The sequence below is a fragment of the Bradyrhizobium jicamae genome (assembly GCF_001440395.1).
Lineage (GTDB): Bacteria > Pseudomonadota > Alphaproteobacteria > Rhizobiales > Xanthobacteraceae > Bradyrhizobium > Bradyrhizobium jicamae.
This window is the reverse complement of the sequence record NZ_LLXZ01000215.1, coordinates 1-57,671: the sequence shown is the minus strand read 5'-3', so window position 1 is coordinate 57,671 and position 57,671 is coordinate 1. Positions and strand designations below refer to the sequence as shown.

The following is a 57,671-nucleotide window of genomic DNA, read 5'->3' as shown; positions in this document are numbered from 1 at the left end:
GCCTCTCGGCGGTCTTTTCAAATTCATGTCGCACTGGATTATGCGATCCGGAGTGAGCGACCGGAATTTTGCGAAGACTTCCGATAGCCGAGGAAACCAAGCCCGAAGAAACCTAAGATCATCATCGCCCAAGTGGAAGCTTCGGGTACTGCCGAAATGTTCGTAAGCTCGAACGAGTTTTGGGAAGAAGAAATGCTAAAGCCAGTAAAGCTTGCTCCGTTGCCGGTGAACGTAAAGAGGCGATTGCAGTTCGTCAACACCTGACAGCCAGTTGCCTGCACACCATCCCCTACCAGGGCGGCAACCTGAGCACCGTTGTAGGTCTCGTCACCAAGAGTCGTATGGAAAGTGATCGTGTTGTAGTCGTCGATCGATCCCCAGAAAAACGAAAACGAAGAGAGCTGATTGGCGAACGTAATATTCTCCGTTCCGCTGCCCAAAACACTCAGATAGTTGCCGACCGTCTGGAAGGGCTGCGCGCCGTTGCCGGTGCTGCCAATGTTAACCTGGACTGGCTGGGCGCCAGTATCAAAAGTCCAATCGCCGATCACGAAGTGAGTGGGAGCATTCACAACAGTAGATGCTGGAATCGAGTTAAAATTCTGTCCTGTCGCAGTGCCAACGCCAGCCCCCGCTACAGAAATATCAACCAAGGCCGCGTTAGCGGCAGTACCAAAGGAAAGGCTCGTGACAACAGTCGCGATCGCCATAATACTTTTGCGCATATCTCTCACTCCCAAGTTTAATCTACAAACACCCAAGAATCGCATTAATAATTATTTAATCTCGCCGAATGAAGGAGTCAACAAGAAATCCGCAATTTTACTTGATACAGCCTCGGCGCTCACCTCCCCAATTAAGTCATTGAAAAATATAAACATTAAAGACCGCCGCCATTAAATATCTGCTCGATTGCGGCCCTTCCGACAGGATACCAGCGCCCGTTTACGTCACTTGGCTTGGCACGCACCTGCCCTGTTCGCAGCCTTTGAGCTTTGATTAAATCGAAGGTTTAAGTTGTCGGAAACAGCCAATAGACCGGAAGCCGAAAGTTGATTGGACCAAAACGCCTTCGTAATCTTAAGCGCCCAACGCCCACTCCACACCTTCATAGAGCACCCACCCCAGCATGGAGGCAGCCAAGGCCACTAAATAGGCCGACCGGGCAAGTTTGTGCCGGAAGTCATTCATCGCACGGAAAGCCTCGATTCTGCCTCTGAAAGGCGCTCACGTAGCCTACGCAATTCCATGTAGCGTTCCCCAATGGTCTCGGCTGAGTGTTTTTTCAAAGCCTTCCGCGGCTTCTTTGATTTTGGCATAACGATCGTGCGGCCACGCGCTTTCATGAGGTCCCTTCCGTGCCTGTTAAACTAAAGCAAACGGCATGCCGGTAGTGATGCGACACCGGCGCGCCGCGCTGCCTTTTGTCGACGGGTTTTTTATTGAAGTTCGATAACGGTTGCGTGACCCGTTAGGATGCGGGTGGAAAAACTGGGCAACTAATGAGGGGTCGATCGGTCCGTCCGTATCCATTGGGAGGCTGACCCGCCAACCAACATCCGGCCGTAGAATCGAATTTTTTTCAATGCAAAGGTGCCGAACGATAGTGCCTCGTGCGCGGGAAAAACCTGACGCCCAAATTTGAGCCAAGCCAGAAGAACGCATAACAAGAATCCAGCGAAATTGCCGAGTGCGATCAAGACCGGTAGCCACGCCCCTCCGAGTAGCGCGGCCGACGACGTCAGGACAGTCGTCCCGATGATCAAAAGTGCAAGCAGAGAGAGCGGCGGCACCAGAAGATCGAGCGCCAGCGCGAGGATGTGTTTGTCACCGCGCATCAAACCGACGCAGAGAAGTCGTGGAACGAATTTGCCGATGGTGGCGAGGTGACCCTGCACCCACCGCTGACGCTGGCTTTCAGTCCCCTTGGCGCTTGTCGGAAATACGCTGGTAACTTTCACGAACGGAAAGAAATGCGGCGCCCGTCCTGCTTCCGCGAGATCCAGCCCGAGCTTCAAATCCTCCACCAGGTGACCGCTGGCAAGCGGAACGGAGTTGATCGCATTCCACGGAAACATCATTCCGGTCCCCATCAACTGAACGGGACCACGAAGGTTTCTCAGCCCAAGTGGACGGATCCAGTTTCTCAAGATCCAGGCGAACTCCGCGAAGCTGTGATTGATGGGCGAGTTCTCGGCGCTTCGCATGATGAACAGCGCCTGTACTGGGCGCTGAACCCCGTGACAGGTTCGCTTCAGCCCGTCGATCAGGCCGTCCTGCAGCCGGCAATCCGCATCGACGAAAAGAACGAAGTCGGGCGGATCCGCGCTCAGATGGGTTACGCCCCATCCCATCGCGTACCCCTTGCCGATTCTTTCGGGATCGTTGCGGACGATGACCTCGGCACCTGATGCGGCCGCAACTGCCGCGGTGTCATCGGTGCAATTATCGGCGACTACGATAACGCGATCTCCCGCGCCTAGCTGCGCCCTGATATCCTGCAGCGTCGGGATAAGTCCCGAACTCTCATTATGAGCAGGAACGATGACCGCAACGCGCTTCTCGATATTTAATTCCTTGACCTCGAAAGGCTCCAGCTTCGGTGCCTTGAGAGCTGCGATTACTTCAACCAGCAGCACAGCGACGGGAACGCTGAGCAATCCAGCCAGAGCGGCCAAGGTCAACATTTCACAAATACCGATCTCGAAACGTTTGATTTAACGCTGTCAGGAAAAAAGTGCGTATAGAGCCGGGTATAAATATCCTCTTCGCCTCTCAATTACTACTATGTTTCTCAAATAGATAATAGGACGGGTGGCCCGGATCATTATTTTCCCGATCCGCTTTGGGATAAGTCAGACAGAGTACCCTTCATGAAGATCGCCTATCTGGTTAACCATTATCCGGCGATCAGCCACAGTTTCATCCGGCGAGAAATCCTGGCGCTCGAGCGCTTGGGCCACGAGGTTCTGCGAATATCGATCCGGGGCTGGGACGATTCGCAGCGCGGTTCCGAGGACCAGCGCGAGCAGGCGCGCACGCGTTACGTCCTGCGCAGCGGGGCGGCGTCGCTCGTTGGTTCATTCCTGCGCATGCTGATAACCAGTCCCGCCCGCCTGTTTCGGGCGCTCGTCCTGACGTTTAAGGTCGGGCTGCGGGCGGAGCGTCCCCTGCCCGTTCATCTGATTTATTTACTCGAAGCGTGTCAGGTAACTCTCTGGTTGCGCAGCGAAAAGGCGCAGCACCTGCACGCCCATTTCGGAACCAATTCTGCTGAAGTCGCGATGCTTGTCAGCGAACTGGGAGGGCCCCCCTGGAGCTTTACCGCCCACGGCCCCGAAGAATTCGACAAGCCGAAGTTCATCTCGTTGCCCGAGAAAATCCGGCGGGCTCGTTTTGTCGTGGCTGTCAGTTCATTTGGACGCAGCCAGCTCTTTCGCAATGTCCCCCATTCCGATTGGCCGAAAATCAAGGTGGTCCATTGCGGACTCGAACCGGCCTTCCATGACACCGGCGACATCACGCCGGCGGGCGACAAGCGACGATTGGTTTGCGTCGGCCGCCTGTGTGAACAGAAGGGGCAGTTGCTCCTGATCGAGGCGGCACGATTGCTGACGGAGCGCGGAGTAACGTTCGAACTGGTGCTGGCCGGCGATGGCGAGATGCGCGGCGACGTCGAGGCGCTTGTCGCAAAGTACAAACTGACCGGCACTGTGCGAATAACAGGCTGGATCAGCAGCGAGGAGGTTCGGGCCGAAATCCTCGCAGCCCGCGCGCTGGTACTGCCGAGCTTCGCCGAGGGTCTGCCGGTCGTCATCATGGAAGCCATGGCGTTACAACGGCCGGTTATCAGTACGTTCGTTGCCGGCATTCCTGAATTGATCCACCATGGCGAGCACGGCTGGCTGGTTCCTGCCGGCGACCTCGAGAGCCTAGCCGCGGCAATGGAGGAATGTTTAAGGACCGCCCCGGAAACGATCACGCAAATGGGAGAAAGGTCCCGTCAAAGGGTCTTGCAACGCCATGATGTCGACAAGGAAGCGGCTAAGCTCATGGGGCTGATTGAAGCCTAGACGGCCGTCGGGTCACCGCCGGCGACAGCGTTTTTTATGTCCCGTTACTCACGCTTGCGGGATGTGCGATGAGGATTTTTCTTTCGCTGTTGGCGATTGTAACGATGATCGGCGCGATGCAGCCGGCCATCGGTCAGGTCAACATGCAGTACAGCGGCCGATATGGCGGTCAGTACGCCGGCCAATATGGCGGGCAGTTTAGCGGACAATACAGCGGTCGATATTACGGACGAGGCAGCAGCGACCAGACCGCCTCGCCAAACGCGCTAGACAGAAAGCTCGATATCTTGGGCGCTCCGGTCAATTCCGGCTCGTGCGGCCAGCTCTATTATCCGTCGCCTGGAACGGATTATGTGCTCCATGATCGTCAAGGGCGCCGCTGCTATTAGAGCGACGTGAAGCTCCTTTCACGATGGCAGCGTTCATCTTCATGAACTCGAATGGCTCGCGAAATTTTGCTGAAGCAGGCGCGGCACCAGTTCGCCATCAATTCTGGGCGTCAACTGGTGATCGCCGAAAAAGGAACTGGACCTTCGAGAGCGGCCGAGTCCCAGCCCTCACATTTCGCGGCCGAGGACTTCCAGATATTCCGAGGCACCGCCGGGTCGGTCATCCTCGAATACCCCGATGACCAGCCGCCCCGTTTTCCAGGCGAGCCCGTCCAGATTAGTCTTGTGCTTGCCTGCGATTGGCGCGCGCGCATTGGCATGGTGACCATGCACGACGTAGCGGCGCCCATGGCCGACATCGGCGCCGTCGGGATAGCGCCGCCATAGCAACGTTTCCTCGTTCTGCTGTTCGAGCGGAGCTTTCGGATCAACGGCTGCGTGAACGAATATTCTGTGCCGGTCGACATGCATCAGCGGCAGATTGGCAATCCAGTGCAGATGGTCGGCCGGAATCGCTCGCAAATCGGGAAGCGCTGGGCTTTGGTTGTAGGAAGCCAGCGTCTCACCGCCCCCGTTCCTGATCCACCAGTCGAGTTCGGCGCGGTTATCGCAGACCGCACACATCATCGCTTCGTGGTTGCCCTTCAGATTGACGAGCTTGAATTCATTGGGTCTCCAGCTCATCAGACGCTCGATCACCTGCCTGCTCTCCGGCCCGCGGTCGACATAGTCGCCCAGAGTTACGATCGTGGAAGCCATCCCCCGAGCATGCCGGGTCACCGCTTCAATCGCGCGATTCAATAGATCCAGCCGGCCATGGAGGTCGGGTATGGCATACGTTCGGCTCACGGCAACCTTCGTCAAGAACCGGCCTTGAAGTGAAGTGAGCTTAGCAAGTCCGGCGCGAACGAGCCATCTTGCAGAATAAGCATGCAAGAACGAAACGCGTCAGCAAGGCGACTTTCACGAAGGCGCCGCGCAGATGTTCGGAGCTACACAGGCACCGCCGGCGCGGCGCGGTTGCGGAAACGGCGCACCAGCGCAAAACACAGGCCCAGAAAAGTGTCGAACAGGAACAACAGAACAACCGCGACGACGAACAGGCCGATGCCGGTGAGATCGTGCAGAATTCCATCGAGCATGTCGGGTCCGAGGTAATACGCGATCAGGACCAGCGCGAAAACGCGACAGAAATTTGCGATGATAGTGATGGGAATGATCGCCGCAAGCAGGAAAAAACTCCGGATTTTCTCATGCCAGCGAAACGCATAGGCGTAGAACACGCCAATCGCGGACAAGGCGAAAATCGAATTCATTCCGGAACAGGCATCCTTTACCAGGAGCTGATAGGTTCCGATCATGATCATGACGCCGTTCTGGGCAACCGGAAAACCCGCCGCATAGAGCACGTTGGTCACGACGTTCGAAATAAACACCTTCAGCGGGACCGTGGCGGCGTCGACCAGCCAGTCAGGCATCGGCACCGCAAAGATCAAGAAGCCGATCGGAAACGCGAGCACCCGCAGCGCCGGCCATCCGGCCGAAATTAGAACGCACCCGACGATGACGGGGATCAAGGAAAAGGTTTCAAAGGTGACCAGCCCTTGCTGGATCCGGGCCAGATAGAGGATGACCAGGCCGCCGAGCAGAGCAAGCCACCCCATTATGGGAGCCGGAGAAATTTCAACGGCCCTCAACTTCTCTCGCGATTGCCAGACCAGCCAGAGCGAGGCCGCGATGATGAGCGGTCCGTGCCCCTCCTGCTCCGTCTGCCACGGCCCATCAATCAAACTGAGAAAGGTCTGGGCATAGGCAGCAATCACTGAGGCGCCAAGCAGCGCCGGCCATAGAAAAGGGCTGAGAAAACCTGCCTTTGTCGATGGAATTACTTGCGAGTATGTCATTTCAATACCACAGGTTCCAAAACTTAATCTACTGATAGCATTAAAAGGAACAAGCGCTTATCTCCGCACTATCAAAACCGCGTAACCGGCGCCAGCGAGAATCAGAATCATCGCAAGATAGAACGAGCCCGCATTTCCGACCTGGTTGGCGACAGCGAACACGATACCGGCCAGCATGAAGTGCAGCAACGTCCGATTGTCTCGCTCAGTGAACTGGAAGAATGCGATCACCAGCGCCACGAAACAGGTAACAGTCAATATGTCGAAAAACGTGGTCATGTCACATCGATATTGCCTTGAGGAACATTCTGCAGCGAGCAATCACACCGCCCTGCTCAGTTTTTCTTGGCATCTCCTGGCTGCATGATCTTGGCGTAGTCACCTTCATATTTCGCTTCGAGATTCGCGGAATAGGCCGCAATCCCCAGTTCGGCCTTGACCGCATCCGCGCGCATCAACTGGCGTGCCAGATTGGCTGCGGCCTCTCCTTCGAGCGGACGCGCCTCCTCGCCCTTGACCTTGAAGAACAGGCCGTTCTGGCCGGCGCGAACAAAAAATACGTCGTCCGCCTTTTTGGCCTCAATCAATCCGTAAAACTCCGGCGGCAAATCACCGCTGTTCAGCGTGCCCATTTGTCGGCCATGGGGGATGCCGGCTGCGGTAAGTTTTTCGTCGATTTCGTCGAGCGACTTGGCATTCTTGTTCACTTCAATGAACGTCTGGGTGGCCGGCCCTAGCGGAAATGCGATCTGTTCGACGCTGAGCAGTTTTCTGCCGGCGAATTTCGCCGGGTTGTTGGCCATGTACCTGTCGACATCTGCCTTGCCTGGTGCCTTAGCGGCCGCTTGCCGTTGCACGTACGCATTCTCGAGAATCTGCTCGCGTGATCTCAACAGGTCCAGCAGTACGCCCGGTTCGCGATCGAGCTTCGCCGCCATGGCCTGGCGGAGCAGATATTTGCGTACGACCAGCTCACCCAGCACGCGCTTGACGATCTCGGGCTCCTTCTGCTTGTCCGGCGTCACATTCGCCCAGCGGAACTCATTCTCAAGATCCTGGATAGTCACGACTTCGTCGCCCACACGCGCAACGACCTGTCCTTTCGAAGCAGCAGGCTGATCCGATTTCTTACCGCACCCGGCCAAGGCGATCGCGCTACAAGCAAGCAAGACAGCAAGCCGAGCGATCTTGATAGACATGTCCTTCATCCAGGAACTCCGTACATCCAAAATGGGCCGAGAAGCATATACAGTAGGACGGCCGTGTCTGATGCAATATGACTAACCAGCTCGCTGCTCCGGGTCGAGCCTATAGCGCTTTTTCGCTGCAATTTCCGCTGTTTATGTTAATTTCGTTAAGATGACCAATTATCCCTTTCTTTTGAATGCAAATATGCCGGTTGGCGTATATTCTCCTCCGAAACGGCTGATCCAATTAACCCTAGAAGATTGTGCGTGGCCTCAATGAAATTCCCTCGAATTCAAATTATTTTGGCATGTATCGTGATCGTAGGGTGCGCCGTGCTTGCGACCGTGCTGGCACCCCGCCAACTGATGGCCCGCACGTCGGCCTCCCCTAGCCTTGAAACTGTCATCCCCCGTCAGTTCGGAACCTGGACGCTGGTTCCGGAAATCAGCCCGGTCCGCCCGGTGGATCCGGACGCGTACGTTCAGCCGGACCCGCTCGCGGGAAAGATCTACAGCCAGGAAGTTGGTCGAAGCTACAAGGACGGGCACGGCAACATCGTCATGCTGATGGTCGCGTACGGGCCGGTGCAGAACTACCGACTGAAGTCCCACCGCCCGGAGATTTGCTACACCGCCAATGGCTTCCGCATTTCGGAAAAAGCCGATGCCGCGGTCAGCTATCGGAGCGGCGCGCAACCCATCAAGATGACGCGATTGATTGCGGCAAGAGAGTCACGGTTCGAACCGGTGACTTACTGGCTGCGGATCGGCAACGACATAGCCAATGGCGTCGTCGATCATCAACTTAGCCGATTAAAGTACGGTTTGCGCGGGATCATTCCCGATGGCGCGCTGATCAGGGTCTCTACGATCGGCCTGCCGAAGGATGTATCATTCAAGCTGCAAGACCAGTTTATCCGAGATCTGCTTGCCGCCATTCCGCCGCAGGAACTCAGGTTCTTTACCGGTGCGAGCTGAGATCGCGGCATGCAAACCTGGCAGGTGATTTTTTGGCGCCCACCCGACTCACCGCGAAATGGCCGCTCGCTTTATTGCTTCATGGCGCTCTTTTCCTAGTCGCCCTTGCGCAGCCGGCATGCGCGCAGGGCGCTGACGATACGCTGCTGCCATATGCAGTCAGCATTCATCAGACGCCGATGCAGAACTGGGGCCCCGGATCCGGCATTTATCTCGGCAAGGGCCTGTTCATCACGGCTGCACACGTCGCGGGCCGGAGCTGGCTGACGCGGCCCAAGGTCGCGATTGCCGGATCGGAATATCCGACACGCGTCGTCAAGGAAGGCAGTTTCGAGGGAACGGATCTCACGCTGCTATCGGTCGAAGAAGAGCTTCTTCCGGTGCGCTTGCGACTTCGACGAAACTCGATCTGCACCGACCCGCCAAGGTCCGGACAAGAGGTCGTGACCATTGTGCCGGGCTCCGCCGTGCGCTCCCACATTCTCGCGCCCGATCGGCTGCCGGTCGAAACCCGCAAGCGGTTCAGCACGGTGATTGCTGATGTGGCTCGCACGGGTAATTCCGGATCAGGGGTATTCGACGTCAAGCGCAAGTGCCTGCTCGGCATCATGAGCCGGAAAATTTCGCAATCGCAGACCCGTGTCGGAGCCGGAAAACCGGAGACCCGGGATATCGCAAAATACTTCGTCCCTGCAGCGGAAATTGCGGCCTTCCTGCCGACCGATCTGCGTTTGTAGAAAGGCGCTAGTAGTAGCCGTAGTACGGTCCGCCGGTCTCGGTCACCTTGTTGACGACGACGCGGACGACCGGCGTGCGTTGAAGGTGCTTCTGGCATTCCTTGATATCGGAAACGGACGTGCTTCCGACGCCGGCCACGAGCAAAGTCGCGTCTATTCGGGGCAAGATCGAAATCACATCGTCGCCCAGCAGCAGCGGCGGAAGATCGAAGATAACGATGCGCGATCGGAAGTCTCGCTTGATGGTTTGGAGCAGCGCTCCCATCGTCTGCGAGGCCATCCATTCCGAAGAATTCGACGAGACCGATCCGGGCAGTACCAGCATTCTGTTGGGGCCAACACTTGCCTGCACGACCGCTGATGAAAGTGGCGTACGTCCCTCGAGGACATTGAGAACAGCACCATTGCCGCTGATGCCCAGATATTTTCCAACCGCGGGCCGGCGCAGATCGAGATCGACTAACAGCACTGACCGTTCCGGAAGCCGGGAAATGCTGAGTGCAAGATTGCAGGCCGTCACGGTTTTTCCGCATCCGGCCGTCGGCGAAGTCACGGCCAGGAACTGCCAGCTCTTCTTGTCCATCTCCTGCAGCACCTGAGTGCGCAGCATATCGTAGTAGCGACCGTTTTTGCCGGAGGTGCCATAGGCCACTATGCGATTGGCTTCGAGGTGATCGGCCCTTAGGCGCACTTCGTTGTGCTGCGACTCGGCAGAAGAGTGCAGCGAACCGTCAGCCGCGAGAGGAGGCCCGCTCAGGGTTCCCGGATGATGCACATCTGCGGCTCGCGCGAGTTCGACAGCCTGCTTTATTGAATCCACTGCGTGACTCCGCGATTATCGAAACAGCCCGACCCTGGCCTTGGCAATGATCAGATCGAGTGGTGGAAGGAACAGATAGGCGACGGTCAACAGTCCGATCACGATCAACGCGAACGCCCCCAGCAGAACAAACATTCGTCTTCGCTGCCTGCGCAATTCGGCTGCCGTGGCGATGTAGGGAATCGAAACGATCAATTTGCCGTCGACCACCGACAGAAGATCATTGCTTCTGCGGATTGCCTTATCCATGATCTCGACCAGCAATGCCAGCCCCGCTCCGCCAGCAAGAGCGGCCGCGAACGCCAGCGCAAGGACTTTCAACCGATTGGGCCTGACGGGATGTTGCGGCACGGTAGGCTGCTCGATGATCTCGAGCTTCTCGGACTGCTGGTCCTTTTCGAGATTTTCGCCAAGCCGCGCAGCAGCCAATTTTGCCGAGGCGGCGTCGAGGTTTTTCTGCAAACTCTCCTGCTGGGCGACCATAGCCTCGAGGCTGGCCGCTGTCGCTGCGTCATTCGTAGGCGCCGGCGCGGAGGCCACCTTTTCCAAGGCTTCGATCTGCTTCTTCAGGGACTGGATGGTGGGATGTCGTTCTGAATACAGTGCGCCCTTCTGGATCAATTCTGCCTTCAGCTGTGTGAGTGTGGTGGGCTGGTCGGCACCACTAGATGCAGGTTTGCCTTGCGTGAGCCGCAACTGAGCGATCTTGGCATCGAGCGCATTGTTGTCAGCCTGAAGTCGCTGTACCTCTCGCGCAAGGAACTTCGTCGTGTCCGTGGCGCGGCTGGTCCGATCTCGAAGGTCTTCGTTCAGGATTCGCGTCATCAATTCGTTGGCAACCTGCGTCGCAACTGCAGCATCACCGTATTCGAATCCCACCGAAAAGACGATGGTGGGATTTTCGAGCGCGGAGCGCGTCCGCTGCTTGAAATCGAGCTGAAGGTCGACCGGAGCGATCTTCGTGTTCTTCTTGACCGCCTCGACAAGTTCGGTCGGCGACATCAGTGTGCGCTTCTCGGGGAACAGCTTGAACTTGTCGGCGATCGCGATGAGATTATCTCGCGTCATCGTTCGCTGCTGGATGACTTGAATACGCTCCTGGGCAGCGCTGGTCACTGTAGGCCGAACCAGTTCGGATGGAATCTGCTGCGATTGAACGAGGATCTTTCCTTCGGAAAGATAGATTGGCGGCCACAGCAACGCGGCTGCAGCGCCCGCGGCCAGGACCGTGACGAACGGCAGTACGAAATAGGCCCAGCGCCGCTTGAACAGTTCCCAGTAGAAGGTGGGCTGCAGCAGGTAGCTGCGGTCCTCTTGCAGTGCCTGGAAATCGTCCTCAAATTCAACTTTCTGCAGCATGTCTCGTCCGAGCGTCTGTTTGGGCGCCTGCAAGGTTAACAGTGCCGCGGAATGATCGGCGGATCGCTCCGACGCGTGATCTTAGCATCGATCTTGCAGGGATTTAATGAATAGTTGTTCAGCAAAGGGACTTTTAAAATTCAATCTTAATGGTTCCACGCCTGCGGCTTCGGCGAGTTTACGTAGATCGGAGAAATAGGTCGAGAGTAGCAAGGGGAATCCTGCAAATTGCGCTATAAGAGGTCTGTGGCCGGGCTAAGGAAGTTCAATGTACGAGGCATTTTATCAGCTGCGGGAGAAACCTTTTTCAATTCTTCCCGACCCCGACCTGATTTACTGGGGCAAGATGCATTCCATGGCGTTCACGATGCTGGAGTTCGGCGTCATGAACAACGCCGGCTTCACTGTCATTACCGGTGAAATCGGTTCCGGCAAGACCACCCTGGTCAGGCATCTGCTCAAGAAAGTCAGCCCGGCGATCACCATCGGCCTGATCTCCAATTCCCCTCAGGGCCGGCAGGAATTGCTGCAATGGATCCTGATGTCGCTCGGGCAATCGTTCGAGGGCGACTACCCAAATCTTTTCAAGAAGTTACAAGATTTTCTGTATGGCCAATTCGCCAACGGCAGACGGACCATATTGATTATCGACGAAGCGCAGAACCTCGAGCCGGAAGCGCTCGAACATTTGCGCATGATTTCCAATATCAACGCGGACAAATTCCAGATTTTGCAGCTGATTCTGGTCGGCCAGCCTCAGCTGCGCGACCTGCTGCTCGCGCCGGAGCTGCATCAGTTCGCACAGCGGATTTCTTCCGATTTCCATCTGCGCCCGCTCGATGACCGGGAGGTCGCCAATTATATCGCATTCCGGCTCCAGGCGGTGGGCGCCCGCCGCCCGCTGTTCACCCAGGAGGCTTGTTCACTGATCGCCTCCGCGAGCGGCGGCATCCCCCGGATGATCAACGTTTTGTGCGACACGGCGCTGGTTTATGGCTTTGCCAATGACCAGCGAGTTATTTCGGACCACATTGTGCGGGACGTTATTGCAGACAAGCAACAGTATAGCATTTTTCCGGTAAAAAAGTTCTCGCGGGTTCCCTAAGTCCTTGTATCGCATTAATTTCCGCCGTGGCTAAATAATGGCCGCGTGCTCGGGAACAATCCCTTCACGACGGCCTAAATGTCTTTGTCTACGGGCTTTTTTGCCGATGGTTAGGGGGAATAACATGCGAATCCTGCTGGCACTGCTTTTTGTTGCCTTTCTGACCCCGGTGGCAAATGCGCAGACCCTGAAATCTGGCGACAGCCTGAGCATTACGGTCTTGCAGGACCCGAAGCTCGACCGGACGGTCGTTGTCGACCCCTCCGGTGAAATCGCATTTCCCCTCGCCGGCCATATCCGGGCACGCGGGCTGACGCCATTGGCGCTCGAAAACGTTCTCAAGAACAAGCTGAAGAACAACTACAAGGACGACAATCTCGACGTCACGGTCGCCGTCATAGCCGCGCCCAAGGAGATCCCCGAGGACGACCTCAAGCCGAAAGTTTTCATCACTGGCGAGATCATCAAGCCGGGCTCTTATGTCGTCAGGCAGAAGACCACCCTGATGCAGGCCATTGCACTAGCCGGTGGCATCGGGCCGTTTGCCGCAAAGAATCGCATCCAGGTGAGACGCAAGGGCCCCGGCGGCGACGAAACAATTTTCATGTTTAACTATAGAGCTTACGAAGCTGGTGACGATCTGGAAGGCAATATCACCTTGCGGGCCGGCGACGTCATCATGGTTCCGGAACGACGCTTGTTTGAGTGATCTGACGTTCGGCGGGGGCGAGAAGCAACGTGAAGAGAGCTGCCATAGCAGTCTCGGTATGCTTTGGCATGGCGCCGTCCGTGGCATTTGCGTTCGACTGGTCGATCAGGGCCAGCGAGACCGAAACGGTCGAACTGAATAGCAATCAATTCCTGCGCAACTCGCCCGCGGGATCGGTCGGCTCGTACACAACGCTTACCGCCGATGCGGAGGCGCGCACTCCGACGACTAAGTTCAATCTCTTCGGCGACGGCACCTACAAGAAGTATTGGGGTCCTGGCGTTGTCGGATCGGCGACGGAGTTCCTCGACTATGGATTCAGGGCGCGCTACGAGGTTCGGGAAAAAACGAACTTCGACAAGGAATATGTTGAAGCAAGCTGGAGACAACAGAGTACTGCTCTTGCAATCCTGAATGATCTCGGCGTTTCCACGCCGGCTTCAGGCTTCCTCGATCAGCTTACGGCGAGCGGCGGAATCGATCGTTCGATCACCGCTATCGACACGGTATCCCTGTTCGCCACATCCACTCGCACGAGCTATGAGCCATCGAGCGGCGGCACGCCGTTTACGGACACACTTGCGCGCGGCAATTGGCGCCGATCGCTGAGCTCGGTCACAGCGATCAACCTGTCCTCCGAATACGAACTGCTCGAATACGGCAACGCGTTCAACACCCAGGTCCAGATTTTTCGTGAGCAGATCGGGTTCGACGCCACTTTGTCGGCGGTGCTTTCCTTTCGCGCCAATGTCGGCGCGGCCTATCTGGTGACCGATCGAGGGGTTTCGAGCACGGCATTCGGCGGCACGACGTCCGCCACACCCGTATCGAGTTCGGTATCCGACTGGATCGGCGACGCTGTCCTCACCTATCGAATGCTGAAGAGCACGACTTTGGCGGTCATCGCCAGCCAGTCGGTTGGACCAAGCGTTGTCGGCTCGCTTTTCAAGCGGGACTCGATCACGGCATCGCTGACGCACAGCATCAATGCGCGATCCACCCTGTCGTTCTCAGCGAGCGGAAACCGGCAGATCTCGAGCACGACGACAGATTTTGCTTCGGCGTCGGCGACCTACAGCTACAATCCGACCCGCGAATGGGCAACGTCACTCACTTATCGGTATCTGCATCGGTTCGCCAGCACGGGTACCGCCATTTTCGATCCGATCACTGGCACACCGACGGTTTCAGGCACCGGCCCCGCGGATTCGCACAGCCTGATGTTCGTTGTGTCGCACAACTGGACTGTGCTGCCGTCCGGCAACTAGTCAGCTTTCACTTCATCGCAGAACGGATGCTGTCCTTAAGCGGAGTTCCGTCCGGCTCCAGCGAAAACGCCGTCTTGAACTTTTCGGCCGCCTTTTCAGCCTGCCCCGCGGCTGCGTAACTCATGCCGAGATGATAGTGGACGGCTGCGACGTTCGTAGTGGCAGCCGCCTCGAGCGTGGCAATTGCTCCCTTTAGATCGCCACGCTTGTATTGGGCCCATCCCCACGTATCCAAGAACTGCGGGACGTTGGAACTCTTCAGTTTTTCCGACAGCTCGTACGCGCGATCGAGGCTGGGCTTGTCGCTCCGGTTGTCCAACAGCAGGCTGGCGAGATTGTTGATCGCGACCACGGAATTCGGCTGCTCCTGCACAATTGCTTCGTACTGAGCTATTGCGGCGTCGCTGTTCCCCCGCTGGATCTGCAATGCTGCCAGAGTGAGACGGAAAGCCATGTTGCCAGGCAACTCTGCAAGCCCGGCCTGCAGCACCTTGTCAGCGGCGTCGTAGTCCTTGCCTTGAATATAGAGTTCGCTCAAGGCGGTGTATCCCGCGGGCTCTTTCGGCTGCTGCGCGATCGCCTTCTTGAAGTTCTGCAGCGCCTCGTCGTTCTTTTTTTCCGCCAGCTTGGCTTGGCCCAGAAACACCAGAAGCTGTGCGTTGGCCGGAAACTTGTTGCTTGTCGTCTGCAGCAGGGCCGAAGCCTTCTCTGGCTTGCCCTGCTTCACATAGGCTGAGGCAAGCGCAAGCGCGGGTTGCGGCGCGTCCGGCGCCGCTTTGTGCGCAGCCTCAAGCGCTGCGATGCTTTCCTCAATCTTGTTCTGGCCGGCGAACGCCGCGGCGCGGATCTGCTCGGCAGCCACCCGGCTCTCATCGACGCGTGCGAGCGCATCCGCAATCGCCAAAGCTCCCGACCAGTTCTGCCGGCTCAATCTGACTTGTGCGAGCGACGACCAGATCTGGAGGTTGCCGGAATTGCGATTGGCGGCCTCCATCAAGATCTCTTCGGCGCGAGCCGCATCGCCCTTGCGCTGCAGGAATGCGACGTAGCGGAGGACGACGTCTGGATTTAGGTTGGATGATTTCAGCGCATCGGCGTATTGACGATCAGCCAACTCACCCTTCCCGCTTCGTTCATACGCCACCGCCATCAACGACAACAGTTCAACCGACTTCGGCTGATCGTTGAGCGCTTCGCGCAAATCGGAAATCGCGCTGTCGAACTGGCCCTTGTCGATGCTCATGGCTGCCCGCAGCCGCAGCGCGCCACCGTTGCGGCGATCCTTTGCGAGGATCTCAGCAATCAAGGGCTCGGCTGCCGCCTTGTCCCCTTTGGAAACATAGATCTCCGCAAGCTTGACCTGGGCTGCGAGCTTCTTGTCAGGGGCGGCAACCGTGTCTGCCAGCTTCTGCAACGCCTGCACGGCATCGGCAGTCCGGTTCTGGCCATTGTTCAGCTCGGCCAATGCGATCTGGTAATCGAAATCATCGCCGCCCGCCTTGATCCGCGATTCCAGTTCCGCTCGGGCGGCATCCGCCCCCTTGGTGCCGGCAAGGAAGCGGACAAGGTCGAGCCCGATCTTGCTGTCGGTTGGGTTGGCTTCAGCCCTTGCCCGAAATTCCTTCTCGGCCTCGACGAATTTTCGTTGCGCAATGAGAAACTGCAGAAGCTGAGCCTGGTAGGCAGCCTCTTTGGGATTCTGTGCGATCAGTTTGCGCAGCAACTCTTCCGCCTTCGGGAGATCCTTCTTTCGCGCATAGATGTCGATCTTCTGCAGCGTGATCCGCGTTTCGTCCTTGGAGCTCTCGGGAACTGAATCCACAAGCCTCAGCGCTCCATCCAGGTCGCGCTCCGCGGCCTTCTTCGACGCCAGCAACGAGATCGCATCGACGTTCTTCGGATCGATCTCATAGGCGCGCTGGGCTTCGCGGATCGCGCCGGCGTTGTCGTTTGTTCGCATTAGAATGATCGCCCTGAGAGCATGGAGCTCTGCACTCGGCTTGTCGCCCTCGTTGGCGGCATCGACAACGCGAAGCGCAGCTTCGGCAGCTCCGCCGCCGACCATGATCCGAGCGAGCCTCAATCTCGCATTCAGATCGTTCGGATCAAGTTCGACGATACGGCGCAGATCTAGAAAGAGAGAAGTCGACTTCGTCCGTTCGTCGACGCCTGCGAGCGCCCTCCAGACCTCGACCTTGTCGCTCTTGTACTTGATGGCTTTCAGGAGTTCTTTCCGCGCCTCGAGGTCGTCCTTCTTTTCGATGAAAGCCATTCCGCTCTCATAGTAGCTTTGCGCGCGTTCCTCGGGCGATCCGCACCCCGCGACAAACGTCCCGAGCAGGAGCGCAAGGGCGCTGCGAATGCGAAAGGTCTGACCAACTGGTTGCTTCATCTTTAGCCCTGGATGCGGTTTGTCAGACCGGCCGAATACGCGGCCGGGGTAATCGTCTGGCTCCTCCGCTATCACACTTCCTGTGACAGGAGGAATTCGAATCTGTTCAGGCGGAATATTCGTCGCAGGTCGGCAGACGCGCCCGTAAACAGCAGTTTCTGTCCCCGGCTGGCCAATTGCTTTCGGACCATCAGGAACAACCCGAAGAACCTTGCGTCGATGTACTGCGTATTCGACAGGTCGACGATCACGCGTTTGCCGCTGTCGAGCGCGTCGCGGAGCTGTTCGATCGCGCCGTCGACGTAAGCGGCCACCGCGGCCCCCGACAGGGCAAGGGTCATGGAACCGTGATCATCGCTGCGTGCGATCGACAGCTTGTTCAAGTTTCGCATCCGCCGCTCGCTCAGCATCAGGGGCAGGACGCAGGTGACCAGCATCGCTAGCAATGCCCTTCCATCGTTCCAGTAACGTCGCCAGAGATACGGTTCCTCCTTGATGCGCCACAGCCACTCGAACCCGGTGCTGCGAAGCATCGGCGGCGCTCGCCGGACGGACCCGGCCTCGAAGGCAATGGTGGCCCCAAACTGGGCGCGGACCGGCGCCCGGAGCCGCCAATGGTTGTGCAGCAGCCAGACCTGGGCCTTTTCGGCACCGAAAAACACCGCAATTAAATCGGCGTTGCTGGCATTTATTTCGTCAACTATTTTCGGCGAGCTCATCTCCTCGATGGTACCGAAACCGGGGTTGAGCACGCCGACGCATTCCAGGCCGCCCTTCTTGGCGTTCAACTTGGCGCCGACCGTGGCCGCCAGCCCCTCGGCGCCGCCCAGCAGGAAGACCCGCAGACGGCGGCCTGTCGCATTGGCGGATTTGAGCCGGCCGAACAGATCGCTGCCGGCAATACGTTCATGGATCGGGATGCGCAACAGCTTGGCGATCCAGATCAGCGGCATGCCGTCCGCGAGGCACAGATCGCTCAGCAATATGGATTCGCGGAACGTGCGGTTGTTCTGGCTCTTGACGAGAAAATTGACGTTGGGTGTCGAAATCAGAAATGGCGAACCGGCGCGCGTTGCAAGATCCATCGAACGCAGGAGCGAGGGAAAATCGAGCGCATCCACCGGAATGCCAAGAAGGCCAAATATATTACGAGAAAGGTCGTCCGGAGAGGCGCATGCCGATCGCGGATCCGCAACTCGCTCGGCAAGGTCGGACGAGGCCCCAGGAGCGCGCAACGTCTTTAACATAAAAGCTCCACGAACTTTAAATCCTCGCCCGGCGCACCGCGGGTGGGCCATCATATGATTAACGAATAGTCAGTGATCTACTACAAAAATCTTGCTGAGTGAAATCGATTTAATGTATGTGATTAATAGCGCGCCCCTGAATGAATGGCAAATTCAAGCCTGTGGACGGCTTAAGTTCCGGGGCAATCGCGGGCTAGGCGGGGTGAGGGCCCGATCGATATTATTCGCGCGCTTGACAACCGGCACTTCCAATGATGCGAGCCGTCCGCTATTTGCAGTTTAATTCAGGACAGGTGCCCACCAGGTGGATCAGGCTACGGAACAAATCAGCGCCGATGTTCCCGACTGGACGCGGGAGCGCCCGCGGCAGTTCTGGGACCCTGGCCGCAAACTATTGTTGGCGGTCCGGCGCTACCAGTTCTGGCGGGCCCATGGCGGCCTTTTCGGTACGCTGTGCTGCAAGTTCATCGCGCTGCGCCACCGCTTCTGGAGCGTGGTGACGGGGGCCGAGATACCGCTCTCCTGCCAGATCGGCGGCGGGCTGCTGATCCCCCACCCCAACGGGATCGTCATTCATCCAGAAGCCAAGATTGGTGTGAATTGCTTGATCTTTCATCAGGTGACGCTGGGTAGCCGAAATGCGCTGGGCGTCCCCGAAATCGGCGGTCACGTCGATATTGGAGCCGGTGCCAAGATATTGGGACCGGTTAAAATTGGCTCTCATGCCAAAATAGGCGCGAATGCCGTCGTTTTAACCAATGTGGAGGCTGGAACTACAGCCGCCGGATATCGGGCGTGAATTCACCAAAGAAATCGATTAAACAAACGGGATCGCACCGTCGTGATAAGAGGCGCAGCGATCACGTTTCGTGAAGCTGGTTATATCGCGCCACGCTTCTCATCAAACGGAACGCGGCTCGTTGTGCGTGAAAGCCATCTCGTTCCACCTCCTCCAAACTTATTTGACAGATCCTGTTTGCAAATGGACCAAGCCGGCACGATCGACGGAAACACGCAGCACGCGTCGGCGTTCCCACACTTGGGCGTAGTTGTAATCGGCCGCAACGAAGGCCTGCGACTTGTTGCGTGCTTTAATTCGCTGCCAAAGGTCCCAGTCGTCTATGTGGATTCAGGATCGACCGACGCATCCGTAACAGCCGCGCGCCAGCGACATATTGATGTCGTCGAACTCGATCTCAGCGTACCATTTACAGCCGCACGCGCCCGAAATGCAGGTTTCGCGCAACTGTTGCGGACCCACCCCGATCTCATCTACGTGCAGTTTGTTGATGGAGACTGTCAATTGCTCGAAGAGTGGACGAAGTCCGCTCTCGCGTTTCTTGAAAGCAGTTCCGACGTTGCTGCGGTATGTGGCCGGCTGCGTGAACGCTATCCCGACCGATCAGTCTACAACTGGCTCTGCGACAAAGAGTGGGATCGACCCGTTGGCAAAGTTCGCTCATGTGCCGGCAACGTGATGATGCGAGTGCTCGCACTCACGAACGTTGGCGGATATCGCGAAGACGTCATCGCGGCCGAGGAGGACGAATTGTGCGTTCGCCTCCGAGCCGCCGATTGGCATATCTGGAGACTTCCGGACGCGATGGCCTATCACGATGCGGCAATGCTACACTTTCGACAATGGTGGCGGAGGGCATTTCGCGCTGGATACGCGTTTGCGCAGGGCGCCCATCTACATGGATCGACGCCCGATCGTCATTTTGTCTGGGAGTCACGCCGCGCCTGGATTTGGGGACTCTTGCTGCCCCTCCTTTGCACTAGCGCCGGATTCGTTCTCCATCCTCTTGGATGGAATGCATTTTTGATCTATCCGCTGCAGCTGCTACGTCTTATTGCAAATGGCTCGGGATCCGCCAGAGATCGCGTTAGGCTTGCGACCTTCCAGTTACTCGCTCGGTTTCCCGAAGGGCTTGGTCAACTCGCTTTCCTACGTGACCGGATACTAAGGCAACGTCCCCAACTCATTGAGCATAAATAGGCCCACCCAGCTTAAGGCTGGCGAGATCGCCCCTCCACCACTGAGATACAGATACGTCGCAGAGTACCAGTTTGATGAGTGAAAATTTTACTAGAAAGCAGTCCCGACCAAGCAGGCTTCGAACCGCTCTCGTTGGTACCGGCTACATCGCCGAATTCCATGCCAAGGCAGTTCGAAACATTCCCGGCATCGAATTGGGGGCGGTCTGCGATGCTGATCTGAAACGAGCGCAGACCTTTGCTGCAGCCTGGAATGTTCCACTCGCGTTCTCCTCTCTTGACGAAATGCTGGAAAACGCTCGAATTGACTGCATCCATCTGTTGGCCCCACCGGATCTCCACCATGGCCTTGCAAAGAAAGCCCTGCTCAAGGGCGTTCATGTTTTCCTTGAAAAGCCGATGTGCACTTCAGTTGCGGAATCAGATGAACTGGTGCAGCTTGCCCTGCAAAATGAAGTTTATCTCGGTGTAAGCCACAATTTTCTTTTCACGGATGCATTTGAGCAATTGCGCAACGTCGTAATTTCAAATGTCCTTGGCCCCATTGATCAAGTCACGTTCAATCACCTATACGAATTGGCTCAGATTCGTTTGGGCCCATTCAATTCCTGGATGCTGCGTTCTCCGGAAAATGTCGTCCTTGAAACTGGCCCGCATCTGATCTCCGCTCTGCTCGATATTGTCGGAACGCCGAAAATCGTATCCGTTCTGGCTGATCGACAAATGACGCTGCCTGCCGGCCAACCGGTTTATCGGCGGTGGCGCGTCCGGGCCGACGTTGGCAGGACGGCCGTCGACATGACGATGAACTTCGGGCCCGGCTTCCCACAAAGAACCATCTACGTGAGGGGGCTGTTGGGATCCGCGACAGTCGACTTCGACGCCAACACCTGCGTCGTCGACCAGCGCACTCCGCTTAACATGGACCTCGATCGCTACCGCCGCAGTCGTGGCATCGCGCGCCAAATGCGCGAGCAGGCCCGGAGTGTCCTCTCGAGATATGTATTCGGAAAACTCAAGATCTCGAAGGCCGGCACTCCATACCAAAACTCGATTTCTGCCAGTGCAGCGTGCTTCTACTCATCCATCAAGACCGGGCGACCTCTTGATGGCCGCATTGCTGGCGACCGCGGCCGCACGGTCATTCAGACCTGCGCCGAAATCATTGCTCATGCAAACCTCGTTGCGAAACCTGCGCAGACGGCGCCGGCCGTTGCTCCCCTCGCCTGCACTCCACGAGTTCTCGTCCTGGGCGCGGCGGGATTCATTGGAAAGGAGTTAGTGAAGCATCTGCTTTCAGCGGGTTATTGTGTCCGTGCGATGGTCCGTGGGACAGGACTCTCTCCCGATGAATTTCAGACCGATCGCTTGGAGATCATTCGCGGCGACATTCGGAACAAAGCTGACCTTGATGCAGCGATGTCGGGGATAGAATACGTTTATCACCTGGCCCACGCCCAATGTAAAACTTGGGATGAGTACCGATTGAACGACATCGAGCCGACCAAGCTGGTGGGTGAAGTGTGCCTCGCCGCCAAAGTAAAACGGCTTGTCTACACTGGGACGATCGATTCTTATTATGCCGGCGCCAAGGCAGGCACAATCACGGAAAATACCCCGCTCGATCCGAATATCTTACGCAGAAACTATTACGCTCGCGCCAAAGCTGCGGCTGAGAACATCCTTACAGCTATGCATCGGGAGCAAGGACTGCCGCTCGTTATTGTGCGGCCGGGAATCGTCATCGGTCACGGCGGCAATCCGTTTCATTGGGGCGTCGGGCGCTTCACGGAAGATATATGCGAAGTATGGGGAGATGGCGACAATAAGCTCCCACTCGTTCTGGTCGCTGACGTCGCTGCGGGACTCGTAAATGCGATCGAGGTACCGCAGATCGAAGGCCATTCGTTCAACCTCATTGATGCCCCATTGTTGACTGCCAAGGAGTATCTCAGCGAGCTTCAGAGGCTGGCCGGATATCCATTGCGGGTCACGCCCACCCGGATCGCGAATTTCTATCTGTCCGATCTGGCCAAATGGGTAGTCAAGATGGCGGTACGGCATCCGGACCGCAGCCGTATGCCAAGCTACTCGGACTGGGAATCCCGAACCCAAAAGGCCATTTTCAACTGTGACCGCACCCACGCTGACCTTAAGTGGACGCCGGCGTCCGATCGGCAGCGTATGATCGATGAGGGGATAGGCATCGCGCTCGAGCCTTGGCGACAGGCGATCGCATGAGCAATGAGCTCAGACTATTTGTAGCGCTTGGTCCCGGTGATATTGTCGGTGCCCGTCGGTCCCAGCTGGCCGGCAAGTCCATCAATGAAACCAGCATCGCGTTCTCGGAACAGCTTCTTGCCTACTGCCGGCTTCGATCTATCCGGACGTTCGCCGTCTCCTCAAACAGCCGGATCGACGAGCTAGGAGACGGCCCGGTCAACATCGAGAACTGCTCAAAGCCTCTTGCCGGTCGCAGCGGCGCTCGCTTTCATTTATCGCTTATCCTCTACGGGCTCCAACTGGCTATTCGCGCACGTCGGTTTGGAGCGACCGTCGCGGTGATTGACTCGGGCACTACTCACTATTTTGTTCTAGCTTTCTTCCGGATCCTGGGCATTCCGGTCATCGTCAATCTGCACAATGTGCTCTGGCCGCGCGGCTTCCCTCCTCGAGGGAGGCTCCACCGCGCCATTCGATCTCTCAACTCCCTGTTCTTCACACACGTGTGCGCTGGCGCAATTGGCGTTTCACCCGAGTGCGAGCGCCAGATCATCTCGGAATCTCGAGGCAAAGTACCCTTCTCTCAGTATCGATGCCAATTCAAGCTTGCGGGCTTTCGCACTGCCCCACTTCATACGCCCGGTGTATTCCGCATCGTCTTTGTTGGAAGGGCCGAGTCCAACAAGGGGGTTCTGGACATTCCACTTATGGCTAGGGGCCTCCGAAAACGTGCATCCGCCAGAGTTATCTTTGAGGTGTGCGGAGACGGCCCCGCCCTCTCCGAGTTGAAATCGATCGTTCGGGAGCACCGAATGGAGGATGAAGTCATCGTTCATGGCCGCCTCGAACGCGACGCATTGCTTGGCGTTTATGCGCGCTGTAACGCTGTCATCGTTCCGACCCGAAGCAATTTCACCGAGGGTATGCCACAAGTCTGCGCCGAAGCCGTCCTGTCGGGAATCCCTGTTATTACCAGCGAAGTTGCGAACGCATTTGATGTGATAGGATCAGCGACCGTTCATGCACAGACGGACAACGTCGAAAGCTACATCAACGCAATTTTGTCGCTAATCGAGGATCAGGCGCTATACCAGCGACTGCGCGCTGAGTGCCCAACGTTGGCTTTGCAGTTTCTGGATCGATCCCAATCCTATCCTGCGGCCCTGGATCGTCTTCTTGAAACTTTGACCGGTCAGCAGCCGCTTTCCGGCTACGCGGATGTCTTTCGCGAGATCACATGAATTCTGGAAACGCATCTGGACGGAGATAGTCAGCCCTCGCTTCTAGCACTTGATCGAGGCGCCGAAATGCAACGTTGAGAGCAGATTGTCATAGATAGATTTTATCGAGATTAGTACCGGTTATCATGGAACGAATTCGCTTCACATTTGTAGATGCCTTGCGGGGTGTCGCGGCGTCGGCGGTGGTCCTGTTCCACGCGGTTGAAGGCCGACACATTACTGAATTGTTCGAAACAATACCCTCTTCTCTCCAGGCACTTCTGACCCATGGCGATCTCGGCGTAGCCATCTTCTTTGTATTGAGCGGTTTTGTGATCTCTCATTCGCTCCGCGCCGAACAGTTTTCATTCGCAGGTGCCCTGCGGTTCATGCTGAAGCGATCGATAAGGCTTGATCCTCCCTACTGGGCAGCGATTGCTGTTGCAATTCTGTTTTCTGTAATGGCGTCCAAGATCGTGACAAATCGCCCGGCGGAAGAGTATTCGGCCTCCCAGATCGCGAGTCATTTGTTCTATCTTCAGGGGCTTCTTGGGTTCAAACAAATCAACGCGGTGTTCTGGACCCTATGCCTCGAAATTCAATTCTATTCCGTTTATGCCCTGCTGCTTTTGACCAGGTCGAGAGCCGTCATGGTCTGCGCGTTTCTGGCCAGCCTGCCTTGGTGCCTTGGCTTCGGACCCGCAGCCCCCGGCGTCTTCGTGGAATTCTGGTACGCCTTTCTCCTTGGAGTTGGCGCCAATGTCGCATGGCGGAATGCAACCGCACGACCCTGGTTCTTGGCATACGTGACGATCATCGCCGCAGCAGCCATCCATTCCTCCAGCAATTTTTCTCTGGTCTGCTGCGTCACCGCCATCAGCCTCTTATTCGTTGCAGTTGGTGGGCAATTGGCCTTGTGGCTAAATTGGCGATGGCTGCAATTTCTCGGAACCATTTCCTATTCGCTGTATCTCATCCACAATCCGGTTACCGGAGCTACGTTTCGAGCTGGCTATCTGATATCGGGGCGGACCATCTACACTGAAGCGCTATGGTGGGTCGTGTCTCTGGTCGCCTGCCTCTGCGCTGCATCGTTGTTCTGGCTCTTCATCGAACGGCCGAGCGCCCAACTAGCCAAGCAGTTCGGAAAGAAGGTCTCGATGTCGAACGATGGCATCCGCGCTACTGCGCAGCCGTCCCCGAGCCGCGATTGACCCTGATGCGGGCGTGGGAACAGTCATAGTATCCAAGATAGGAAAATCGCTTGTCGAGTGTTTCCACATCCGCCGATCGAATAGACTCTGAAAGGAGCCAAGCTGCCGAAATCGGCGGCTATCCGCTTTTCGATTGGCTGCGCTTTGTACTCGCATCGATTGTTGCCTTAGGGCACGCTGAACTGATAGCGCAGAGCGAGATTGTCGGAAATCTGGCTGTTCAGGTCTTCTTCGCATTAAGTGGCTGGCTGATCGGAGGCATTTTACTTGATTCTCATCTCTCCCAACTCCCCCGATTTTTCTTCAATCGCGCGACGCGCATTTGGGTACCGTACTTCTTTGCAGTAGCCGTACTTTATGCGCTGAGCGCGGCGCGAGAGCCCGTGACCGCGCGATGGCTCGAGTTTTTCTTCTATGATGTAACTTTCACACACAATTGGTTCTCCCTAAGACCTGACGCGGCAACGGCACTTCCGCAGATGCCGCTCAAGGGAACAGGAAACGCTTTCTGGAGCATCTCCGTAGAGGAACAATTCTATCTCCTCGCCCCCGCAATTGTCGTGGCGATGAAATTCGGACGCAATCCGTTTCTCTGGATCCTGGTTTCATCGTTCCTCTGGTTCTTTCACCTGGTCGATTTCGCATCCATCAGCCTCGGCGTCCTTGCGGCGACGACCCAACGGCTGTATGGCAATTTCCATCTTCGGACATCAATCGTCGCAATCCTGGTCGGCAGTTGCATTTTGTCGCTGCTGGTGCTGGCTACCCTCTCCTACGCGCGCGGTGCACCGTTTTTTGCTATCAGTACAGTCCTTCTTTGCGCCCGACCAGGAAGCCGCCATTCCATCGGCATGCTTGCCGGAGCGATTTCCTATCCGATGTACCTCAATCATTGGATAGGCGGATTTGTTGTGCACGGCATAGCCAAGCGAATCGACTGGTTGACGCAGCCCGCGACGGGCCTTCTGTCATATGCGGTAGGCGTCGCGGCTGGAGCCTTTGCTTATGTGATGATCGACAGGACTGTGATGGCAAACCGCGACAAATTCTATTCGCCTCAATTCGGTACAACGTTGGCCTTGATTGCCTATGGCCTTGTATTGCTGGGCATTTCCGGTGGTTTTAGCCTGGTCAAATGAGCACTGCGCCTTGGAGCGCAATGCACGATGCCCATGGTGCATTCATGTTTAACGCGGTCAACGCCCGTGACCGTGCCCGCCGGCAGCGAGTGAAGCGGCACGAAGCGTCGTCGCGACGGACGGCGCCGTTAGGCATCGGGCGATACAGCTACCTCTCCGTAGGGGAGAACCAATGAGCGTTTTCCAAGATTTCGAGATTCTAATCTCGGTTGAAAATCTAGTATAGGTTTGCCCCTGATTTTTCTCTCTTGGCGCAGACCACATTCGCGAGCGCCCACAATTGAAGGTCGCGTCAGATCATGAAGACGAGCAATCAGAATTGCATTGTGTTTCTTAGCGCTCACAAAGCGACAAACATCCTAAACTGGTCCGGCACCCTAAATTCACTTCTCAGGTCGTTGGAAGCCAGAGGCGGTGCGACAATGCCGGTGGTCGCACTGGACGGGGCATGGCTATCGACAATGGCCAAGCAAATCAATCGAGCGCTCTTCTTTTTGGGAGTAACTTTCGACTGTCAGCTAACGACGCTCTACGCCTTTCTCGCGGGATTATTCACCAGCGCAAGATTGGCCTTTCTGCCGAGCGGACCAATTGTTGCGGTTGCTGCATCAAACTACGTACCATTCTTGATAACGCGACGGCCTATCGTCTACATTTCTGATGCGACGTTTGCGGCGGCGGCAAAACTTTATCCCGAGATGAAGTCGTTGCCGCGTTGGCTGTTCAGACAGTGCGATCATCACGAAGCACTTACTCTAAGGCGGGCAACCTATATCATTCTTCCATCTAAATGGGCGGCCGACTCGGCAAAGGCCGATTATGGGATCGCGCCCGAGAAGATTTTCGAACTACCGTTTGGCGCAAATATCACGAAGGACGTCGTCGAAGCGCACTACACCCCCAAGCGCATCGACAGCCGCGATGTCCAGTTGTTGTTTGCTTCTGCCGACTGGAGCCGCAAGGGCGGAGAAAAGGCCATCGACGTTTGCCGGGCGCTGCAATCGTTTGGGGCGGATGTACACCTTACCGTGATCGGCCGAGCGCCAGAACACATCCGCGAACTCGATTTTGTCGACTTCAAGGGATTTTTGAGAAAGGACGATCCAGAAGAACTGGCTCAAATTTGCGATGCTTTCCAGAAGGCACATTTCCTTCTTTTGCCTACGCAAGCGGATGCATACGGAATAGTCTTCGTTGAAGCTCAAGCCTTCGCTGTGCCACCGATTGCTCACGAGGTTGGCGGAACGTCCTCCGCCATCGAACACGGGGCAACTGGCTTGCTATTCCCGCTCGCAGCATCCCCGGCCCAATTCGTCGAGGGTATTCTTCCCTATGTACAAAGTCCGGCAATGTACGAACAATTATCGAGAAGCTGCCGAGCGTGGTATCTGGAAAGTGCGCAATGGAGCCGCTGGAGCGATTTGGTTTTTCGGCTTTGCAGGCTTGGTTAGATCTTAGCGTGACGGCGTACCAAAATCTGACAAAATAAGTCACACGCTGCACAGCGCCTTGGACATCCCTAGTGCTACTCTATCGAGTGGCATCACCACGTCTAGATCCAGTCTAGACGTATTTTTGTACCCAGACCTGATTCTCTAATCCGTTGACGAAGGGCATTGGTGGCGGCGAGCAGCTCGGGCTGCTGCTTTTCGTGTGTTTCGACCACCATAAGCTCCACGAGATCGATGGCCTTACTGTCTAACAGGCTGTTCAGAACCTGGATCTCGGATCCCTCGATGTCCATCTTGACCAGTTTAACAGGTCGCCGCAGGGAGAAGATAAAGTCGCTGAGAGAGATGCATCTAACGTCGTTTGTTGCTTGAACCGTACCATCGACGTTGAACGAGCTCGCGACAGTCGCGTCCAGCGCATCCCACTCCGAGGAGGCTTCCGGATACGACAGGGACAAGACGCATTCCCGATCCATCACCCCCTCGTTGAAGCACTGTACATTTGGGGTCATCGCAAATCGTTTTCGAAGTATCGAATAGCAAAGCGGATTCGGCTCGAATGCGAAGACTGACGCACCGGTTCGCGCGAAACGAGACGTCATATCTCCAACGTTTGCACCGCAATCAATGATTATGTCCGAACTTTTTACATCGAGCGAATGGGCGATCTCACCGAGTTTCAATAACGGGTTTTTGCGAGCAATTTGCTGGGCACGCTCTGTGAAGCCGTTGTATCTGATAAGGCGGCGGGCAGCCTTCAAAGCCCTCGCAGACAGCGTGTTTCTTTGCGCAATCATGAAAAAAGAGCTTTCTCGAATAATAGAGCGCTCTCTGCCCAGGATGCTGTTGTCTTCGTTTCTAGCGCGGCGTTAGACAATGACAGCCACTCTTTGTCAGTTCTGGTAAGCACCCAACGGACGGCACGAGCAATCTCGTTTACGTCGTCAACGTCGGCCAGCCTTCCATTGACACCATCTAGAACGCCATCTGCGGGCCAGCCAGCCTTGGTAGACACCACGGGGGTTCCGCATGCCATCGCCTCTAGGGCCGGCAGATTGAAGCCTTCCGTCCGGCTGCAGGTAAGCCAAAGATCACATTGAGCATAAATATGACGAATCCTGTCTTGGCTTGGTTCAAAGAAGAAACTTGCGTCATTTGGAAGAGGTAAACGGTCTTGTTGATGCTCGCTACCAAACGCGACGATCTTTAAACCTGGAATATCGATCTGGACCTGTTTGATTACTGCAAGTGATGTGTCGAGCCCTTTGAACGCGACGGTCGAATATAGCAAGCCAACCGTTGGTACAGCGCTCTTAGAACGCATTGAAGAAAAAAATTGGCCTCTGTCGACACTATTCGGTACAAGCGAAACGTCCCGATCGCCGTATTCTGTGGCCATCACATCTTGCAGCCATTTCGAAACGACTATCTTGCGAAGTGGAAGAGTATAGGTGTCTTTCGATCGCGGGGCCAAATGGGAAAAGACTTCATGATGCTGTACGAAGTAGAACTTGCGGCCCTTACTCGACGAAAGATTGCTTATCCATTCAGCAGTCTCCCACCAAGTGGCGATAATAACATCCGATTCCGGAACTTCACTGTCGTCGAGGGAACGAGGGGCATCAATAAAGATGTACCTAAGATCTAGACCATCAAAATGCGAACTAAGCGCGGGTGGTCCGCTCCCTCTGAGCAGGCTCCTTAGCCTGACCGACCAAGATGGACTAGGCCGCCTCGGCACAATGATCGTTACAGTGTGTCCAAGCCGGCTCAATTCCTGGGAGTAAATCGCCACGACCTTGTTACCTCCAGAGAGGTTGAGCTGCGGCAGAACGAAAGTTATCCTCATTAAGATCTCCGGTACACCTAGCTCGACTGACGACATCGAGTTGCTTACTACTGATGGCTAGAGGGCAAGGATTGAACCTCGCGCCTGGCCGCCGAAGCACTCACCCCCTTCTTCAGGGCCTCACTATTCACAAGAGCCACCCCATCACGAGTGAAAAGATCTTTCCGACCGCTAGGCCAACTGGCAGCCAGACCAGCAACAGCAATTCCTTTGATAAATCAAAAAGTCCATTTCTCACGTTGTAAAAGATAATCACTGGAAGGTAAGAAAAATGACTGAAGACAATTGCAATCAAAGCCCCTTGCAATCCCGCATAATTGAATGCGATCGGAGTCACGAGGAACAGGGAACACAGCCGGACGATGACGGTATACGACTGAAGCTTCGGTAGCCCCAATGCCAGAAATGATTGCGTCGATAGCCGAAACGGCATCGCCATTAGGCTGGCCGCGAGGAGCGCCAACATCCATCCCGCGTCCTCGTACCGTCGATCGTATAACAGGTTGATCAAAGACTGACCGGAACTTATGAAGACCCCGGACACGAAGTATGATGCAGAAGCCAGAATAAAGAGAACTCTGTAATAGCTCTTCTTCAAATCGGCAATGCGATCGCGAGCAATCTCGCTGAATGCAGGAAAAGCCACATCACTCATGATCTTCGACAAAACCCCTTCGAGCGAGCCCACGATTAGGGATGCGATCGCGTACAAGCCAAGGGTGGTCGAGTCTACCAGCCCGCCAAGAATCAAGCGGTCACCACTGTTGACGAGGAATCCGAGAACGGAGGCCAACAGGATCCATTTCCCGTAATGTACGATCTCACGGCCAGCTTCCTTGTCCCACTGCCAACGGTTACGCGTCCCAGGCAACAAAGTATGGCTCAGTATGGTTCTGATCAGGGAAGATGTCAGAGCACCCGCCACCAGCGCCCAGACCGAACGATCGACCAAGACCCAGACGAGCATAGCCACCAGCCCGGCGATCTGGGATATGATTTCTATGCTTGTGATCTTTCCGAGAAGGACACTTCGGCTGCCTTCCAGAAATTTCGTTGACTCAAACCCGCTTATCACTGCGGAGAACGACAGAGCGGCGAGAACATACGGAAGGCTTGGTGCAGCATAAACGCTACTCGACGATACAAAGTTGAGACGGACTGCCAAGAAAATTGCGAAACAAAGACAGCAGGCTATCGCCCACAACATTAGACCGCGTGAGGCCTGAAGAACCCAAGCAGTGTTGAGGAAGATCGAGTCGTGCCCACGCCGGCTATAGACAACGTTCTGCTTAAGCCCGACGTCCGAAAACATGGAAAGACCCATGATGATCGTAAACGCAAGGGCCATTACGCCGAACATTTCCGGCGCGAGTAACCGCGTCATCAGCAAGTTGCTTCCGAGACGTATTGCGGAGGATAGTGCGAAGCCGGACAAGCTCCACATTCCAGCTCTCAGAACCCGCTGCTTCAGTGATATTGTGACCGCACCATCCATGCTGCTATCGACCATCGGAAAGCAGCCGCAGTCGAGCATCGGCGACGCCGGTTGTATCTCTGAACCTTCGTCCGCGTCGCGCGTTCGCCTTGAGATATTCCGTCCGCCCTAGCAGGGCTCCCACCAGCAGCCAGCTCCACGAGCTTATCGAGGAGTTCGGCAACTGTTCGACGAAAGTCAACGCAATAATAGTAACGAGAGCCGCCAAATAAATTCTGTCTTTTTCAGACTCGGCATTTTTGTATGCCGATAACGCGCGAAAAACAGGCAGCGCAAGAAGACTGAATTGAGCAAGGAAGCCCAAGAGCCCAAATTGACCGAGCGTGATAATCCAGGCGCCATCAGTGAAGCTGGTATCGGTACCGGAATCGTCGTCGTAAACCCGACTGCGTCCATACCGCCCCCATCCCAGCAGCGGCCGTTGCATTGCCCGGTCCAGCAGGTGGTTTTCCTGGTCAAATCGGAACCGGAGTGATTCAGCCCGTTCTTGACTGAACAAGGAAGAAACTTCGAGGACTGCATGATCCGGGAATAAGTCAGTCACGCGAAGAACTGGATAAAGAAGCCCTACCCCAACAAGCAACGCGCCTATCCGGAGCTGCACTCTTGGCGTCACAAGGCGAACCAGCAGCCCTCCAAGCACGGTATAGGTTAGCGCGCCGGCTGACTTGCAAAGAACAATTACTATCGCCAGATATCCAGAAACAGCAGCTGGCGGCACCGGCGTCACGGCTGTTCTTGCACGCCACAAAGCGGTGGCCGCCAAGAACGATGTGGCCATAAAAAATGCCGCCGCCAAGCCATTCGCCATAAACACCACCGGCCGAAATCCACCATAGCGGGCCTCCGCTGCCATTCCCGTCGAAGGGAAGAAGCCGTAGATCCAGTTGGAGAGCTGGGGGCTCATACGGATTTCGATCAGCATGGGTATTGAGTACAAGAGCCCGGCAATCGCCAAGACTTTCAAAATCGCTTCCGTGTCAGACGATCGCTGAAGGAGCCGACGCCCAATGAAGAATGGGATAAGGATTATCAATTGGCTTAAGAGTGCGGAAACACCGTCGTACAAGCCGACGCCGGGCAAAATCCTGGTTCCAACGAAAATAACATCGTTGTTGAACACCGAGGTCAAAACTGGACCCAAGACATACAAGCCTGCGAAGAGTTCGGCACTTCCGAATCTCGATGAAGTCCTCGATGACCGGCTGACAAAAAATAGATAGGCGACGAACGCACAAAGACTTGGAACGCTGGTTTTGTCCAACGCCGGAATCATTGGTATTTTCATGGCGAACGTTGCAGGAAGAAGCAATAGACCACCTAGAATGGTCCACAACGTCGCTTCTGCCGGTGGTTTGGTCGAATAAAGGGCAAAGGCAACCATAGGCCACGCAAGGACCACGATGATGGCAATCCAGGTCGCTGCAGCCGGCTCAATCATAGAATTATTGCAACCACGTCATTCTTGATGGATCGATCTAACCACGTACCTCAGAAACGCCGCATCTCCGGATGCCGCCCCCTCCAAAACAAGGACATACAAATTGGATACCCGGTGAGAACCCATATGCGCGTGAAGCTCCGAAACCAACCTGAGGAATATTAAATCAATCATTGCACTGAAACTACGGCGCGGCGCCCTTCATCGCCCCTCAGGCAACTGCCCCTTCCCTAAGCTTGCACGGTCGCAATATATTCCTTGGCCTGTTGGCGACGCATGTCCCAGATTCTTCGTATCTCAAAAACACAGACTTCGGAGTTCGTCGACCACTGCAATCCTTAACATATTGCTGCGGCGATCTGTCCAAGAAATGTGCGTGAGAGCGGTGGGACTAAAGTTAACCTTACAGTAGGGTCCTGCCTCCGTTTGGGTCTGCCCCTAGCGGATCAACGTTGATTGCCGCCAATTGAACAAACCGGCTGCCATCTGCTGCATCTTTGGGCTTGCCGCGGATGGATGAAGAGCGCGAGTTTGGATTACCTGTATTAGATCGAAATCTAACCGGCAAGCCATCAACGGCAGCCTAGCCTGAACCTCGAGAAGAGCCTCACCGCAACTGCCCTGAATGGCCGTTAAATCGGGCACGACCCAGCCGTTGCACTCAATCGTGAGTGTCGCCCGACAGCGACTAACGGATTTTCAGCGCCACCGTCCGCTCCGAGTTAAATTCGCCGCGCTCGATTTCTTAGCTCATCGAAAGCCCATTCGGTGGCGCAGATCCGAAATGTAGGGAATCTGCGCCACAACGCAAAGCAAACGCAGTCGTTCGAGGTCAACGATTGAACGCGACGATAGCATTCCACTGGGGCGAGTTGGTCTGCTGATAAATATCTTCCAGTACGGACCAAACATTATTTGATGGCGCAGCACCCGAAAGCTGGAAGCAGGAAGGAAACTCAGCAGCGAAGTTAGCGTCGCTTAGACCGACGAAATTGTTGTAGTTGACAGTCGTATAATTGTACAGTGACGCAGCTTGCTTCGATGCACCTCTCAACTTGTCTACCTTGGTGGTTCCTCGAGCCTGATAGTCAGGCGAATAGCCTCCCTCATACCCGCACATATTTTTGATGCCAAACTTCAAGGCCCAAGCCTTCCAGTTGGCGTAGGCAATTGCGAACTTTGGGAGAGTGTATCGCCCACTGCCGTTGTTTACGGTGCTGACATAAGCTGTGGCGACCTCCATTTGACGGGTCGGATTTCCTTCAGCGGCTGCATAGGCATCTACATATGCCTGCTCCTGTGCCGTGTCGTAGTCGGCCGGAGTGTAATACTGTGCGCAGCACACGTGCGTGACCCACTGAGAGGCGGGAGTTTTGGAATACAGAGCTTGCGGAGGCGCAGACTGCGCCAGATACTTGGTAGAGGCCAGTCGAGCATCACTCGCCATAGTCTCCCCGGTCGCAATGCCGGTTGCAGTCTGAACTCCAGCGAGAACCTGATACTTGGTCCGATCTCCACCGTAAACGTTGCTGATGGCCTGACCGAGCACCGACATCACCTTTCCATACCAATTGTGATAGTCAGCCCCCCAACCGTATGCCGTCGCCTTCGCATTCGCGAAACCGGTGCTCAGGAATCCTCCAACAAAGTTCCAAAGTTCATTTGGCCCCTCGAAACGAGGGATCATCCACGAGGGAGCGTTGGCTTTACAATACGCAGCCAAGCTCGGCATGTAATCCGTGACCGGATCAATAGCCAATGCTGGAGTTACGAAATACGGATGGGCACCTACCTCCGCGCACAACCTTACCATCAACTCCGGAGGGCAGCCGTTACCTAGCCCCATGCTTCCAAGTGCGACATCACCACCCTGCTTGATCCAAGCCTTAAGCGTTGCATCATAGACCAGCGTTGCGATGCTTTGCCATGTACCGCCCACCGGAAAACTGTTTCCAGCAGCAGAGAGAGGGAGACAGAAAGCGTCCAGAATATTGATATCACCGGTCCCACTTACATTGAGCGTGCACGGTCCGCTGTGGCTGGCGTTAAATCTTACAATAACTGTTGCTTTGTCCGCCAGTGTGAACCCGGGCAAATTGGCTGAGTAGGCACTGCCCGTTTTTGTGGTTAGGCCAGCATAGAGGCTGCCGCGATACTCTTCCCCTGCGTAGAAGACATAAGATATCGGCTTCCTGGTTGCCCAGCTAGTGACATTGGTCGAGTTACCCGCTTGCCAGTTCAGGAAACGAATTACTCCGAAGTTAGCCTCGGCCAGCCTCTGCTTGAACTTCAAACCAAACACTTGCCCCTCATTCAAGGCAGCTTCATCGCTTACGTGGAAGACTTGCATGTTGGTGATGCGGGGCGCCCCAATGGAAAGGATACCGATCGAAAACCGATCATCGGTCGTCGAGAAGACATATCGACCACTTCCGTTGGTACTGGTCTTACTGCCGCTCACGGGAGTGTTTTGCATGCCGCAGAAGATCGTTCCGTTGCCGCTCCAAGTAACGACGTAGTTGCCAGGTCGCGCAGTCTGCGGCGGAACGTAAAACACGGTGTACACGCCGCTATGCGAAATTTTCAGCGGATAGCCATCACTGTCGAGCTCCGATGGTTCAGGAGGACCGCTGTTATCCAGGTATTCCCAGCGCTGCGCATTCTTCATGCAGTTCAGAAACGGATAATCTCCGCCGATCTGCAGGAAGTTCAGATTCACCTGCGATCGGCCTTTATTGAAGCCAGACGCGGATGGCAACGTGGTTGCGGCACCGCGTTTTGGCGCAGCCAACGCTATTGGCGCGGCTTCCGCTGCAAATGGGAACAACGTCGACAGCGCACCAGCGCTCGTGCCCTGCAAGAATGTTCTGCGGTCCATCTTCGATGTCATCGTCAGGTCCAATTGTCCGTTGTTAAAAGATCGATAGAGAACTTTCTCGAGGTGTCGATTCCGTCCACAAACACTATTGTTGCTCGCTTACCAACGTGGATCAGCTCCCGCGAAAGGCTGTAGTTCTCTCGGCAGCTACCGACGCCTTGCCTGTAGGACCAAGGGAGTAAACCTCATATTCGCCGTTCGCCGCCGGGTAGTTGTACTGGTAGGGACGCCCCCAAGGATCCAGCAGGTTCTTAGCCTTCTTCAGATAAGGGCCGTTCCAGCGCGGCGCCTCCGGCGTGGCTTCAACTAGCGCCTTCAATCCAACGCTCGCGCTCGGGTATGAACCGTTCTCCATATAATACAGCTCAAGCGCCGTTCCGATATTTTCAATCTGCAGCTGAACCGACTGTGTCTTGGCCTTGCCAAAATAGCCCATCAGTTGCGGCGTCGCGACGGCCGTCAGAACGGCGAGAATTCCCATCACGACCAGCAGCTCCATCAGCGTATAGCCGGCATCTCTCCGATCACGCTTTCGCGCTCCCGCAATTCGTTTGCGAACACCTGTCGCGCTCAAGCGCTTGACCATAGACATACTGATCGCTCCGGAGATCATCTTTGTACCTCGCTCCGGCTATACTGGTGACTGGCAGTCTCCAAAAGGTTGACGGGATGGAACTATTCGTAAAACGGTCAATGTGAGGTAACTCGATGAATGAAACTACGTTCAGTTTACCTAAAACCGGGACCAGACGGTGCGTTCACTAAGGTCCGGGTGCAGTTAGCAACTGTTTAGGTTATCTAGTCCTGAACAATATCGCGTCCGGCCATCTTTCACTTCTCCGTTTTACGGGCAGATTCTCGCTGGGAGCGTCGCACCGGGTTGCGGAAACGCGCCCTAGACGAGTCCGGTAGTGCCGCATCGGCGTATTGCCATCGGCTTCAAAACGCCCACACGCAACGAGCCGATGTTTGCCCTCCCCGGCAACCCCTGAACTCGGGAATCCTGTAATCAGAGCCAAGTCCTTGGGCTGAAGTTTGGCATCCGAGCTCAAGCAAAAATGAACCCTGATGAAATCGGGTTGTGGTGCTCCATATTCGGCAGCGCACCCGGTTCAACTGAATGAACAGAGTCAACACCGCCGTCGCCGAGGTCTCTAAAAATGAACGGGCTGTTTGCGAAGTCAAAGTCCAGGAGAGCCCTCGCGCCCAAGACACCTTCGTTATGCATATCCAATGTGTCAGTGGCTTGAGACGGCAGAATGTCGCTCGTCATCAGAGAGCTTGGCCTCCACCCGGGCAGATCATTTGTAGCAACAGGCCGCGAGCCAGCTTCCGGACCGCCTCCAAAATCTTCGTAGATCACCGAAGGAGCGGACAAAGGGTTGTAAGCTCTGGCGTAAGAAGCGAGATCCTTCAAAGCATCGGCAGACGCTGCTAGAATTGCCCTTCCCACGTTCGAATGCGCTTCGCCAAAGCCGTGGTTGTATTGCTGGTGTTCGAAGTGGACGTGGCGATAGCCCCATCCCATCCAGCTGTGAGTGTGGTCAGGCCTATGTTCCCAAGCAGAGGTGTCGCCGGGCCTGTGGTCGTTGTGTGGATGATCGGCGTGGACGACGGGAGACGGATTTGAGGGCGTTGCCGGCGGAGTCGGCATGACGATCACAGGAGGGACATCTGTCGGAGGGTGATCGTGATCATGCTCCGGAATAGTGCCAGGCGGGCTGGAGGGGGCTCCGCCTGGAGGAGTATCGCCAGGTGGCGTCTCGCCTGGAAGAACATTGCCAGAGCGAACGTTGACTGTAACGATCCCATCGTCGAACTTTGCGTTGTGGTCTGTCGCCCAATACTTGAAGGTTTCCGTCCCAACGAAGTCGCCATTCGGCGTGTAGGTAAGGGTTCCGTCGGAATTCTGCGTAACGGTGCCATGTGTCGGCTGTGTTATGCCATCTACGGACATGGCGAGGCCGTTCGGATCGGTATCATTCTTCAAAACATCGATCACCACGCTTGCCGCTTGCGAGGTCGATGCCGTATCGGCAGCGGCTACAGGTGCCGCGGCATTCAAGTCGACTTTGCCAAGCCATTTTGCGTCTCCATCCAAAAGGAACCATTGGTCCTGAAGGAGAGGAACGTTATCCGCGATCTGTATCGGGATGCTTGTCTTGAAGATCTCGCCGGTTGCCCGATCCGAGAAATACTCTTCCAGCACGACGATCTTCCGACCGTCATCGGTCGTGTAGTACCCCTGGTGCGTGAGGAGACCTGCCATCTGGTCTCTTCCGATGTTGAATACTTCGTTGCCGATGCGATAATTGATCGTTCCGAGATTGTCATGCTTGACGCCCTGAAGCACGACAGAGCGTCCATCGGGCCAATCGAAGCTCCACACCGGGATATCACCCTGCCAGTCCATCTGCAGCGTGGCAGGTATTGATCCCAATTGGCTCGAGTTCAGCAACTTATCGATAGTGGGATCGAAGTTTCTAATTGCGCTGTTTTTAATGTCGTGCGTCTCAAGGTCGATGAAAACGTAATTGAAATCCGATGTCGATATCAGCCGCGCAGGGTCTCCGACGAGCGCCTTATCCAAAACAGCTCCGTCTCTGTAGTTAGCGATCGTTGTGCGGTTGAACACGATATCAATCGCATTATTTCCCAGTTCGATGCCGGCATGTCCTTTCGGTTCAAAATCGCGACCGATATCCGGGCCAGTCAAATCCGTATCAAGAAAAGTGTAGTGGGCGGTATACTCCAAATGTATCCCAATGTCGGTCTCCCACGCCTTGAAACCTTCAACCACGGATCTGACATCATGATCCTGGGCTGGGTCGGCCTTTACGACAATGAATCCATAGGCTGCTGCCAAAACCTCGTTGTTGGTAAAATTCTGTATTGGAGCTGCTGCAACGTCTGTCGACGTCAAGCCATGCAGGATTTCAGGCTGATCCAGATTATCAGCCGCAATGGTAGCCGGAGTTCCCCGGACCATATAAACGAATCCCTCATTGACGCCGGCCGCAACATTGTCGGTCGTCTTTATCAATCGACCTTGGAAGTAAAAGCCGATCCCTGACCGTGCGAGGTCGAAAGCTGCGACGTCGTCAAAATTCTTATCTCCTCCGGCGCCGATGCCGTGAGCCTGAATCGCGATGTTGTTGTGCCAAAGACCGGTCTCATCGCCCGTCTCGGCCACGTAGGCCGCGCCAAATGTGTTAAACGTGGCGTTGTTTTCAATGTCCGCGCTGGATGCGTGCTGCACGATGCCCCAACCGGGAGATCCCCAGATAGCATTACCCTTTACGACCGTCTCCGGGCTGGTGGGGTCGACACCAGTCTCGTGCAGATGGAGCGCATATCGTCCTTTGACATTGGTGTCGCTCGTAACGCCGGTGGCTGTTGCTGCGTCAATCGCGCGCGTTGATTTATCAGTACGACCTAATTCAAAAAATTCGGCATATTCTACATCAACGGACGGGCTGTGCATGAACATGACATGCCCCCGTTGAGAGACCGGGACTTCGTCCGCATTCTGCGTTTCAATCACAACGTTGCGGGTGTAGTCGGCGACATAAGCCTTGAGATCCGCTCTGGGTGAATCGTGATCGTAGGTGAGCGGCTGGTCCAGAACGATGGTCGTGCCGTAGATCGCCTTGATCGTCCGCGCTTCATCCTGCGAGCTGACGTCCAACCAATCCCCATTCACCATCTGGGGCGCAATATGCGTACCCGTCACGACGATTTTGTCACCGACATGCCAGCCGTTCTGCGCGGCGTCTTCATCGAAATAAAGCAGCGTGCTGCCGGCGAGAGGGTCCATCGCGAGCTTCAAGAATGAAGCCTTTTCCTGGCCGTGGATTTCGGTACTGCCGTGCGAGATGACCCCACGGCTGAGCAGCAAGGGATCCCAGTTGAGGTCGATCGGACCGTTATCCGCGATGACGATATTGGCTGTCACGCCGTCCTGAATGGGATGGTCACTCGTGCCTATCCGCAACAAACCAGTCTTGGCAACGACAAGGGTATCAACCACCATGCGCGTGTCGTGATCGGGAGCAAAAAGCAACCTTCCGTCGACGCGCACCGTAAACAACGAGGCATCGCTGACACCATCATAGTTTACGCTGATAGCCTCCGGGATCAGTACCTTGGCGCTAGCACCAGGAACTTTTCCGTCCTCCCATGTTGCTGGATCGAACCAGGATCCGTTCCTGACAGCCACATGCGTGGCTTCGGCGCGCGGTACCAGGGCAAAGAGCGCTGCATGCTCTATTGCCATCGCCGCATCATCGTGATGGGCCGAGGGATCAGTAAGTGCCTTGACGGCTGTCACATAGGCTGCAGTGGAGCTGAAATCGTTTGGGTTCAGTGCCGTGGGCGTGCTGATAATATCATGCATCTTCTTCTCCGAGTGCCCGCTCGTGCCAATTTGGTACCGCCGCTTTCGGGCTGAATCGCGACAAGCGCGTAGATTTAAATCTTTGGACTATTGCGCCGCGCATAACTACGCAGGCACCGCCGGGCTGCATTTAAACGAAAAAACAAGCACTTAAGCGGCCCTAAAATCGAGCCTTCCTGCGTACGTGGAAGATGGAGCACCGCGGCCCCTCATCTGCTAGCGAATTCAAACCGGTTCTTCGAGCCTTGATCTTCGCGATATTCGGGATCCGCACTCGCCTCCAGTAGTAGAGACCAACGGTATAGCTTTGGCGGTTTTTGCCGGGCGAGAACTCTGTTAGTTTCAACCTCAACACAATCGTAAGCGTTGTTTGGGTTATCGAATAAGCGATTTCCTTTGTCGGCCGCGCTCCGGGGCAGTCCCGATTTTTGCCGGCGCGGCCATCTACTCGCAAATCCACTAGGAATCGCCCAGAATAGAATCCGTCCTGTGGCCGTCCAAGTTCTCGCGCTGACGTGCATGTCGGTGAGGCGAGCAACGTCACGGCGATCATGGCCGATCGACCCCATTTTACGAGCCTCCGCCGTGGCACCACCGGTTGCTTGTGAATACAGCAGTTTCCCCTTTTTCTGACAACCTTAACAATGTTCCCCAACCTACAACCTGGGCAGGTGAAATGGAGCTTTGTTGTTGCGTCCCCTTGAGCCGCTATTCATGCTCGCCCTTGCCACCAACCGCTTCTAACTGTCCCATCATCACATCGGCTGGACGATGGAATGTAATGCACGAACACTCCACCAGTTTTGTATTCTTTGTTTGTTTTTCTGCGCTTTTGCCATACCTCACCTGTCTCGGCTGTCACATTGGCGGCTTCCCAGCGATCGAATGGGCTCTCAATAAATGATCAACATCCGCGATAATGATCACGAGCGCGGCAACTACGACGACGCCGTAAGCCACAGCGTGGTACCGGTGTATCTCGTGGAAATACGCAACGACCGTTACAGCAAGGTCGCTCGCCGTTGCCATGCTGACAAGCGATGACACAACGCTTGCCGCCGCATCTCCTCGCCGGAACGAACTCTTCGAATATGAAGTGCCCACGTTCCGCGGCAATACGCTCTTTCACCCGCCGCGTGCGGTGGATGAGATGGGCTGCGCCGTATTATACTCTACCATTGATTGACTAGCTATCCGGTTAGCGATTTGCGCTGGCTAGCAACTTGCCGAATCACAACGCGCGCTCTGATTTCAACTTAAATATTGGCCGGATGAACCGTCGCACCAGTTGACGAGATTCGCATTATTTGAAACGCATAGGTTGCTTATTTAAAGGTGATTCGCAAATGAAGATTAGATCGATAGCATTGGCAATCGGACTGCTCCTGCCTGCCCTTCTTCCGCTACCCTGCTTCGCGTCCACAATCTTTTGGACGCTCAGCGATGTGACGTTCGAAGGCGGCGGCAGCGCAAACGGAACGTTCGCGACGGATTCAGCGACAGGAGCGGTTACATCTTTCAGTATCACCACGACGTTTGGAGCTCTAGCAGGCGCAACGTATGATTCAGACACTTACTCAGCCTACGACAACTTTTTTTCTCCTGATTCTTTCGCTATCGCTGCAGATGGCGCGCTTGGACTGCCTTATATAAATTTTGCTTTTATAAATCCGCTAACGAGTGATGGAATAAACCACCTTGTAGTCAGCATGGATTTGCCCGCCGATCAGGTTTCGTTCGAGTGCAATGACAACGTTTGTGAAATCGGACGATTTATGAGTGCGGGTAGCGCCGTCGGCACTGTGGTCACTGGAGTACCTGAACCCTCGACTTGGGCGATGATGGCCTTGGGGTTCGCTTGCCTAGTCCTTTTTTCTTACCGCCGGAAGAATCAGCGTGTTGCGCGGCGCGTCGCCTGAGGCTCATTCGAAGGCCGCAGTGGGGCTTCTACGTTGATTGCATGACCTTCGCCACAGTCATACCGATCGATGTGCATTGACGCGCGGATAGCAGCTTCTGCCAGATCAGCTTCAGCGTGTTGTGTTCTGTTTAGCGCCGTCCTTTTCCGGATGGCCCCCCAGCTTATAGCGTCCTGTCTACGCGCGGCTGGCCTGCTCGAGAGTCCGGCGGCTGTCGATTTTCACGACGCGAAATTTCACTCGACCAGGGACCATCCATCGGGCATTCTCAACCTGCTCGGGGATCGTCAAAATCCAGAAGCCCGTTTAGACGAAGGTGATCACAGCTGAGGCATGCTTCTCCGGGCGATGCATTCTTCTCTTGGAGTAATAGAGCGGGAAAGCAGCCGTGGCGTCGATTTCCGAGCCTTTTATCCGCCGGCCGGTCGGCACCACGCTGCTGGCGATCGGGCTCTTTCTGATTGGCATGGTTGCCTACGCCTTCCTTCCCGTCTCTGCGGTACCCAACGTCGACTTCCCGATGATCCGGGTGTTCGCCACCCGCCCCGGCGCCGATCCCGCCGCGATGGCGGCAACCGTTGCCGCCCCCCTGGAGCGCAGGCTCGGCCAGATTGCCGGTGTCGAGCAGATCACCTCAACAAGTACGCTCGGCACCGCCAGCATCCAGTTGCAGTTCTCGATCGGCCGCAACATCGACCGCGCCGCGCGCGACGTGCAAGCCGCGATCAACGCCTCGCTGATTGATCTGCCGAGCGACCTGCCGGCGCTGCCGCGCTTTCGCAAGAGCAATCCCGCGGCGACGCCGATGTTCGTGCTGGCGCTGACCTCGAAGACGCTGACGGCGAGCGCGATGTACGACGTCGCCGACACCGTGATCGCGCAGCGCATTTCGCAGGTGCCCGGCGTCGGTGAGGTCACCGTCTCCGGCGCCGACCAGCCGGCGGTGCGGATCGCGCTCAACCCGGTGGCGCTGTCGAACGCCGATATCGCGACCGACGACGTGCGGCTCGCCATCATCAATGCCAATCCGCTCGGGCCCGTCGGCATCTTCGACGGCGGCCGCCAGAGCGAGACGATTTCCACCAACCAGCAGATGCGCACCGCGGCCGAGTTCCGCGACATCATCATCAAGAGCGCGGCCGGCAATTTCGTCCGCCTTGCCGATGTCGCCGAGATCGAGGATTCCGTCCGCAACCACCGCTCGAGCGCCGCGTTCAACAAGCAGCCGGCGGTGCTGATCCAGATCACCAAGCAGGGCGACGCCAACGTGATCGACACCGTCGACCGCATAAAGGCCTTGCTCCCGGAGTTGAAGCGATGGCTGCCCGCCGGCCTCGAGATTTCGACGCTGGTCGACCGCACCAATACGATCCGCGCCAGCGTGCTCGACATGCAGTTGACACTGCTGGCGGCCATCTTCCTGGTGATGATGGTGGTGTTCGCCTTTCTGCGGCGGCTGACGCCGACCATTGCAGCCGGCGTCTCGGTGCCCCTGGCACTGGCCGGCACCTGCACCGGGATGTGGCTCGCCGGCTTCTCGATCGACAATCTGTCGCTGATGGCGCTCGCGATCTCGGTCGGTTTCGTGGTCGACGATGCCATCGTCATGATCGAGAACATGTATCGCAACCTCGAACGCGGTATGGCGCCCTATCCGGCGGCATTGGAGGGCGCCAGGCAGATCGGCTTTACCGTGCTCGCGATCAGCCTGTCCCTGATCGCAGCCTTTACCCCACTGATCTTCATGGATGGGATCGCCGGCCGGCTGCTCCGCGAGTTCTCGTTGACGCTGACCTTTGCGGTTCTGGTCTCGACCGTGGTGTCGCTCACGATCACACCGATGATCTGCGCGCACTACATCAGGGAAGCCGCGTCGGATCGCGCGACCTGGTTCGACCGCCTGATCGAGGGCACCCTGTCGCGCCTCGTCGCCTTCTACGCCTGGACCCTTCGGGCCGTGCTGGGTTTCCCCTTCCTGACCCTGCTCGTATTCTTTGCCACGATCGCGCTGACGGTAGTGCTCTATATCAAGATCCCGAAAGGCTATTTCCCGCTCGACGACAGCGGTCTCATCGTCGGTGCGTCGCAGGCGTCATCTGACACCTCGTTCCAGTCGATGATCCGGTTTCAGCAACAGCTCGAGGATGCCATCGAAGCCGACAACGCCGTCGCCGGCGTCGGTTCGATCCTCGGCAGCATGACCGCAAACCGGGGACTGTTCTTCATCAGCCTCAAGCCGCCGCAGGAGAGACCGGGACAAAGTACGCAGATCGTGATCGACCGCCTGCGCAAGAAGCTGGAAACGATGCCGGGTGTACGACTCTACATGTTCCCCGCTCAGGATATTCGGGGCGGCGGGCGTCAAAGCAGTTCCTCCGACTACCAGTACACGGTCTCGAGCGTTAACGTCGACCTGCTGAAGAAATGGGCCCCCATCGTCGCCAAGCGCATGGAAACGGTCGAGGGCATTACCGACATTTCCAGCGATCGCGATGCCGCCGGGCTTCAGCTCACGCTGATGATCGACCGCAATGCCGCCGCCACGCTCGGGGTCCGCGTCAAGGACATCGACGACGCCTTGAACAACGCGTTCGCACAGCGGCAAATCTCGATCGTCTACACCCAGCGCAACCAGTACATGGTGGTGCTGGAGATCGATCCGAAATTCCAGAGCGACCCTGCCAACCTCGACCGCATCTTCGTGGCGGGCGCCAACGATGCACAGGTGCCGCTGTCCGCGGTTGTCCGCTATGACCGCGGCCTGGCATCGCTGGCGATCAATCATACCCAGTCGATCCCGTCGACAACGGTATCCTTCAATATCGCCTCGAACGTGCCGATCGAGACCGCGATCTCGAACATTCAGCGCGCAGTCGACGAATTGTACATGCCGGAAGGCATCCGCGGCAGTTTCGATGGCAATGCCGGCGACTTCAACAAGACCAGCGGCCGGCAGCCGCTATTGATCCTCGGCGCGCTGGTGGCGATGTATATCGTGCTCGGCGTGCTCTATGAGAGCCTGGCGCATCCGATCACGATCATCTCGACCTTGCCGTCCGCAGGCCTCGGCGCGCTGCTGGCGCTGCAGGTGACGAATACGCCGCTCACCGTGATCGCCTTCGTCGGCATTATTCTGCTGATCGGCATCGTCAAGAAGAACGGTATCATGATGGTCGATTTCGCGCTCGATGCCGAGCGCAACCGCGGCCTGTCGTCGGCGGAGGCGATCTTCGAGGCCTGCCGCGCCCGCTTCCGCCCCATTCTGATGACGACGATGGCGGCGCTGTTCGCCGGCATTCCGCTGGTCATCGCCACCGGCCCCGGCACCGAGCTGCGCCGGCCGCTCGGCATCACCATTATCGGCGGCCTGTTCGTCTCCCAGATCCTGACGCTGTACACCACGCCGGTGATCTACCTCCTGATCGACCGGCTGCGCCAAAAAATGCGGTCCCGCAGCACGCTTTCGCCGCTATCAACGTCGTCTCCACCAGCCTTGCGATAGGCCGGCAAAACCGTGGCAAGGCGGCCGATATGACGCAGGTACGACGGTCGCCTTTAACGTTATCCCAATGCATTAAATAAGAGCCCGAAAGACGTCTTTTCTTTTCCTGTCCGCAAGATTAATGATCGCCGATTGTCTGTATCAACTGGTCTCGCACCCGTGAAATTGCTCGTTGTCATTGTTAACTATCGCGTCACCCAGCTTGCGATTGATTGCCTGCATTCGGTCGCAAAGGAAATCGCCAGCGTCCCCGGCATCCATGTCGCGATCTGCGAGAACGGATCGGGAGATGGTTCCGCCGAACTCGTCCAGCGCACGATCGCGGACAATGGCTGGTCATCCTGGTGCACGCTCACAGCGCTCGACGTAAACCTCGGCTTTACCGGCGGCAATAATGCGGTCCTGCGGCCGGCGCTGGAATCTGCCGACAAGCCCCAATATTTCCTGCTGCTCAATTCCGATACGATCGTCCGGCCAAACGCCTTCAAGGCACTCGTCGACTTCATGGACAATAATCCGAAAGTCGGAATCGCCGGCAGCCGGCTCGAAGAGCCCGACGGCACGCCGCAACGGTCGGCGTTCCGCTTTCAAACACCGCTGGGCGAGTTCGAAGGAAGCCTGAAGCTTGGATTGGTCACCAAGCTGTTGAGCCGGTGGGTGGTGGCCCCGCCCGTGGTCGATCATGCATTCGAGACAGATTGGGTTTCCGGCGCCAGCATGATCATCCGGCGCGAGACGATGGAAGCCACGGGATTACTCGACGAAGGCTATTTCACTTATTTCGACGACATCGATTATTGCTTCAACGCCAGAAAGCGGGGTTGGCCGAGCTGGTACGTTCCGGAAAGCCACGTGGTGCACCTTGTCGGTCAATCTACCGGTGTGAACAGCAAGCCGAAGCGTTTGCCACCCTATCTCCTGGAAGCGCGCAGACGCCACTTCCTGAAGAATTACGGCGCATTCTACGCGGCCATGGTCGACATTTGCAGGATTGCGGGTCTGTCGCTCTGGCGGCTGCGGGTTGTTCTCACGGGGAAGGAAGACACCACGCCGCCGCAGCACCTTTCCGATTCAATCCGGCACAGCGTATTTTTCAAGGGCTTCAAGGTGATCGACGTCAAGAATCCGGCCTTGACCTCGTGATTTCAGGCTCGATCCGGGATTTCGTTATGTCCACCGACGATGAGATTGATCGGAGCCTGGTAGAGTTTGCCCAAAAAGTCGTGGCCATACCGAAGGGCATTGCGCACGAAGCTCATTCCGAACAGCCGCCGCAAGACGCTCCCGACGCGTCGTCGGCCGCAGCCAAAATCGGCAGCCAGAGCCTGCCGCCCTCGCTTCCACACAGCAAGCAAGCTGATCCGGACGCCCAGCTCACCAACGCAGTCGGCAAACAGCTTCGTAACGCGGATGAAATCGCAGGCCTCATCATGAAGTCGCTGCGCGCCATCGATGGTTGCCCTACTCGCAGATTTGTCGTTACGGTCTATGGGTCAAACTCATGGAACGCCATGCTAATGATTCGGCCGGAAGCAGGTCCCCGTATCAATCGCGAGCTCTGGCGTTGTCGAGTACAAGAGATAGGCGTGCGGCTCAGAAACGACTTCGACGTGGCTGATACATCAATCATCTCGACCAGCGGCTCATCGTAACCCTTCCACAAGGTTGCGTCAGCGGAGAGCACGTCGGGTATCCCAGATATGGCAATTAATTCGGCCAACAACGCCTCGCCTTCCAGGTTTGATCCATCAGCACGGGCGTTCCGCCTCCTCGGAATCGATCCTGGCGCAACGGCATCGGAAATCCGCTCCGCCCTCGGTCGGGCACGCGAGATGCATATCGCTCCGGAGAAGGATCTGGCGGAGGCCTCGGCAATTGTTCTGGACCCGGTTCGACGTCTTGCGAGTGAGCTCTCCTATCCTCTCGACAGCACACCCGATCGCGTCGATCTCTTTTACACTGAGCGGCCCGCCGATGCTTCCGACGACGACATCCTGCAAACATCGACCCAGTTTGCTCCGCTCTCAGCGGCCAACTTCATTGCGCGTCATGCGGTGCGGCGCGGCGCCTCCAGCGAACTGCTCCTTGGGCTGATCGACGCACACAATTCCATCGATGTGATGGAAATCTATCGGACCCTGCAGGCGCTCCGGAACCGGGCCGGTTGGCCTCCGCCCTCCCTGGCGAGCGTGAGGGATGGGCTGGACGATCTCTTGGATGCGCATTGCGTGGCCGCCATCGCAGCCTACGATCCGATCGAAGCAGCCGCAGAACCGATGCTGGAAGCCACGCGCTGGATACTCGCAACCCGTGAACCGCCACTCATCCAAACGCATTCGCTGCTATTGGAAGCCTATCGCCGCGCGATTGCGAAAGTCCGTGCCAAAGCCGATCAACAGGTCGACAGCGCCTGCCAGGCGCTGGAACAACACTCGGGAGACGCGTCGTCGGTTGAGAGATTAGCAGACGCGCTGCACCTCTGGGCGTCGCTATGCGAGCCACTGCTGTTACTCGACGCACACCAGGAATTGAACGACGGCGATGCGAAAGTCACTCCCGATCGCGTCTTCGGCCTGCTCGGCGAACTCAGCAGCCAACGGCACTACCGTACGGCACAGCAGGTTCTGGAACACGCACTCATCGTTTTCGGGTCAATTCCGGATGCGGCCGCACGCCTCGCCGAGGTCGGAGACATACTGCGCGAGATGCTGCAGGCCGGTTCGACCGCCATCGTGCAGAACCCGGAGCTTGCGGTGCCGGTACGAAGCAGCGGCTTCCCTCATGTCAGAACGGCCGCGGTCGCGGCCGCAGCGCTGCTCGTCATGCTTGGACTTCTGGTTGCGTATTGGGCTTTCGACGGAGAAGCGGCACTCTCCGTCGCCTCAGCGCCCAATCCGCCCGAAGCGAGGGCGGAGCCGGAATTGCTTCCTCCCGTCGGCAAGGGCCAGCGCTTCGCGCGAGAATATGTTCGTTACTGCCGTTTTCAGGAGGAGCGGCTGCGTGTCGTGAAGCAGCAGGTTCGAGGCCCCGAAGACATCCGCGCCTACAACGCGCTTGCAAGTGACTACAATTCACGCTGCTCAGATTTCTTCTATCAGGACGAAGATCTGAGAGCGGTGAAGGAGGAAGTCACCGCGAAACAAAAAATCCTCGAAGCCGACGCCGAGCGCATACTTTCGACCTGGCCCTGGCGTACGAACGTCGGCAGGGCGCCGACGGCATCGCCCAGATAGTGGGCTACGAAAGTGCCGCAGATTATCGGGCAATGTCAGGTTAAAACGCATCCATTCTGCGGACCCGTCAGAGCAAAGTTCCCGATTTAACCTTTTGCATGGCTATCAAGCTTAACGCGCGAGTTGCGTTGCGAATGGCCTGCGAGAAACTATGGTTGTTTTCGAGTTATCAGATTCGGCCGAATTGATTGCATCATCCGCGGAGCATTTCGTGAAGCGTCATCGTTTGAGCAAACCAAAAACCGTTCGGGCATTGCCGGCCACGAAGTCGTTGAGCGACCGTTATGCTGAAGTGCTGAGGTTGCGTCGGGCCATATGCCAGACCCAGGCCGCGCTGCAGGCGCCGACCACCGTCAATCGGCTCGCCGCGAAGTAACCTCATGCGTCCGACCGTTACCAGGTGCGCCTACCTGTTTGCCATCGCCACAGCCATGATCGGCTGGTCGTGGCTGCTTCTGCATAGCCTCGCCTGGGCGTTTGACTTCTAGACTGGTCTGAGGACGGATGTCGCGCCGCCTCGAAGCCTGCGCTCAGTCGCAGACTCTGACCGCTCGTTGCCGCCAGGCCCTGCCGGTCCAGACGCGGCGCAGCACATAGCAGGCAGCCGCACTGCGATAGGCCCAAGGACCGTACTCGGCATATTCGCCATAGCCGAACGGATAGTCGTAGCCATCGTCAAATGGATGACCGTAGAGGCGAGCGTAGCCGTAGGCCCCCGGATAGCCAATCCCGCGGAATCCCGGCGCGACGATATACGTGCTACCGGCTGCCGCGATATCAGGGACGATCGTGAGCGCCAGGCAAAGCGAAAACAAAGCTGAACTTGCTTTACGCATATTCCGGCTTCCTTGCACCGCCTCGTGGAGCGGAATGGTCGGATGGAGCTTTGGCCAGATGATCGATGAACTGAGCGCCGAACTCGCATCCGATGCGCCATGCCAGCCGGCACAGGCGAGGACGGCCTGTCGAAAGGACCAGCGTGAACTCTTCGGGCACATCGAGATTTTCAGCAATAACCCGCACGCCGCCATCTGATATGTCCGTGATCGTGCAATCCCGCGGCAGCGAACCGACCCCCAACTGAATCTTTGCCGCCCCATGACAGGCGCGACGTTCGCTTTTTCGCCGATCCACAAACACCCCGACCCCACCCATATTTGCTGATTTTGTCTTTTGGCAATCTTTATCGAAAATCCATTGGACTTCGCCTAAGCGATCGCCCCGCAGTCGATGGTTTCCCTTATCGGAAAATTTACCGCCCAACGGGCCGGCGAAGGCTGACGGATCCTTCTGGCCCGCCCAGCCGAAGTAAGGTTAAAGATCCAATTACCTCGAAAGAAACATTGGACCGGTGCAAAACGCGACGATGAACAGACGTATTGCTCAGCTTGCCATTGCAGCGGCATGGATCGCGGTCATCGTGATTGCCTATGCCACGCTGACGCATGTCGGCTTTGTCTATGGGATCTATTTCAAGCTCGCGCCGTACCTGATGCGGCCGGCGATGCAAACCTATGCTCATTTCGAGCACGTGATCGCTTTTGCCATCCTCGGTGCTCTCTTCGGTTTCGCCTATCCGCGGCGCCCGATTCTTGTTTGCTGCATCGTTTTCGCCGCAGCGGCGTTGCTGGAGATTGCGCAGACCATAACGCCGGACCGGCACGGCACGTTGATCGATGCGTTGGAGAAAATGGCAGGCGGCGCGGCTGGAATTCTGCTCCGTAGGACAGTCCAGATTCGTAGAACCAAAGGAAAAATCAGCGCCGACTGGTTCGGCGCATGTCGCGCCGGTCGACGTCATCGCCCTTGAACGATACCATTTTTTGTAGTTCGTTCGAAAGCTACCTATAGCGCGATCCGAAATTGCTCACGACACTTTCCTTCTCTTAGCCCGTCATCGCAGCTTGAATGCAAGTCCCCGTACCCTTGCAGCCGAGCCGACATGCTGTCGCGCTATCAAAATACCAACCGCAATAGCTTCGCGCGAATTATGCGCCTACTTTGAATCTTGAATCGAGTTGAAGCATTGTCAGCACGCCGCTTCCGATCTCGGTTGCTCCGCAAACGACCCAAACTTGCCTGCCGCCGCATCTTCCAAAACCTCCCACATGGTGATCCTGGGCGATGGCGCTAGGAGGCTGTTCGCCCGGCCTAAAGAGGAGCCCGGGGCAGAACAAGAACAGAACGATGTACCAGAATCCGGCTGTTCGGAGCATCCCTGCCCTCCTCTAACCGTTAAATCGGGCGATCCTAGAGCTTAGAAATTCAGCTTGATGTCGCGCTCGAAGTTGGGTGACTCCTTACCGAATTAACTAATCAAATCGAAGCGCCTTTAAGGACGTAAAGTAGAACTTTAAATCAGAGCGTATCGGCGATTGCCGCTTGATGTGCCGGCGATCGGTCAGAAGACCTTGAAATAACGGCATCACCACCCAAAACTTGACGAGATTGCCTATTTTTCCCGAACAGAGTCGACTCCATTTCGATTTCATGTTAGTAAAGCATTAATAATTTAGTTGGTTTGTAGGAGGTTTGAATGGCGTATTCTCCAAAATGCCTATTTTTGGGTGTCTTGATTGCGAGCATTATAACGTCATCCGCCAGCGCAGCGGTCGTTATTCAAGCGGTCAATGGAAACGGCAGTTTCGATCAAAATGCCCTTTTCCAGAGTGATCAAACCAATCTGACAACGGTTACGGCCATTGGAAATCAATCTCAGGCCGATTTGATTACTTTCACTAGCAATGATGCCTTCAATACAAACGCAAACGGCCAAGCCACGATCACGGCTTTCAACACCACTTTCAATGATCTTTCGTTTATTCCAGCGGGCACAGAGACGGGATTTACTGCAGTCCTATTTAATATCATCGTTCCGAACAATTCGAATCCCCCCATTACTGTAAGCTTTAGCTTCAATAACGGAGCCTTCGGGGATCTTACCCTGGGTAATAACGTCTATGATTTTACCTTAGGCAACGGAAGCAACTTCTTTCTGGCAACGGTTACGAACGGCAGTATCATCTCGCAGGGTTCACTTGTCACTAGCGGCAACATGGACGCTTTCCAACAGGTCAGAGTTGACACTGTGGCAGCCGTGCCCGAGCCAAGCACGTGGGCGATGCTAATCCTTGGTTTCGCTGGCGTCGGCTTCATGGCCTATCGGCGCAAGAACCAAGGTTCAGCGTTTCGCATTGTGTAGGTGTTCTTAAGGCAAAAGCGCATAAGGGCCGCCTAACAAAGGCGGCCTTTTTTGTCGGTCGCGCTAATGAATTTCGCATCTCCGCGGGGGCAGATGATGAAACAACTCAACTTCGAAACGTTTCCGATTGATGAGTTATGGGCGATCCATGAGCAAGTCGGCAATCTGCTTGCCGAAAAGATGACAGCTGAAAGAAATAAGATTGAGGACCGGCTGAAGCAACTGCGCGGCGACTCCATTGAACGGCGGCATTACTCCAGAATCCCTCCGAAATATCGAAATCCTGCTAATCGCTATCAGACTTGGTCTGGACGTGGCCGAACGCCGCTGTGGATCAAGAGGCTGCGGATGGAAGGCAAGAGCATGGAGGATCTGCGAATCCCCGAGCCGGCTTGAGCGAAGTCGGTCTCCGGGCGGCGTTCCTGCGGGTCAAAATTTGGAGGATCTTCGAACCGACCTTAAGCGTTGCAGTTGGCGCTTGAGGCGCTTTCCGTGGACCTTGACGCAATCGAGTGCGGACATCACTACTCGCTCCAACTTGCTGCTAGAAATTCGACCGGAAAGCGCTCCATGAGGATGCTGGTCTCGTTGCCGTCGCAATTAAACGGGCTCAAACACCCGGATTTCCAGCCTGTGCGCGGTCGCTTTCTTGGTTTGGTGTGAAATATGCTCGAATCGGCGGCTCTAGTGCTTCCTTATGGCGGGACATGAAAGTTTGCGGACCAGCAAAGATTCCGCTCGATGACCTTTGGCATCTTCATGAGCAGGTCATTCAGTTGCTTGATAAAAAACTGCAGCAAGAGACCCGCAAGCTCCAGCGTCGGCTGGATAACCTTGGTCACAGGTTGCGCGGAGCTGCCAGCGACATCCCGCGGCGTACCCCTAGCCAAGGTTAAGCCGAAGCTTCGAGGCCAAAAGCCCCCGCGAAAAACTTGGTCAGGACGAGGCAAAACAGCCGTGGTAGCTGGCCGAACGGTTGGGGCCGGAAGAGTGCGTGATGATTTCCGGATCAAGCAAGTGACCTATGATCGTGGAGAAGCGCGATAAATGACTTGACCCGTTCGGTCACGGTAGATACTTCTTATTAAATAAGATTGATTATTTGAGGTGGACGATGAATAAACTTAATTTTGTCGGCGCTTTTCTTGGTATAGCATTCGCGTTGAGCGCGACGTCCGCGGGTGCAGCCATCGTCAATGGAAGCTTTGAGGATAACCTGCAGGCTGCCGGCACTTGGGCTATCTATCCGAATTTGATCGGTTGGACGGGCGGACCCAACGGCATCGAACTGCGAAACAACGTCGCTGGCACCGCCTATGACGGCGTCAACTTTATCGAGCTAGACACAACCGCCAACAGCATCGCCACCCAGAATATCGTGACGGGAATCGGGCAAACTTATGCTCTCAGTTTTGCTTACTCGCCGCGTACCGGGGTTGCTGACGGGTCAAACGGCATCGCAGTCTACTGGGGTGGTACGCTCCTGAACACTTATACGGGCACCACGAATGCTAATAGTGCGTGGACGGTATACACCGTAAACGTCACAGGTGACGGTTCGGACTCTCTTGAGTTTAGGGCAGTTGGCACCAGCGACTCGTATGGCGGCTCGTTGGACGCAGTTATGCTCACCGCCGTCCCCGAAGCCTCCACCTGGGCTATGATGATCCTGGGCTTCTTCGGCGTCGGCTTCGTGGCCTACCGTCGGAAGCAGAATGGACCTGCATTGCGCATGGCCTAAGTTTTCCGGACATCAGACGCTAAAGGCCGCTTCGGGGCGGCCTTTTTGTTTATTGGACGGCCGGCAATGCCGCGAAACTATTCCGCGGCCATCTCAATTCTAAGATCGTTTACGTTCTTTCCCGACTTCAGTTGCTTCGCAAGCTAAGCAGATCGTTGGCTCTTCCTCTCTCCCGCTCTTTTGAAGAAGACGCCGAGATTGTCACCGTTCACCCAGGCAAGTTCACAGCGTCGAAATGCCAATCCGGTCGACGACAATAACAGAAAAAATTCTTTCAACGGCAGACCGTCAATCGAACCTTCGACGCCGAGTTTTGCACCGGTATCCGAGATATCCTGGATCTTGCAAGCCCGGCGCCAAGTCCCGTCGATAGCCATCATGTGCGCGTCGTACCCTCGCTCGAACACGACCCGCCGTGACTTGCGCAGCTCCATCTGGATTTATCCGTCACCGAAGTAAACGGCCCGAGATCGATCACTGAGGCCACTCTCGTCGCGACCCAGAATGGGCCCCTAAGTATGATGACCGTAATCTCGAACCTTCAAGAGCGTCCTAATTGGTCTATCGGTTTTCGGCATCCTCGATCAGTTTCCGTAATTGCCCCTTGGAATTGAGGTTCCGGTGAACGCTCCTTCACGATCAAACTTTGCTTACCGCGGCTTGGGATCGAGCTATAAGCAGGGGCAATGAGCCGGATGTGCGCAAGCAGTCCCGGCAGTTCCCGAACCACGAGAGCGGCAATGATTTACCGACCGACACCTGTTCTGCTTGCGGTAGCGACGATCGCACTTTTTGGAACTGTTGCTAAAGCCCAGGCACCCAAGGAAGTAACAACTGAGAAGAACAAGCCCGTAATCCTCGGGAATTTTTTAAATGCTCCCAACAATTGCGGCACCAATCCTGGGCCGATCCCCTTGCTAAAACTTCGCGAGAAGCCCTCCCACGGCGTTGTCGTTTTACAAATTGTGATGGGTGACGTTGCGGCAACCGATGCTTGTCCGGCGCGGAAAATGCCGGCCATTGCGATGTTCTACACCCCGAGCAAAGATTTCGTCGGCAAAGACTCGGTTCAAGTCGAATTCGAAACAGGCGATAACAAGATGCCCAGCCTGAGCTTTATGATTACCGTCCAGGCAACCCGGTGAAAAGTAGGCGAAGACCCCATACCTCCGGCGCGCCCCATAGTAGCCACGGCCAACCCGATAATAGGCCTCTCCGAGGGCTAAGCGGGGCGACGATTCCCTGGTAAGATATTCAGTTGGTTGACAAAAAACTGAAGCGACAGGCGTAATGCTGCAAAAGCCACCTTTTGAACTTGATCAAAGGTACTATAATACCACAGAGTCCAGGGTTATTTTGGCAGAACGAAGCCAATTTTAAACATTTGCAATCCCTTGCAGGGAGCCCACCACCCAGATCCACCAGAGGCCGATAGCAAGGTGCGGCCCGAATGAAATCGCCTGCTTGCGATCCAGCTCATGTCCTTGCGCTCTCAGAATCAGCAAGCTGGCCAAAGCGGAAGCCACCGCGATCAACAGCAAGCCGGGGATTCCTTCCACGCCGATCCAAAGGGTGCCCGCCGCGACAAATTTCACGTCGCCGAATCCCAGCCCGTCATGGCCCCGCAGCCAGCGATAACCGGCGCGGAACAGGGCCGCGGCGGCAAAGACCAGCGCTGCCTCCAACCCACGCGACCAGAGGTCTGCCGGGCCCCACAGATAGGCCTGTAGCGCTCCGCCTGCGGCCAGCGCCAGCACCATGCTGTCCGGAATGATGCCGTAGCGGGCGTCCATCGCGCACACAGAGGCCAGGAGAACGACGAGGTAGCAGCCTGCGAAGGCCGGCAACGCCCAGCCGGGATCGCCTGCAAGACCAAGTGCGAGCCAGATTGCGCCGGCGATCAGGCCCCATGCCACGACAACGTATTGCCGACCAGACGGCTGCCACGCCAGCGTGTCGCCGAGAAAGCGGCCGGTACGGTCGCAGGTCTTGCGCAGCGCGCGTATCATCTACCGCTCGCATGCAAGGGAACGGTCAGCTTTTCGCCCTGCCCCTCCAACACGACCTGCTCCGGCGTCACCGCGGCAATGCGCCAGCCGTCGATTTGCTCGTTGACCTGAACCCACACGCCTACCGGGTTTTGCGATGTCATCAGGAACGCCTTGGCCACCCCGTCGCTCATGAACACCCCTTTCAGGGTAATTCCGGAATCCAATGTGGCTGCCATCGGTGGCGGCGCGGAGGCCGGCTCCGCCGCAACAAAAACCTGCCGGTTCCGCGAGAACAGCGGACGCTGCAGGATATTCTCAAAGCCTGCGGAGGCGCGTGTACCGGCGGCCTTGGCGGCCGAGCCGCTTCTGCCAAGCCATGTCGGGGCCGTGACCGTCGAGAGCTCGAGCGAAATCACCGCGCTGAACGTTGCCACCGCGGCGAGCCCGATGACGGCCGCAAGGCCGACGATGAGGACACGCGTCGCAGGCCGCAGCGCCACCAATTCGCTTCGGCCGGGCAGTTCGGCCCGCCCGAGCATGGCGGCGAGCCTCGAGCTCACGAATTGCCGCGGCGAGCCGGTCATGCCCGCCAGCCGGAGCTGAACCATCTGAGCCAAGGACGTCATGGCGTCCGCTCCACCACGGAGGATCGGCGACCGGCTTGCTGACCATCCACCGCCCGGTCACCGGGAGGTTGCGAACCGTCCCGGATAGCGCCCTGAACCCTCAGCTCCGCCCTGATCGGACCGTCCTCCCCGTCCGCCAGGCTGCGGAACGCGGCGGAGGTGACAAACAACAGCGGCGTCTGATTCTCGATCGCAACGATCATGTCGCGAACGGCCGTCAACGGCCCTTCGAGCTCGACGCTGACGGCAATCAGGTGCAGCGACTGCGACCGGCTCCCCTGCAGGCCCCGGATGGCGAGCAGATTGACACCGGCGTTCGCGGCCATCGACTTCAGGCTGGCCTGCAGATCGGCACTGGCAACGCGCTCTTCATTGCCGGGAAGGAAGGGATCGCCTGTTCGCCCGACGCTGCCGGCCGACTTCTTGGCCGTGCGCGTCACGTTCTGGAAATGCGCAAGCTGCGCCGCATGGTCCGAAATCTCTTCGCCCCTGCTGGCAAAGTGGCCCATGATGGGCGCAAGGATGAAGATCGCCGTAAAGAGGATGGCGGCGGCGTTGAGGGCCAGGAACGGCGTCCCGCGCGCCAGTTTCAGACTTCCAATCATGGCGCAGTCCGGGATCTTGCGGCCGGCCGCGCCGCGCGGGCGCCGCGCAGCTTGAACAGGATGCTGAAGCGATCCTTGCGCTCGTTCGCGTCCGTCGTGATCGCGGACGTCAGCGTCGCGCCGGAAAACAGCGGTGACCGATCGATGGTACGAACCAGGCCGGCGGCATCCGCCGAAAACCCTGAAAGCGTCACCGTGCCGTCGGCGATGCGGGTCTCGGTCAGAAAGGTATGATCGGGCAGAATGCGCGACAGCTCGTCCCACACGGCGAGAACGCCGGTCTCGGCCTTCATTGCGAACAGGCGCGCCGCGGGATCCATCCCGTCGCGGCCGCTTTGAACAGATTGACGGGCCTCGATGAGCGCCGTCTCCAGCGCAGCGGCGACGCTGGCCTGACGCCATTCGAAGACGACCAGGCCGAGCAGGACGGCCCCGAGGGCTGCAACCGCCAGCAGCCGGACCGCGCGCTGCGCCCACGCCGGATCTTCGTCGCTCACAGCGCGGAACGTGATCACGGACACGGCCTCGCCGCCGGCATCCGTCACCGCCAGACAGTCGATATCGCGCGAGGCCAGACCGAGCTCCGACAAGGCGGCCTCGGCGCGATCGCGCCGGATGATCCAGTGGCACATCGGCACGACGCCATCCGACTCCGCGCCGACGGCAGTTGCCGCATGCCAGATGTCGGGAAGCTGAAACGGCGTCCGCCGCAAGATGTCCTGCTCGAGGATCCTGGGCAGAGCGCCGAAGGCCGCCTTGGGCACGCTCAGCTCGCGCAGAAAGAACAGCTCGCGCGTAATCACCGGTGCGACTGTCACAGCTTCCCGCGACACGCCCTGTTCGATGAGCCACCCGTGCAGCGCAGCCGCGTTGAAGTGCGGAAAGGGAATTCGGATTTCCGCCGCGCCGCCGGCAGAGGCCAGGCGGCACGTGACGCTGTCGCCATCTCGCCGAAGCGTCACGACGGGTCTTGCCTCGCCTTCAGCCCATGCGCGCCAGCGCGCAGGAACCGCATCGCGCAAGCCCGACAGCCACCATTGCGCAAAGCCCCTGCCCCACGCCGTGAGAACGTGGAGGCCATCGGCTCGGGCTGCGGGCAGATCGGCGACAGGCATGATCGTCACTTGCGGATCGAGGACATTCGATTCGAATGGACGAAGCCTATTTACTAATTCTTTACGAAGAGTAACGAGCGGCCCTGGAGCATGATGAGGGCAGGTCAGGCCCGATGCTGCGTTGATCGCCCAGACGAAATATCGAAAACAACCCCATGCAAAGTAGCCGTCAAGAGCCGACCTGACAGGCGATCGACTGACCTAAAGCGGGATGACGTTTCTTCGAATCGTCATCCCGCTTTATCTTTTTGTTTGAGCATGATCT

At 56.7% G+C, this 57,671-nt stretch carries 49 protein-coding genes and 1 pseudogene; 26 read left to right on the top strand and 24 right to left on the bottom strand.

Features of this window, described 5'->3' with window-relative positions; genetic code table 11:
- Positions 1 to 38: 38 nt before the first annotated feature.
- Together CQ12_RS37360 and CQ12_RS37355 are read right to left on the bottom strand one after the other, a co-directional pair.
- Positions 39 to 725, bottom strand: a complete 687-nt coding sequence (locus CQ12_RS37360) for an Npun_F0296 family exosortase-dependent surface protein (protein ID WP_057840224.1) — start codon at positions 723 to 725, stop codon at positions 39 to 41.
- 774 nt (positions 726 to 1,499) lie between these two features.
- Positions 1,500 to 2,687 carry a glycosyltransferase family 2 protein gene (locus CQ12_RS37355; RefSeq protein WP_057840223.1) on the bottom strand — a complete coding sequence of 396 codons (1,188 nt, stop codon included), beginning with the start codon at positions 2,685 to 2,687 and terminating at the stop codon, positions 1,500 to 1,502.
- Positions 2,688 to 2,873: 186 nt separating this feature from the next.
- On the opposite strand from CQ12_RS37355, the gene CQ12_RS37350 reads away from it, so the two are divergent.
- Together CQ12_RS37350 and CQ12_RS37345 are read left to right on the top strand one after the other, a co-directional pair.
- Complete coding sequence (locus CQ12_RS37350; RefSeq protein ID WP_057840222.1) at positions 2,874 to 4,073, top strand: glycosyltransferase; 1,200 nt, start codon at positions 2,874 to 2,876, stop codon at positions 4,071 to 4,073.
- Positions 4,074 to 4,141: 68 nt separating this feature from the next.
- Complete coding sequence (locus CQ12_RS37345) at positions 4,142 to 4,462, top strand: hypothetical protein (RefSeq protein WP_057840221.1); 321 nt, start codon at positions 4,142 to 4,144, stop codon at positions 4,460 to 4,462.
- A 168-nt stretch (positions 4,463 to 4,630) separates the two neighbouring features.
- On the opposite strand, the gene CQ12_RS37340 is transcribed toward CQ12_RS37345, so the two are convergent.
- The 4 genes from CQ12_RS37340 to CQ12_RS37325 all read right to left on the bottom strand — a co-directional run bounded on the left by CQ12_RS37340 (position 4,631) and on the right by CQ12_RS37325 (position 7,565).
- Complete coding sequence (locus CQ12_RS37340; protein WP_057840323.1) at positions 4,631 to 5,311, bottom strand: metallophosphoesterase family protein; 681 nt, start codon at positions 5,309 to 5,311, stop codon at positions 4,631 to 4,633.
- A gap of 143 nt (positions 5,312 to 5,454) precedes the next feature.
- Positions 5,455 to 6,366 (bottom strand): exosortase V, encoded by a 912-nt coding sequence (gene xrtV / locus CQ12_RS37335; protein ID WP_083519647.1) that lies wholly within the window; start codon positions 6,364 to 6,366, stop codon positions 5,455 to 5,457.
- Positions 6,367 to 6,423: 57 nt separating this feature from the next.
- Positions 6,424 to 6,645: an XrtV sorting system accessory protein gene (locus CQ12_RS37330; RefSeq protein ID WP_057840219.1), complete on the bottom strand. Its 222-nt coding sequence runs from the start codon at positions 6,643 to 6,645 to the stop codon at positions 6,424 to 6,426.
- Positions 6,646 to 6,701: 56 nt separating this feature from the next.
- On the bottom strand, positions 6,702 to 7,565 hold the full coding sequence (locus tag CQ12_RS37325) for a hypothetical protein (RefSeq protein WP_057840322.1): 864 nt from the start codon (positions 7,563 to 7,565) through the stop codon (positions 6,702 to 6,704).
- Between the two features lie 264 nt (positions 7,566 to 7,829).
- Here CQ12_RS37325 and epsI point away from each other — a divergent pair, with 264 nt between their 5' ends.
- Both epsI and CQ12_RS37315 read left to right on the top strand, forming a co-directional pair.
- Complete coding sequence (gene epsI / locus CQ12_RS37320) at positions 7,830 to 8,531, top strand: exosortase-associated protein EpsI, V-type (RefSeq protein WP_057840218.1); 702 nt, start codon at positions 7,830 to 7,832, stop codon at positions 8,529 to 8,531.
- Positions 8,532 to 8,710: 179 nt separating this feature from the next.
- Positions 8,711 to 9,268 carry a trypsin-like peptidase domain-containing protein gene (locus tag CQ12_RS37315; protein WP_057840321.1) on the top strand — a complete coding sequence of 186 codons (558 nt, stop codon included), beginning with the start codon at positions 8,711 to 8,713 and terminating at the stop codon, positions 9,266 to 9,268.
- Between the two features lie 7 nt (positions 9,269 to 9,275).
- Here CQ12_RS37315 and CQ12_RS37310 read toward each other — a convergent pair whose 3' ends face one another.
- Positions 9,276 to 10,088, bottom strand: coding sequence for a CpsD/CapB family tyrosine-protein kinase (locus CQ12_RS37310; protein WP_057840217.1), 813 nt, complete (start codon positions 10,086 to 10,088; stop codon positions 9,276 to 9,278).
- A 15-nt stretch (positions 10,089 to 10,103) separates the two neighbouring features.
- Complete coding sequence (locus CQ12_RS37305; RefSeq protein ID WP_245310318.1) at positions 10,104 to 11,480, bottom strand: GumC domain-containing protein; 1,377 nt, start codon at positions 11,478 to 11,480, stop codon at positions 10,104 to 10,106.
- Between the two features lie 235 nt (positions 11,481 to 11,715).
- On the opposite strand from CQ12_RS37305, the gene CQ12_RS37300 reads away from it, so the two are divergent.
- The 3 genes from CQ12_RS37300 (at position 11,716) to CQ12_RS37290 (ending at position 14,529) form a co-directional block, all read left to right on the top strand.
- Positions 11,716 to 12,552: an ExeA family protein gene (locus tag CQ12_RS37300; RefSeq protein WP_057840215.1), complete on the top strand. Its 837-nt coding sequence runs from the start codon at positions 11,716 to 11,718 to the stop codon at positions 12,550 to 12,552.
- A gap of 124 nt (positions 12,553 to 12,676) precedes the next feature.
- Positions 12,677 to 13,261, top strand: a complete 585-nt coding sequence (locus CQ12_RS37295; RefSeq protein ID WP_057840214.1) for a polysaccharide biosynthesis/export family protein — start codon at positions 12,677 to 12,679, stop codon at positions 13,259 to 13,261.
- 80 nt (positions 13,262 to 13,341) lie between these two features.
- Positions 13,342 to 14,529, top strand: a complete 1,188-nt coding sequence (locus CQ12_RS37290) for a hypothetical protein (protein WP_157088726.1) — start codon at positions 13,342 to 13,344, stop codon at positions 14,527 to 14,529.
- Between the two features lie 7 nt (positions 14,530 to 14,536).
- On the opposite strand, the gene CQ12_RS37285 is transcribed toward CQ12_RS37290, so the two are convergent.
- Positions 14,537 to 16,801, bottom strand: a complete 2,265-nt coding sequence (locus tag CQ12_RS37285) for a tetratricopeptide repeat protein (RefSeq protein WP_198164380.1) — start codon at positions 16,799 to 16,801, stop codon at positions 14,537 to 14,539.
- A 191-nt stretch (positions 16,802 to 16,992) separates the two neighbouring features.
- Positions 16,993 to 18,222 (bottom strand): WecB/TagA/CpsF family glycosyltransferase, encoded by a 1,230-nt coding sequence (locus CQ12_RS37280; RefSeq protein ID WP_157088725.1) that lies wholly within the window; start codon positions 18,220 to 18,222, stop codon positions 16,993 to 16,995.
- Positions 18,223 to 18,472: 250 nt separating this feature from the next.
- Here CQ12_RS37280 and CQ12_RS37275 point away from each other — a divergent pair, with 250 nt between their 5' ends.
- The 7 genes from CQ12_RS37275 to CQ12_RS37245 all read left to right on the top strand — a co-directional run bounded on the left by CQ12_RS37275 (position 18,473) and on the right by CQ12_RS37245 (position 27,413).
- Complete coding sequence (locus CQ12_RS37275; protein ID WP_057840210.1) at positions 18,473 to 18,967, top strand: serine acetyltransferase; 495 nt, start codon at positions 18,473 to 18,475, stop codon at positions 18,965 to 18,967.
- A gap of 42 nt (positions 18,968 to 19,009) precedes the next feature.
- Positions 19,010 to 20,167 (top strand): glycosyltransferase family 2 protein, encoded by a 1,158-nt coding sequence (locus CQ12_RS37270; protein ID WP_245310317.1) that lies wholly within the window; start codon positions 19,010 to 19,012, stop codon positions 20,165 to 20,167.
- A 74-nt stretch (positions 20,168 to 20,241) separates the two neighbouring features.
- Positions 20,242 to 22,407 (top strand): NAD-dependent epimerase/dehydratase family protein, encoded by a 2,166-nt coding sequence (locus tag CQ12_RS37265; protein ID WP_057840208.1) that lies wholly within the window; start codon positions 20,242 to 20,244, stop codon positions 22,405 to 22,407.
- Positions 22,404 to 23,630 (top strand): glycosyltransferase family 4 protein, encoded by a 1,227-nt coding sequence (locus CQ12_RS37260; RefSeq protein ID WP_057840207.1) that lies wholly within the window; start codon positions 22,404 to 22,406, stop codon positions 23,628 to 23,630. Before CQ12_RS37265 ends, CQ12_RS37260 begins: the two co-directional genes overlap by 4 nt.
- A gap of 125 nt (positions 23,631 to 23,755) precedes the next feature.
- Positions 23,756 to 24,823 carry an acyltransferase family protein gene (locus CQ12_RS37255; RefSeq protein WP_057840206.1) on the top strand — a complete coding sequence of 356 codons (1,068 nt, stop codon included), beginning with the start codon at positions 23,756 to 23,758 and terminating at the stop codon, positions 24,821 to 24,823.
- A gap of 50 nt (positions 24,824 to 24,873) precedes the next feature.
- Positions 24,874 to 25,962, top strand: coding sequence for an acyltransferase family protein (locus CQ12_RS41530; protein WP_083519646.1), 1,089 nt, complete (start codon positions 24,874 to 24,876; stop codon positions 25,960 to 25,962).
- 422 nt (positions 25,963 to 26,384) lie between these two features.
- Positions 26,385 to 27,413, top strand: coding sequence for a glycosyltransferase family 4 protein (locus CQ12_RS37245; protein ID WP_198164379.1), 1,029 nt, complete (start codon positions 26,385 to 26,387; stop codon positions 27,411 to 27,413).
- Between the two features lie 101 nt (positions 27,414 to 27,514).
- Here the strand turns inward: CQ12_RS37245 and CQ12_RS37240 are convergent, their stop codons facing one another.
- The 7 genes from CQ12_RS37240 to CQ12_RS37210 all read right to left on the bottom strand — a co-directional run bounded on the left by CQ12_RS37240 (position 27,515) and on the right by CQ12_RS37210 (position 39,472).
- The gene (locus CQ12_RS37240; protein WP_057840203.1) at positions 27,515 to 28,210 is read right to left on the bottom strand and encodes an FkbM family methyltransferase; all 696 of its coding nucleotides are present in this window, start codon (positions 28,208 to 28,210) and stop codon (positions 27,515 to 27,517) included.
- Positions 28,207 to 29,262: a glycosyltransferase family 4 protein gene (locus CQ12_RS37235; RefSeq protein WP_057840320.1), complete on the bottom strand. Its 1,056-nt coding sequence runs from the start codon at positions 29,260 to 29,262 to the stop codon at positions 28,207 to 28,209. Before CQ12_RS37235 ends, CQ12_RS37240 begins: the two co-directional genes overlap by 4 nt.
- Before the next feature lie 127 nt (positions 29,263 to 29,389).
- Positions 29,390 to 30,706 carry an oligosaccharide flippase family protein gene (locus CQ12_RS37230; RefSeq protein ID WP_283807439.1) on the bottom strand — a complete coding sequence of 439 codons (1,317 nt, stop codon included), beginning with the start codon at positions 30,704 to 30,706 and terminating at the stop codon, positions 29,390 to 29,392.
- A gap of 55 nt (positions 30,707 to 30,761) precedes the next feature.
- Positions 30,762 to 32,198, bottom strand: coding sequence for an O-antigen ligase family protein (locus tag CQ12_RS37225; RefSeq protein ID WP_057840201.1), 1,437 nt, complete (start codon positions 32,196 to 32,198; stop codon positions 30,762 to 30,764).
- 832 nt (positions 32,199 to 33,030) lie between these two features.
- Positions 33,031 to 35,088, bottom strand: coding sequence for a hypothetical protein (locus CQ12_RS37220; protein WP_057840200.1), 2,058 nt, complete (start codon positions 35,086 to 35,088; stop codon positions 33,031 to 33,033).
- 100 nt (positions 35,089 to 35,188) lie between these two features.
- Positions 35,189 to 35,668, bottom strand: coding sequence for a type II secretion system major pseudopilin GspG (gspG, locus tag CQ12_RS37215; RefSeq protein ID WP_198164377.1), 480 nt, complete (start codon positions 35,666 to 35,668; stop codon positions 35,189 to 35,191).
- A 456-nt stretch (positions 35,669 to 36,124) separates the two neighbouring features.
- Positions 36,125 to 39,472, bottom strand: coding sequence for an Ig-like domain-containing protein (locus tag CQ12_RS37210; protein WP_057840199.1), 3,348 nt, complete (start codon positions 39,470 to 39,472; stop codon positions 36,125 to 36,127).
- A gap of 900 nt (positions 39,473 to 40,372) precedes the next feature.
- Between CQ12_RS37210 and CQ12_RS44655 the strand changes: the two genes are divergently transcribed.
- From CQ12_RS44655 to CQ12_RS37180, 7 genes are all read left to right on the top strand, one after another.
- Positions 40,373 to 40,516, top strand: coding sequence for a hypothetical protein (locus CQ12_RS44655; RefSeq protein ID WP_157088724.1), 144 nt, complete (start codon positions 40,373 to 40,375; stop codon positions 40,514 to 40,516).
- A 302-nt stretch (positions 40,517 to 40,818) separates the two neighbouring features.
- Positions 40,819 to 41,391: a PEP-CTERM sorting domain-containing protein gene (locus CQ12_RS37205; RefSeq protein ID WP_057840198.1), complete on the top strand. Its 573-nt coding sequence runs from the start codon at positions 40,819 to 40,821 to the stop codon at positions 41,389 to 41,391.
- A gap of 388 nt (positions 41,392 to 41,779) precedes the next feature.
- Positions 41,780 to 44,893, top strand: coding sequence for an efflux RND transporter permease subunit (locus CQ12_RS37200; protein WP_057840197.1), 3,114 nt, complete (start codon positions 41,780 to 41,782; stop codon positions 44,891 to 44,893).
- Positions 44,894 to 45,052: 159 nt separating this feature from the next.
- Entirely contained in the window at positions 45,053 to 46,036 is a 984-nt protein-coding gene (locus CQ12_RS37195) for a glycosyltransferase family 2 protein (protein WP_083519643.1), read from the top strand.
- Between the two features lie 26 nt (positions 46,037 to 46,062).
- Complete coding sequence (locus tag CQ12_RS37190; protein ID WP_057840195.1) at positions 46,063 to 46,545, top strand: hypothetical protein; 483 nt, start codon at positions 46,063 to 46,065, stop codon at positions 46,543 to 46,545.
- A gap of 48 nt (positions 46,546 to 46,593) precedes the next feature.
- Complete coding sequence (locus CQ12_RS37185; RefSeq protein ID WP_057840194.1) at positions 46,594 to 48,126, top strand: hypothetical protein; 1,533 nt, start codon at positions 46,594 to 46,596, stop codon at positions 48,124 to 48,126.
- 151 nt (positions 48,127 to 48,277) lie between these two features.
- A complete protein-coding gene (locus CQ12_RS37180) occupies positions 48,278 to 48,502 on the top strand; it encodes a hypothetical protein (RefSeq protein WP_057840193.1) in 225 nt (74 codons plus the stop codon).
- A 154-nt stretch (positions 48,503 to 48,656) separates the two neighbouring features.
- Here CQ12_RS37180 and CQ12_RS37175 read toward each other — a convergent pair whose 3' ends face one another.
- On the bottom strand, positions 48,657 to 48,962 hold the full coding sequence (locus CQ12_RS37175) for a hypothetical protein (protein WP_157088723.1): 306 nt from the start codon (positions 48,960 to 48,962) through the stop codon (positions 48,657 to 48,659).
- Between the two features lie 61 nt (positions 48,963 to 49,023).
- Positions 49,024 to 49,281: pseudogene (locus CQ12_RS47515) on the bottom strand (PilZ domain-containing protein); the annotation flags it as partial.
- Positions 49,282 to 49,492: 211 nt separating this feature from the next.
- Here CQ12_RS47515 and CQ12_RS37170 point away from each other — a divergent pair.
- The 4 genes from CQ12_RS37170 (at position 49,493) to CQ12_RS37155 (ending at position 53,069) form a co-directional block, all read left to right on the top strand.
- Positions 49,493 to 49,936, top strand: a complete 444-nt coding sequence (locus CQ12_RS37170) for a VanZ family protein (RefSeq protein WP_057840191.1) — start codon at positions 49,493 to 49,495, stop codon at positions 49,934 to 49,936.
- 726 nt (positions 49,937 to 50,662) lie between these two features.
- Positions 50,663 to 51,328, top strand: a complete 666-nt coding sequence (locus CQ12_RS37165; protein ID WP_057840190.1) for a PEPxxWA-CTERM sorting domain-containing protein — start codon at positions 50,663 to 50,665, stop codon at positions 51,326 to 51,328.
- Positions 51,329 to 51,424: 96 nt separating this feature from the next.
- Entirely contained in the window at positions 51,425 to 51,724 is a 300-nt protein-coding gene (locus CQ12_RS37160; RefSeq protein ID WP_198164376.1) for an H-NS histone family protein, read from the top strand.
- Between the two features lie 718 nt (positions 51,725 to 52,442).
- Positions 52,443 to 53,069: a hypothetical protein gene (locus CQ12_RS37155; RefSeq protein WP_057840188.1), complete on the top strand. Its 627-nt coding sequence runs from the start codon at positions 52,443 to 52,445 to the stop codon at positions 53,067 to 53,069.
- A 143-nt stretch (positions 53,070 to 53,212) separates the two neighbouring features.
- Here CQ12_RS37155 and CQ12_RS37150 read toward each other — a convergent pair whose 3' ends face one another.
- Positions 53,213 to 53,503: a hypothetical protein gene (locus tag CQ12_RS37150; protein ID WP_057840187.1), complete on the bottom strand. Its 291-nt coding sequence runs from the start codon at positions 53,501 to 53,503 to the stop codon at positions 53,213 to 53,215.
- 306 nt (positions 53,504 to 53,809) lie between these two features.
- Between CQ12_RS37150 and CQ12_RS44650 the strand changes: the two genes are divergently transcribed.
- Entirely contained in the window at positions 53,810 to 54,214 is a 405-nt protein-coding gene (locus CQ12_RS44650) for a hypothetical protein (RefSeq protein ID WP_157088722.1), read from the top strand.
- 231 nt (positions 54,215 to 54,445) lie between these two features.
- Here the strand turns inward: CQ12_RS44650 and CQ12_RS37145 are convergent, their stop codons facing one another.
- From CQ12_RS37145 to CQ12_RS37130, 4 genes are read right to left on the bottom strand one after another with little or no spacing between them, the layout of a single operon-like run.
- Positions 54,446 to 55,078, bottom strand: a complete 633-nt coding sequence (locus CQ12_RS37145; RefSeq protein ID WP_083519640.1) for a prepilin peptidase — start codon at positions 55,076 to 55,078, stop codon at positions 54,446 to 54,448.
- Positions 55,075 to 55,686, bottom strand: coding sequence for a hypothetical protein (locus CQ12_RS37140; RefSeq protein WP_157088721.1), 612 nt, complete (start codon positions 55,684 to 55,686; stop codon positions 55,075 to 55,077). Before CQ12_RS37140 ends, CQ12_RS37145 begins: the two co-directional genes overlap by 4 nt.
- Positions 55,683 to 56,291, bottom strand: coding sequence for a type II secretion system protein GspM (gene gspM / locus CQ12_RS37135; RefSeq protein WP_057840185.1), 609 nt, complete (start codon positions 56,289 to 56,291; stop codon positions 55,683 to 55,685). Before gspM ends, CQ12_RS37140 begins: the two co-directional genes overlap by 4 nt.
- Entirely contained in the window at positions 56,288 to 57,406 is a 1,119-nt protein-coding gene (locus CQ12_RS37130) for a PilN domain-containing protein (protein WP_198164375.1), read from the bottom strand. The genes gspM and CQ12_RS37130 overlap by 4 nt, the downstream gene beginning before the upstream one ends.
- Positions 57,407 to 57,671: the final 265 nt, after the last annotated feature.

Excerpts from the sequence above, each read along its gene's own strand:
- CQ12_RS37235 (WP_057840320.1), bottom strand. The coding sequence starts at position 29,262 with ATGAGGATAACTTTCGTTCTGCCGCAGCTCAACCTCTCTGGAGGTAAC.
- CQ12_RS37300 (WP_057840215.1), top strand. The coding sequence starts at position 11,716 with ATGTACGAGGCATTTTATCAGCTGCGGGAGAAACCTTTTTCAATTCTT.
- CQ12_RS37315 (WP_057840321.1), top strand. The coding sequence starts at position 8,711 with ATGCAGAACTGGGGCCCCGGATCCGGCATTTATCTCGGCAAGGGCCTG.
- CQ12_RS37155 (WP_057840188.1), top strand. The coding sequence starts at position 52,443 with ATGAATAAACTTAATTTTGTCGGCGCTTTTCTTGGTATAGCATTCGCG.
- CQ12_RS37360 (WP_057840224.1), bottom strand. The coding sequence starts at position 725 with ATGCGCAAAAGTATTATGGCGATCGCGACTGTTGTCACGAGCCTTTCC.
- CQ12_RS37245 (WP_198164379.1), top strand. The coding sequence starts at position 26,385 with ATGCCGGTGGTCGCACTGGACGGGGCATGGCTATCGACAATGGCCAAG.
- CQ12_RS37280 (WP_157088725.1), bottom strand. The coding sequence starts at position 18,222 with ATGATGGCCCACCCGCGGTGCGCCGGGCGAGGATTTAAAGTTCGTGGA.
- CQ12_RS37285 (WP_198164380.1), bottom strand. The coding sequence starts at position 16,801 with ATGGCTTTCATCGAAAAGAAGGACGACCTCGAGGCGCGGAAAGAACTC.
- CQ12_RS37260 (WP_057840207.1), top strand. The coding sequence starts at position 22,404 with ATGAGCAATGAGCTCAGACTATTTGTAGCGCTTGGTCCCGGTGATATT.
- gspM (WP_057840185.1), bottom strand. The coding sequence starts at position 56,291 with ATGATTGGAAGTCTGAAACTGGCGCGCGGGACGCCGTTCCTGGCCCTC.
- CQ12_RS37130 (WP_198164375.1), bottom strand. The coding sequence starts at position 57,406 with ATGCCTGTCGCCGATCTGCCCGCAGCCCGAGCCGATGGCCTCCACGTT.
- CQ12_RS37220 (WP_057840200.1), bottom strand. The coding sequence starts at position 35,088 with ATGACATCGAAGATGGACCGCAGAACATTCTTGCAGGGCACGAGCGCT.
- xrtV (WP_083519647.1), bottom strand. The coding sequence starts at position 6,366 with ATGACATACTCGCAAGTAATTCCATCGACAAAGGCAGGTTTTCTCAGC.
- CQ12_RS44650 (WP_157088722.1), top strand. The coding sequence starts at position 53,810 with ATGATTTACCGACCGACACCTGTTCTGCTTGCGGTAGCGACGATCGCA.
- CQ12_RS37185 (WP_057840194.1), top strand. The coding sequence starts at position 46,594 with ATGGCAATTAATTCGGCCAACAACGCCTCGCCTTCCAGGTTTGATCCA.
- CQ12_RS37265 (WP_057840208.1), top strand. The coding sequence starts at position 20,242 with ATGAGTGAAAATTTTACTAGAAAGCAGTCCCGACCAAGCAGGCTTCGA.
- CQ12_RS37255 (WP_057840206.1), top strand. The coding sequence starts at position 23,756 with ATGGAACGAATTCGCTTCACATTTGTAGATGCCTTGCGGGGTGTCGCG.
- CQ12_RS37350 (WP_057840222.1), top strand. The coding sequence starts at position 2,874 with ATGAAGATCGCCTATCTGGTTAACCATTATCCGGCGATCAGCCACAGT.
- CQ12_RS37325 (WP_057840322.1), bottom strand. The coding sequence starts at position 7,565 with ATGTCTATCAAGATCGCTCGGCTTGCTGTCTTGCTTGCTTGTAGCGCG.
- CQ12_RS37160 (WP_198164376.1), top strand. The coding sequence starts at position 51,425 with ATGAAACAACTCAACTTCGAAACGTTTCCGATTGATGAGTTATGGGCG.
- CQ12_RS37180 (WP_057840193.1), top strand. The coding sequence starts at position 48,278 with ATGGTTGTTTTCGAGTTATCAGATTCGGCCGAATTGATTGCATCATCC.
- epsI (WP_057840218.1), top strand. The coding sequence starts at position 7,830 with ATGAAATTCCCTCGAATTCAAATTATTTTGGCATGTATCGTGATCGTA.
- CQ12_RS37190 (WP_057840195.1), top strand. The coding sequence starts at position 46,063 with ATGTCCACCGACGATGAGATTGATCGGAGCCTGGTAGAGTTTGCCCAA.
- CQ12_RS37345 (WP_057840221.1), top strand. The coding sequence starts at position 4,142 with ATGAGGATTTTTCTTTCGCTGTTGGCGATTGTAACGATGATCGGCGCG.
- CQ12_RS37165 (WP_057840190.1), top strand. The coding sequence starts at position 50,663 with ATGGCGTATTCTCCAAAATGCCTATTTTTGGGTGTCTTGATTGCGAGC.
- CQ12_RS37145 (WP_083519640.1), bottom strand. The coding sequence starts at position 55,078 with ATGATACGCGCGCTGCGCAAGACCTGCGACCGTACCGGCCGCTTTCTC.
- CQ12_RS37150 (WP_057840187.1), bottom strand. The coding sequence starts at position 53,503 with ATGGAGCTGCGCAAGTCACGGCGGGTCGTGTTCGAGCGAGGGTACGAC.
- gspG (WP_198164377.1), bottom strand. The coding sequence starts at position 35,668 with ATGTCTATGGTCAAGCGCTTGAGCGCGACAGGTGTTCGCAAACGAATT.
- CQ12_RS37355 (WP_057840223.1), bottom strand. The coding sequence starts at position 2,687 with ATGTTGACCTTGGCCGCTCTGGCTGGATTGCTCAGCGTTCCCGTCGCT.
- CQ12_RS37225 (WP_057840201.1), bottom strand. The coding sequence starts at position 32,198 with ATGATTGAGCCGGCTGCAGCGACCTGGATTGCCATCATCGTGGTCCTT.
- CQ12_RS37330 (WP_057840219.1), bottom strand. The coding sequence starts at position 6,645 with ATGACCACGTTTTTCGACATATTGACTGTTACCTGTTTCGTGGCGCTG.
- CQ12_RS37295 (WP_057840214.1), top strand. The coding sequence starts at position 12,677 with ATGCGAATCCTGCTGGCACTGCTTTTTGTTGCCTTTCTGACCCCGGTG.
- CQ12_RS37210 (WP_057840199.1), bottom strand. The coding sequence starts at position 39,472 with ATGCATGATATTATCAGCACGCCCACGGCACTGAACCCAAACGATTTC.
- CQ12_RS37230 (WP_283807439.1), bottom strand. The coding sequence starts at position 30,706 with ATGTGGAGCTTGTCCGGCTTCGCACTATCCTCCGCAATACGTCTCGGA.
- CQ12_RS37175 (WP_157088723.1), bottom strand. The coding sequence starts at position 48,962 with ATGCGTAAAGCAAGTTCAGCTTTGTTTTCGCTTTGCCTGGCGCTCACG.
- CQ12_RS37240 (WP_057840203.1), bottom strand. The coding sequence starts at position 28,210 with ATGATTGCGCAAAGAAACACGCTGTCTGCGAGGGCTTTGAAGGCTGCC.
- CQ12_RS37205 (WP_057840198.1), top strand. The coding sequence starts at position 40,819 with ATGAAGATTAGATCGATAGCATTGGCAATCGGACTGCTCCTGCCTGCC.
- CQ12_RS37170 (WP_057840191.1), top strand. The coding sequence starts at position 49,493 with ATGAACAGACGTATTGCTCAGCTTGCCATTGCAGCGGCATGGATCGCG.
- CQ12_RS44655 (WP_157088724.1), top strand. The coding sequence starts at position 40,373 with ATGATCAACATCCGCGATAATGATCACGAGCGCGGCAACTACGACGAC.
- CQ12_RS37140 (WP_157088721.1), bottom strand. The coding sequence starts at position 55,686 with ATGACGTCCTTGGCTCAGATGGTTCAGCTCCGGCTGGCGGGCATGACC.